Source organism: Bradyrhizobium sp. LeoB3, from assembly GCF_055456055.1.
This window is the reverse complement of sequence record NZ_JBVBEF010000053.1, coordinates 1-55775: the sequence shown is the minus strand read 5'-3', so window position 1 is coordinate 55775 and position 55775 is coordinate 1. Positions and strand designations below refer to the sequence as shown.

General features: G+C 63.5%; 59 protein-coding genes and 1 pseudogene (1 of these 60 running past the window's edge). 55 read left to right on the top strand and 5 right to left on the bottom strand.

Annotated elements, in window-relative coordinates:
* The 11 genes from secE to ACZXDY_RS28265 form a co-directional block, all read left to right on the top strand.
* Positions 1-74, top strand: the 3' portion of a protein-coding gene (gene secE, locus ACZXDY_RS28315) for a preprotein translocase subunit SecE (protein ID WP_016840554.1). The gene continues 118 nt to the left of window position 1, outside the view; the window shows 74 of its 192 coding nt (coding positions 119-192); its start codon lies off the left edge, out of view; its stop codon occupies positions 72-74.
* 20 nt (positions 75-94) lie between these two features.
* On the top strand, positions 95-625 hold the full coding sequence (nusG, locus tag ACZXDY_RS28310; RefSeq protein ID WP_028168538.1) for a transcription termination/antitermination protein NusG: 531 nt from the start codon (positions 95-97) through the stop codon (positions 623-625).
* Between the two features lie 223 nt (positions 626-848).
* The gene (rplK, locus tag ACZXDY_RS28305) at positions 849-1277 is read left to right on the top strand and encodes a 50S ribosomal protein L11 (RefSeq protein ID WP_028168539.1); all 429 of its coding nucleotides are present in this window, start codon (positions 849-851) and stop codon (positions 1275-1277) included.
* Between the two features lie 6 nt (positions 1278-1283).
* Positions 1284-1976, top strand: a complete 693-nt coding sequence (rplA, locus tag ACZXDY_RS28300) for a 50S ribosomal protein L1 (protein WP_028168540.1) — start codon at positions 1284-1286, stop codon at positions 1974-1976.
* Between the two features lie 100 nt (positions 1977-2076).
* Entirely contained in the window at positions 2077-3033 is a 957-nt protein-coding gene (locus tag ACZXDY_RS28295) for a 2-hydroxyacid dehydrogenase (protein WP_464347753.1), read from the top strand.
* Between the two features lie 537 nt (positions 3034-3570).
* Complete coding sequence (gene rplJ, locus ACZXDY_RS28290; protein WP_464347752.1) at positions 3571-4089, top strand: 50S ribosomal protein L10; 519 nt, start codon at positions 3571-3573, stop codon at positions 4087-4089.
* Positions 4090-4143: 54 nt separating this feature from the next.
* Positions 4144-4521: a 50S ribosomal protein L7/L12 gene (gene rplL, locus ACZXDY_RS28285; RefSeq protein WP_027520973.1), complete on the top strand. Its 378-nt coding sequence runs from the start codon at positions 4144-4146 to the stop codon at positions 4519-4521.
* Positions 4522-4977: 456 nt separating this feature from the next.
* Positions 4978-9096: a DNA-directed RNA polymerase subunit beta gene (gene rpoB, locus ACZXDY_RS28280; RefSeq protein ID WP_028168543.1), complete on the top strand. Its 4119-nt coding sequence runs from the start codon at positions 4978-4980 to the stop codon at positions 9094-9096.
* Between the two features lie 163 nt (positions 9097-9259).
* Positions 9260-13459 carry a DNA-directed RNA polymerase subunit beta' gene (rpoC, locus tag ACZXDY_RS28275; protein WP_208829912.1) on the top strand — a complete coding sequence of 1400 codons (4200 nt, stop codon included), beginning with the start codon at positions 9260-9262 and terminating at the stop codon, positions 13457-13459.
* A 179-nt stretch (positions 13460-13638) separates the two neighbouring features.
* A complete protein-coding gene (locus ACZXDY_RS28270; RefSeq protein ID WP_464347751.1) occupies positions 13639-15693 on the top strand; it encodes an FAD-dependent oxidoreductase in 2055 nt (684 codons plus the stop codon).
* Between the two features lie 141 nt (positions 15694-15834).
* Positions 15835-17868 carry an ABC transporter ATP-binding protein gene (locus ACZXDY_RS28265; protein ID WP_464347750.1) on the top strand — a complete coding sequence of 678 codons (2034 nt, stop codon included), beginning with the start codon at positions 15835-15837 and terminating at the stop codon, positions 17866-17868.
* Here the strand turns inward: ACZXDY_RS28265 and ACZXDY_RS28260 are convergent.
* Positions 17790-19051 (bottom strand): annotated as a pseudogene (locus ACZXDY_RS28260) (FAD-dependent oxidoreductase). The gene ACZXDY_RS28265 and the pseudogene ACZXDY_RS28260 overlap by 79 nt on opposite strands.
* A gap of 155 nt (positions 19052-19206) precedes the next feature.
* Here ACZXDY_RS28260 and ACZXDY_RS28255 point away from each other — a divergent pair.
* Positions 19207-20430 (top strand): GNAT family N-acetyltransferase, encoded by a 1224-nt coding sequence (locus ACZXDY_RS28255; RefSeq protein ID WP_464347749.1) that lies wholly within the window; start codon positions 19207-19209, stop codon positions 20428-20430.
* Between the two features lie 43 nt (positions 20431-20473).
* Here the strand turns inward: ACZXDY_RS28255 and ACZXDY_RS28250 are convergent, their stop codons facing one another.
* Positions 20474-21481, bottom strand: coding sequence for an NAD(P)-dependent oxidoreductase (locus tag ACZXDY_RS28250; RefSeq protein WP_464347748.1), 1008 nt, complete (start codon positions 21479-21481; stop codon positions 20474-20476).
* A 96-nt stretch (positions 21482-21577) separates the two neighbouring features.
* Between ACZXDY_RS28250 and ACZXDY_RS28245 the strand changes: the two genes are divergently transcribed.
* The 33 genes from ACZXDY_RS28245 (at position 21578) to ACZXDY_RS28085 (ending at position 43263) form a co-directional block, all read left to right on the top strand.
* Complete coding sequence (locus ACZXDY_RS28245) at positions 21578-22201, top strand: TetR/AcrR family transcriptional regulator (RefSeq protein WP_464347747.1); 624 nt, start codon at positions 21578-21580, stop codon at positions 22199-22201.
* Positions 22202-23137: 936 nt separating this feature from the next.
* Positions 23138-23509 carry a 30S ribosomal protein S12 gene (gene rpsL / locus ACZXDY_RS28240; protein ID WP_028168167.1) on the top strand — a complete coding sequence of 124 codons (372 nt, stop codon included), beginning with the start codon at positions 23138-23140 and terminating at the stop codon, positions 23507-23509.
* A 15-nt stretch (positions 23510-23524) separates the two neighbouring features.
* Positions 23525-23995, top strand: coding sequence for a 30S ribosomal protein S7 (rpsG, locus tag ACZXDY_RS28235; protein WP_028168166.1), 471 nt, complete (start codon positions 23525-23527; stop codon positions 23993-23995).
* Positions 23996-24025: 30 nt separating this feature from the next.
* On the top strand, positions 24026-26098 hold the full coding sequence (fusA, locus tag ACZXDY_RS28230) for an elongation factor G (protein ID WP_464347746.1): 2073 nt from the start codon (positions 24026-24028) through the stop codon (positions 26096-26098).
* A 40-nt stretch (positions 26099-26138) separates the two neighbouring features.
* Positions 26139-27329 carry an elongation factor Tu gene (tuf, locus tag ACZXDY_RS28225; RefSeq protein ID WP_028168164.1) on the top strand — a complete coding sequence of 397 codons (1191 nt, stop codon included), beginning with the start codon at positions 26139-26141 and terminating at the stop codon, positions 27327-27329.
* Positions 27330-27412: 83 nt separating this feature from the next.
* The gene (gene rpsJ, locus ACZXDY_RS28220) at positions 27413-27721 is read left to right on the top strand and encodes a 30S ribosomal protein S10 (protein WP_002712302.1); all 309 of its coding nucleotides are present in this window, start codon (positions 27413-27415) and stop codon (positions 27719-27721) included.
* Positions 27722-27774: 53 nt separating this feature from the next.
* Positions 27775-28494, top strand: coding sequence for a 50S ribosomal protein L3 (gene rplC, locus ACZXDY_RS28215; protein ID WP_028168163.1), 720 nt, complete (start codon positions 27775-27777; stop codon positions 28492-28494).
* 1 nt (position 28495) lies between these two features.
* Entirely contained in the window at positions 28496-29116 is a 621-nt protein-coding gene (gene rplD / locus ACZXDY_RS28210) for a 50S ribosomal protein L4 (RefSeq protein ID WP_028168162.1), read from the top strand.
* A complete protein-coding gene (locus ACZXDY_RS28205; RefSeq protein WP_028168161.1) occupies positions 29113-29412 on the top strand; it encodes a 50S ribosomal protein L23 in 300 nt (99 codons plus the stop codon). The genes rplD and ACZXDY_RS28205 overlap by 4 nt, the downstream gene beginning before the upstream one ends.
* Before the next feature lie 13 nt (positions 29413-29425).
* Complete coding sequence (rplB, locus tag ACZXDY_RS28200; RefSeq protein ID WP_028168160.1) at positions 29426-30259, top strand: 50S ribosomal protein L2; 834 nt, start codon at positions 29426-29428, stop codon at positions 30257-30259.
* Between the two features lie 12 nt (positions 30260-30271).
* Entirely contained in the window at positions 30272-30550 is a 279-nt protein-coding gene (gene rpsS / locus ACZXDY_RS28195) for a 30S ribosomal protein S19 (protein ID WP_027583256.1), read from the top strand.
* Positions 30551-30560: 10 nt separating this feature from the next.
* Positions 30561-30947, top strand: coding sequence for a 50S ribosomal protein L22 (rplV, locus tag ACZXDY_RS28190; protein WP_028168159.1), 387 nt, complete (start codon positions 30561-30563; stop codon positions 30945-30947).
* A 20-nt stretch (positions 30948-30967) separates the two neighbouring features.
* On the top strand, positions 30968-31669 hold the full coding sequence (gene rpsC / locus ACZXDY_RS28185; RefSeq protein ID WP_464347745.1) for a 30S ribosomal protein S3: 702 nt from the start codon (positions 30968-30970) through the stop codon (positions 31667-31669).
* Positions 31670-31699: 30 nt separating this feature from the next.
* Positions 31700-32113, top strand: coding sequence for a 50S ribosomal protein L16 (gene rplP, locus ACZXDY_RS28180; protein WP_028168157.1), 414 nt, complete (start codon positions 31700-31702; stop codon positions 32111-32113).
* Positions 32114-32118: 5 nt separating this feature from the next.
* Positions 32119-32325, top strand: coding sequence for a 50S ribosomal protein L29 (rpmC, locus tag ACZXDY_RS28175; RefSeq protein WP_028168156.1), 207 nt, complete (start codon positions 32119-32121; stop codon positions 32323-32325).
* A gap of 10 nt (positions 32326-32335) precedes the next feature.
* The gene (gene rpsQ / locus ACZXDY_RS28170; protein WP_027583261.1) at positions 32336-32584 is read left to right on the top strand and encodes a 30S ribosomal protein S17; all 249 of its coding nucleotides are present in this window, start codon (positions 32336-32338) and stop codon (positions 32582-32584) included.
* A gap of 81 nt (positions 32585-32665) precedes the next feature.
* Positions 32666-33034 (top strand): 50S ribosomal protein L14, encoded by a 369-nt coding sequence (gene rplN / locus ACZXDY_RS28165; RefSeq protein ID WP_028168155.1) that lies wholly within the window; start codon positions 32666-32668, stop codon positions 33032-33034.
* Positions 33034-33348 carry a 50S ribosomal protein L24 gene (rplX, locus tag ACZXDY_RS28160; RefSeq protein ID WP_028168154.1) on the top strand — a complete coding sequence of 105 codons (315 nt, stop codon included), beginning with the start codon at positions 33034-33036 and terminating at the stop codon, positions 33346-33348. The genes rplN and rplX overlap by 1 nt, the downstream gene beginning before the upstream one ends.
* Positions 33341-33898 (top strand): 50S ribosomal protein L5, encoded by a 558-nt coding sequence (rplE, locus tag ACZXDY_RS28155; RefSeq protein ID WP_028168153.1) that lies wholly within the window; start codon positions 33341-33343, stop codon positions 33896-33898. Before rplX ends, rplE begins: the two co-directional genes overlap by 8 nt.
* A 47-nt stretch (positions 33899-33945) precedes the next feature.
* Positions 33946-34251: a 30S ribosomal protein S14 gene (gene rpsN, locus ACZXDY_RS28150; protein WP_028168152.1), complete on the top strand. Its 306-nt coding sequence runs from the start codon at positions 33946-33948 to the stop codon at positions 34249-34251.
* 13 nt (positions 34252-34264) lie between these two features.
* Positions 34265-34663 (top strand): 30S ribosomal protein S8, encoded by a 399-nt coding sequence (gene rpsH, locus ACZXDY_RS28145; RefSeq protein ID WP_028168151.1) that lies wholly within the window; start codon positions 34265-34267, stop codon positions 34661-34663.
* A 14-nt stretch (positions 34664-34677) separates the two neighbouring features.
* The gene (gene rplF, locus ACZXDY_RS28140; RefSeq protein WP_028168150.1) at positions 34678-35211 is read left to right on the top strand and encodes a 50S ribosomal protein L6; all 534 of its coding nucleotides are present in this window, start codon (positions 34678-34680) and stop codon (positions 35209-35211) included.
* A gap of 11 nt (positions 35212-35222) precedes the next feature.
* Positions 35223-35582 (top strand): 50S ribosomal protein L18, encoded by a 360-nt coding sequence (gene rplR / locus ACZXDY_RS28135; RefSeq protein ID WP_028168149.1) that lies wholly within the window; start codon positions 35223-35225, stop codon positions 35580-35582.
* A gap of 60 nt (positions 35583-35642) precedes the next feature.
* The gene (gene rpsE, locus ACZXDY_RS28130; protein WP_027583269.1) at positions 35643-36215 is read left to right on the top strand and encodes a 30S ribosomal protein S5; all 573 of its coding nucleotides are present in this window, start codon (positions 35643-35645) and stop codon (positions 36213-36215) included.
* A 38-nt stretch (positions 36216-36253) separates the two neighbouring features.
* The gene (rpmD, locus tag ACZXDY_RS28125; RefSeq protein WP_028168147.1) at positions 36254-36448 is read left to right on the top strand and encodes a 50S ribosomal protein L30; all 195 of its coding nucleotides are present in this window, start codon (positions 36254-36256) and stop codon (positions 36446-36448) included.
* A gap of 20 nt (positions 36449-36468) precedes the next feature.
* A complete protein-coding gene (gene rplO, locus ACZXDY_RS28120; RefSeq protein ID WP_464347744.1) occupies positions 36469-36957 on the top strand; it encodes a 50S ribosomal protein L15 in 489 nt (162 codons plus the stop codon).
* 140 nt (positions 36958-37097) lie between these two features.
* Positions 37098-38429, top strand: a complete 1332-nt coding sequence (gene secY / locus ACZXDY_RS28115) for a preprotein translocase subunit SecY (RefSeq protein WP_028168145.1) — start codon at positions 37098-37100, stop codon at positions 38427-38429.
* Between the two features lie 79 nt (positions 38430-38508).
* Positions 38509-39390, top strand: coding sequence for an adenylate kinase (locus tag ACZXDY_RS28110; protein WP_464347743.1), 882 nt, complete (start codon positions 38509-38511; stop codon positions 39388-39390).
* A gap of 187 nt (positions 39391-39577) precedes the next feature.
* Positions 39578-39946 (top strand): 30S ribosomal protein S13, encoded by a 369-nt coding sequence (rpsM, locus tag ACZXDY_RS28105; RefSeq protein WP_028168143.1) that lies wholly within the window; start codon positions 39578-39580, stop codon positions 39944-39946.
* Between the two features lie 114 nt (positions 39947-40060).
* Entirely contained in the window at positions 40061-40450 is a 390-nt protein-coding gene (gene rpsK, locus ACZXDY_RS28100; protein WP_006021048.1) for a 30S ribosomal protein S11, read from the top strand.
* 111 nt (positions 40451-40561) lie between these two features.
* Positions 40562-41593: a DNA-directed RNA polymerase subunit alpha gene (locus ACZXDY_RS28095; protein WP_035692244.1), complete on the top strand. Its 1032-nt coding sequence runs from the start codon at positions 40562-40564 to the stop codon at positions 41591-41593.
* 176 nt (positions 41594-41769) lie between these two features.
* Positions 41770-42186, top strand: coding sequence for a 50S ribosomal protein L17 (gene rplQ, locus ACZXDY_RS28090; protein ID WP_028168141.1), 417 nt, complete (start codon positions 41770-41772; stop codon positions 42184-42186).
* Positions 42187-42471: 285 nt separating this feature from the next.
* Positions 42472-43263, top strand: coding sequence for an SDR family NAD(P)-dependent oxidoreductase (locus ACZXDY_RS28085; protein ID WP_028168140.1), 792 nt, complete (start codon positions 42472-42474; stop codon positions 43261-43263).
* Positions 43264-43383: 120 nt separating this feature from the next.
* On the opposite strand, the gene ACZXDY_RS28080 is transcribed toward ACZXDY_RS28085, so the two are convergent.
* Positions 43384-44397, bottom strand: coding sequence for a zinc-binding alcohol dehydrogenase family protein (locus ACZXDY_RS28080; protein ID WP_455997154.1), 1014 nt, complete (start codon positions 44395-44397; stop codon positions 43384-43386).
* A 110-nt stretch (positions 44398-44507) separates the two neighbouring features.
* Here ACZXDY_RS28080 and ACZXDY_RS28075 point away from each other — a divergent pair, with 110 nt between their 5' ends.
* The 3 genes from ACZXDY_RS28075 to ACZXDY_RS28065 all read left to right on the top strand — a co-directional run bounded on the left by ACZXDY_RS28075 (position 44508) and on the right by ACZXDY_RS28065 (position 47680).
* Complete coding sequence (locus ACZXDY_RS28075) at positions 44508-44885, top strand: winged helix-turn-helix transcriptional regulator (RefSeq protein WP_130225555.1); 378 nt, start codon at positions 44508-44510, stop codon at positions 44883-44885.
* Between the two features lie 69 nt (positions 44886-44954).
* A complete protein-coding gene (locus tag ACZXDY_RS28070; RefSeq protein ID WP_464347742.1) occupies positions 44955-46346 on the top strand; it encodes a DegQ family serine endoprotease in 1392 nt (463 codons plus the stop codon).
* The gene (locus ACZXDY_RS28065) at positions 46343-47680 is read left to right on the top strand and encodes a replication-associated recombination protein A (protein ID WP_464347741.1); all 1338 of its coding nucleotides are present in this window, start codon (positions 46343-46345) and stop codon (positions 47678-47680) included. Before ACZXDY_RS28070 ends, ACZXDY_RS28065 begins: the two co-directional genes overlap by 4 nt.
* A gap of 21 nt (positions 47681-47701) precedes the next feature.
* On the opposite strand, the gene ACZXDY_RS28060 is transcribed toward ACZXDY_RS28065, so the two are convergent.
* On the bottom strand, positions 47702-48502 hold the full coding sequence (locus ACZXDY_RS28060) for an LON peptidase substrate-binding domain-containing protein (RefSeq protein ID WP_028168136.1): 801 nt from the start codon (positions 48500-48502) through the stop codon (positions 47702-47704).
* A gap of 316 nt (positions 48503-48818) precedes the next feature.
* On the opposite strand from ACZXDY_RS28060, the gene ACZXDY_RS28055 reads away from it, so the two are divergent.
* From ACZXDY_RS28055 to ACZXDY_RS28030, 6 genes are all read left to right on the top strand, one after another.
* Positions 48819-50024, top strand: a complete 1206-nt coding sequence (locus ACZXDY_RS28055; RefSeq protein ID WP_464347740.1) for an RluA family pseudouridine synthase — start codon at positions 48819-48821, stop codon at positions 50022-50024.
* A gap of 437 nt (positions 50025-50461) precedes the next feature.
* Positions 50462-51235, top strand: a complete 774-nt coding sequence (locus tag ACZXDY_RS28050; protein ID WP_464347739.1) for an ATP12 family chaperone protein — start codon at positions 50462-50464, stop codon at positions 51233-51235.
* An 88-nt stretch (positions 51236-51323) separates the two neighbouring features.
* Positions 51324-52865, top strand: a complete 1542-nt coding sequence (locus ACZXDY_RS28045) for a flagellar hook-length control protein FliK (protein WP_464347738.1) — start codon at positions 51324-51326, stop codon at positions 52863-52865.
* Complete coding sequence (locus ACZXDY_RS28040; RefSeq protein WP_130225551.1) at positions 52862-53128, top strand: EscU/YscU/HrcU family type III secretion system export apparatus switch protein; 267 nt, start codon at positions 52862-52864, stop codon at positions 53126-53128. Before ACZXDY_RS28045 ends, ACZXDY_RS28040 begins: the two co-directional genes overlap by 4 nt.
* Before the next feature lie 68 nt (positions 53129-53196).
* Positions 53197-54015: a class D beta-lactamase gene (gene blaOXA, locus ACZXDY_RS28035; RefSeq protein WP_464347756.1), complete on the top strand. Its 819-nt coding sequence runs from the start codon at positions 53197-53199 to the stop codon at positions 54013-54015.
* An 88-nt stretch (positions 54016-54103) separates the two neighbouring features.
* Positions 54104-54757 (top strand): carboxymuconolactone decarboxylase family protein, encoded by a 654-nt coding sequence (locus ACZXDY_RS28030; RefSeq protein ID WP_464347737.1) that lies wholly within the window; start codon positions 54104-54106, stop codon positions 54755-54757.
* 63 nt (positions 54758-54820) lie between these two features.
* Here ACZXDY_RS28030 and ACZXDY_RS28025 read toward each other — a convergent pair whose 3' ends face one another.
* Positions 54821-55225, bottom strand: a complete 405-nt coding sequence (locus ACZXDY_RS28025; RefSeq protein ID WP_028168128.1) for a DUF4260 domain-containing protein — start codon at positions 55223-55225, stop codon at positions 54821-54823.
* A 146-nt stretch (positions 55226-55371) separates the two neighbouring features.
* Here ACZXDY_RS28025 and ACZXDY_RS28020 point away from each other — a divergent pair.
* Positions 55372-55775, top strand: a 404-nt coding sequence (locus ACZXDY_RS28020) for a carboxyl transferase domain-containing protein (RefSeq protein ID WP_464347736.1), incomplete at its 3' end; no start/stop codon positions are given.

Here is a 55775-nt window from a genome sequence, read left to right as displayed (position 1 = left end):
TGGCGTCGATCTTCTTCTTCGCCGCGGACCAGATCATCCGCTATCTTATTACCCTCATCCTGGGCATCCACTGATGAGCACGTTAACGCAATCCATGGATAAGCGCTGGTACATCGTCCACGCCTACTCGAACTTCGAGAAGAAGGTGGCGGAATCGATCCGCGAACAGGCCAAGCAGCGTGGGCTGGAGGAACTGTTCGAGCAGGTGCTGGTGCCGACCGAGAAGGTCACCGAGGTTCGCCGCGGCCGCAAGATCGACGCCGAGCGCAAGTTCTTCCCCGGCTACGTGCTGGTGAAGATGAAGCTTACCGACGAAGCTTTCCACCTGATCAAGAACACCCCGAAGGTGACCGGCTTCCTGGGCGCGGAAAACAAGCCGATGCCGATCTCGGAATCCGAGGCCATGCGGATCCTGCACCAAGTGCAGGAGGGCGTGGAACGGCCGAAGGCGTCGGTGTCGTTCGAGATCGGCGAGAATGTGCGGGTGGCCGACGGGCCGTTCGCCTCGTTCTCGGGCGTGGTGGAAGAAATCGACGAGGCGCGCTCGCGCGTGAAGGTCGCGGTCTCGATCTTCGGCCGCGCCACCCCGGTCGAACTGGAATTCGGTCAGGTCGAGAAGGTCTGATTGTGTCGTCATTGCCGGGCTTGACCCGGCAATCCATCTGCCTTTGAAGGAAGGCTTCTTGCGAAGATGGATGGATGCCCGGGTCGAGCCCGGGCACGACAAGAATGGAGGCGGAGACGCTTCCGAAAGGACGTGGGAGGACGGGCACGGTCGCCAGCCGCGCCAGGTCCGCACCACGGAACCTGAACCCGCCGGACAATGTCCGGCACAACAGGAGTGATACATGGCAAAGAAAGTGACCGGATACCTGAAGCTTCAGGTCCCGGCCGGTGCGGCGAACCCGTCGCCACCGATCGGTCCCGCGCTTGGTCAGCGCGGTCTCAACATCATGGAATTCTGCAAGGCGTTCAACGCCCAGACGCAGAAGGAAGAAAAGAACACCCCGATCCCGGTGGTCATCACCATCTATGCGGATCGTTCCTTCACCTTCGAGATGAAGACGCCGCCGATGTCTTACTTCTTGAAGCAGGCTGCCAAGATCCAGTCCGGCTCGAAGGCGCCGGGCCGCGACAAGGCCGGCCAGGTGACCAAAGCGCAGGTGCGCGAGATCGCCGAGAAGAAGATGAAGGATCTCAATTGCAGCACTGTCGAAGCGGCCATGAAGATGGTCGAGGGCTCCGCCCGTTCGATGGGCCTGGAAGTTGCGGGGTAAGGCGCCATGGCAATCGGAAAGCGTTTGAAGAAGGCCCGCGAAGGTATTGACCGCGAAAAGCTTTACCCGCTCGCGGACGCCATCAAGCTGGTCAAGGAGCGGGCCAAGTCGAAGTTCGACGAAACCATCGAGGTCGCGATCAATCTCGGCGTCGACCCGCGTCACGCCGACCAGATGGTGCGCGGCGTGGTGACCCTGCCGAACGGCACCGGCCGTACGCTCCGCGTCGGCGTGTTCGCTCGCGGCGCCAAGGCGGATGAGGCCAAGGCGGCGGGTGCCGACGTCGTCGGCGCCGAGGACCTGGTCGAGAAGGTGCAGGCCGGCAATATCGACTTCGACCGCTGCATCGCCACCCCCGACATGATGCCGCTGGTCGGCCGGCTCGGTAAGGTGCTCGGTCCGCGCGGCATGATGCCGAACCCGAAGATCGGCACCGTGACCATGGACGTCACCGGCGCCGTGAAGGGCGCCAAGGGCGGCTCGGTCGAGTTCCGCGTCGAGAAGGCCGGTATCATCCAGGCCGGCGTCGGCAAGGCCTCGTTCGCCGAGGACAAGCTGGTCGAGAACATCAAGGCGCTCGCGGACGCCGTGGTCAAGGCCAAGCCGGCCGGCGCCAAGGGCACTTACGTCCAGCGCGTGGCGGTTTCCTCCACCATGGGCCCGGGCGTGAAGGTCGAGCCGGGCACGCTGCTCGGCTAACCGCCGGCAAGGCCTACAAATATAGAGAGGGCGGGATCGGGCAGCCGGTTCCGCCCTTTAGCTTATGCGGCGTGGCGCAGCTTTCCAGGGAAGAACAACGATGCCGGATAAAGTCCTGATCTATTCGCGCTTTCCCAAAGCCCAGCTGCAGCGCTTCGGTGAGCGCTATGAGTTGTTGAACGCGGCCGGCAAGCGGCCGAACGAGGCGTTCTCGGCCGCGGAACTCGCCGACATCCGGGCGCTGATCACCGCGGGCGGCAGCGGGCGGCTCAGGGCCGACGCCATGGACATGATGCCGAAGCTGGGCGCGATCATCTGCTACGGCACCGGTTATGACGGCATCGATCTTGCTGCCGCGGCGAAGCGCAACATCGCGGTCGGCAACAGCCCCGGCGCGAATGCGGCCTCGGTGGCCGACATTGCGATGACGCTGATGCTGGCGGCGGTCCGCCGGCTGCCGGTCGCCGACAATTATGTGCGGAGCGGCGACTGGGCGGGGGCAAAACCATCGCCGATGATGCGGCCGCAGGCGGGCATGCGCGGCCGCAAGGTCGGCGTCTACGGCATGGGCGAGATCGGCCGCAAGATCGCCGCGCGCGTCGCCGCCTTCGAGACCGAGGTCGGCTATTTCAGCCGAAGCCGGCACGACGTGCCGTATCAGTATTTTCCGAGCCTCGAGGCGCTGGCCGACTGGTGCAGCGTCCTAATGGTCGCGGTGCGAGCCGGGGCGGACAACAATCACGCCGTCAATGCCGACATCCTGCGTCGGCTCGGCAGCGACGGTCTGGTCGTCAACATCTCGCGCGGCTCCGTGATCGACGAGGCCGCGCTGGTTGCGGCACTGTCGGACCAGATCATCGCCGGCGCCGGCCTCGACGTCTACGCGATCGAGCCGCATGCGCCGGACGCGCTCACCGCGCTACCGAACATCGTGCTGACCCCACATATCGGCGGCCACACCCTGGAATCGCATGTGGCGATGCAGGACTGCGTGCTGGCCAATCTCGAGGCATTTTTCGCCGGCAAACCGCTGCCTTATCAGGTTCAGCTCGCCTGATCTATCCGCGGCCCGAATTTTGCTCTTGGCAAGTGAGGGCGGAGCCGCTAAGAGACTGTTTCCGGGCGTGCTGGCGGTTGCTGGCGTGCCTGTGCTCGCATTCCGAAAACTTGGCTCAATAGGAGAGTTTTCCTTCCAGGCGTCCACTTGGATTGCTCGAAAGGAAGCGAACCCGTCGGCCCGGTTGGGATGAGGGCAGGGGCTTTGGCTTGAGCCTTAGCCTTGATCCTGTCCGAGACTGCAGGCGCCCGCGACAAACTTCGGTTTTTCAACGGCTTAATCGTATGGCCTGCATAGACGGGTGAAAACTGGATTTTGCTTCGCGCAGAGCCTTAAGCGGGCCTTGCGGAAGCTGGTTTGGTTCGAACCTCGACAGCCCGCGGTCGAAAGGCCGACGGGAGGGCAGGCTTCTAAGAATGTCGTCCTGCCCGGCGTGTCCCTCGGATTTCGGTCCCGAGGCATAAGGTTTGGGTGGGACGATGGGTGCAACCCGGCGGTCCCGCGCAAGCGAAGGCCGCCAACCGGAGAGAGCTTGCTGTGGAACGAGCGGCAAAGAAAGAGGCGGTCGAACAGCTCAACGAGGTCTTCAAGACCACGAGCGTTGCGATCGTTGCTCACTATTCCGGCCTCACCGTCGCCCAGATGCAGACTCTGCGCAAGCAGATGAAGCAGGCGGGCGCGTCGGTGAAGGTCTCGAAGAACCGTCTCGCCAAAATTGCTCTTGAAGGCACTGACGTCGCTGCCATCGGCTCCCTCCTGAAGGGACCGACCGTGATCGCTACCTCCAACGATCCGGTTGCGGCGCCAAAGGTTGCCATCGATTTCGCCAAGGCGAACGAGAAGTTCGTCATCCTCGGCGGCTCGATGGGTAAAACCGTCCTGAATGTCGATGGCGTCAAGGCGCTTGCCTCGCTGCCGTCGCTGGACGAACTGCGCGGCAAGATCGTCGGCCTCATCGTGGCCCCGGCGACCAAGCTCGCTCAGCTCTCCAATGCGCCCGCGGCCAAGCTCGCGCGCGTCATTCAGGCTTATGCCTCAAAGGGCGAAGCGGCCTGACCCTTCGCAAAACTCAAACCCTGGTTCGAACCAAACGTTTAAGGAAACAGATCAATGGCTGACTTGCAGAAAATCGTCGACGACCTCTCGAGCCTCACCGTGCTCGAAGCGGCCGAACTCGCAAAGCTCCTGGAAGAGAAGTGGGGCGTGTCCGCCGCTGCCGCCGTTGCGGTGGCCGGTCCCGCTGCTGGTGGCGCTGCCGCGGCTCCGGCTGAAGAGAAGACCGAGTTCACGGTCGTGCTCGCTGCCTCCGGTGACAAGAAGATCGAGGTCATCAAGGAAGTCCGCGCCATCACCGGCCTGGGCCTGAAGGAAGCCAAGGACCTCGTCGAAGGCGCTCCGAAGCCGGTCAAGGAAGGCGTCAACAAGGAAGAAGCCGACAAGATCAAGGCCCAGCTGGAGAAGGCTGGCGCGAAGGTCGAGCTCAAGTAACTCGAGGGTTACTGAGCGAAAATCCCGGGCGGCCGCGCGCAATCCGGGACAAGCCATGCAAAAGATGTGCGACGGGTTGTCGCGTTATGCGTGGTACACAAAAAAGTGTGGGGATTCGTGGGTTTAACCCTCGAATCTCCATGATCGCCGTCCCATATCGGGGTGGCAGCGGAAAACACGGTTGGCGGCGGGGGCGGCAGGGCTCCCACGGGAACCGTTGGGAGACAGGCAGATTTCGGGCTTTTTCAGTCCGTGAAGCGACGAGTTTTGACGGGCGGGTGCGTCAAGCGCCCCGCGCGTTCTTTTGCGTTTTGAAGGTCACAAGAACGAATTGAGGATTTGGTTCCTGAGTTTGGCCCTTGTTCCTTCGAGACGAATCGAAATTCAACCCGGGTGCGGTGGCAGTCGTGCTCCGGAAGGTACGCCCCAAAAGGGCGGCGAAAATGAGAGGCCCCGATGGCGCAGCAGACATTCACCGGTCGCAAACGCGTACGCAAGTTCTTTGGTCACATCAAGGAAGTCGCGGAGATGCCGAACCTCATTGAGGTTCAGAAGGCGTCCTATGATCAGTTTCTGATGGTCGATGAGCCCCAGGGCGGGCGGCCGGACGAAGGCCTGCAGGCCGTGTTCCGTTCGGTGTTCCCGATCTCGGACTTCTCCGGCACCTCGATGCTGGAGTTCGTGCGCTACGAGTTCGAGCCGCCGAAATATGACGTCGACGAGTGCCGCCAGCGCGGCATGACCTTCGCTGCGCCGCTCAAGGTGACGCTGCGCCTCATCGTGTTCGATATCGATGAGGAGACCGGTGCCAAGTCGGTCAAGGACATCAAGGAGCAGGACGTCTACATGGGCGACATCCCGCTCATGACCATGAACGGCACCTTCGTCGTTAACGGCACCGAGCGCGTCATCGTCTCCCAGATGCACCGTTCGCCGGGCGTGTTCTTCGACCACGACAAGGGCAAGACCCACTCCTCGGGCAAGCTCCTGTTCGCGGCGCGCGTGATCCCCTATCGCGGCTCCTGGCTCGACATCGAGTTCGACGCCAAGGACATCGTGTTCGCGCGCATCGATCGCCGCCGCAAGATTCCCGTGACCTCGCTGATGTACGCGCTCGGTCTCGACGGGGAGCAGATCCTTTCCACCTTCTACAAGAAAATCAGCTACAAGCGTACCAAGGAAGGTTGGCGCGTGCCGTTCGACGCCAACCGTTTCCGCGGCTATTCCACGGTCAACGACCTGATCGACGCCGACACCGGCAAGGTCGTGCTCGAGGCCGGCAAGAAGCTCACCGTTCGCCAAGCCCGCCTGCTGCAGGAGAAGGGCCTGAAGGCGTTGCGTCTGTCGGATGAGGAGCTGGTCGGCAATTACCTCGCCGAGGACCTCGTCAATCCGAAGACCGGCGAGATCTACGCCGAAGCCGGCGAGGAGATCACCGAGAAGCTCCTGAAGTCGCTCAACGAGCAGGGCTACAAGGACCTGCCGCTGCTCGACATCGACCACGTCAACGTCGGCGCCTATATCCGCAACACCCTGTCGGCTGACAAGAACATGACGCGCGAGGACGCGCTGTTCGACATCTACCGCGTAATGCGTCCGGGCGAGCCGCCGACGCTGGATTCGGCGCAGGCCATGTTCCAGTCGCTGTTCTTCGACTCCGAGCGCTACGACCTCTCCGCGGTCGGCCGCGTCAAGATGAACATGCGCCTCGAGCTCGATGCGCCCGACACCCATCGGACGCTGCGCAAGGAAGACATCCTTGCCGTCATCAAGACGCTCGTCGACCTGCGCGACGGCAAGGGCGAGATCGACGACATCGACCATCTCGGCAACCGTCGTGTGCGCTCGGTCGGCGAACTCATGGAGAACCAGTACCGCATCGGCCTGCTCCGCATGGAGCGCGCGATCAAGGAGCGCATGTCGAGCGTCGATATCGACACCGTCATGCCGCAGGACCTGATCAACGCGAAACCGGCGGCGGCCGCGGTGCGCGAATTCTTCGGCTCCTCGCAGCTCTCGCAGTTCATGGACCAGACCAACCCGCTCTCGGAGATCACCCACAAGCGGCGCCTGTCGGCGCTTGGCCCGGGCGGTCTGACCCGCGAGCGCGCCGGCTTCGAGGTGCGCGACGTGCACCCGACGCATTACGGTCGTATCTGCCCGATCGAGACGCCGGAAGGTCCGAACATCGGCCTGATCAACTCGCTCGCGACGTTTGCGCGCGTCAACAAGTACGGCTTCGTCGAGACGCCCTACCGGAAGATCAAGGAGGGTCGCGTCACCGACGAGGTGGTGTACCTGTCGGCGATGGAGGAGGGGCGCTACCGCGTCGCGCAAGCCAACGTGCCGCTGGATCCGAAGGGCCGCTTCACCGAGGACCTCGTGGTCTGCCGTCACGCCGGCGAAGTGTTGCCGGTGACCCCTGACAAGGTCGACTACATGGACGTGTCGCCGAAGCAGCTCGTTTCGGTGGCCGCCGCGCTGATTCCGTTCCTCGAGAACGACGACGCCAACCGCGCGCTGATGGGCTCGAACATGCAGCGCCAGGCGGTGCCGCTGGTTCGCGCCGAGGCGCCGTTCGTCGGCACCGGCATGGAAGGCGTGGTTGCCCGCGACTCCGGCGCCGCGATCGCGGCCCGCCGCTCGGGCGTGATCGACCAGATCGACGCCACCCGCGTCGTCATCCGCGCTACGGAGGATCTCGATCCGACCAAGTCGGGCGTCGATATCTACCGTCTGATGAAGTACCAGCGCTCCAACCAGTCGACCTGCATCAATCAGCGTCCGCTGGTGAAGGTGGGGGATATCGTCAAAAAGGGCGACATCATCGCTGACGGTCCGTCGACCGATCTCGGCGAGCTCGCGCTCGGCCGCAACGTGCTGGTCGCGTTCATGCCGTGGAACGGCTACAATTTCGAAGACTCGATCCTGCTCTCCGAGCGGATCGTGAAGGATGACGTCTTCACCTCGATCCACATCGAGGAGTTCGAGGTGATGGCCCGCGACACCAAGCTGGGTCCTGAGGAAATCACGCGCGACATTCCGAACGTGTCGGAAGAGGCGCTGAAGAACCTCGACGAAGCCGGCATCGTCTATATCGGTGCGGAAGTGCGCGCCGGCGACATCCTGGTCGGAAAGATCACGCCGAAGGGCGAAAGCCCGATGACGCCGGAAGAAAAGCTGCTCCGCGCCATCTTTGGCGAAAAGGCCTCGGACGTCCGCGACACCTCGCTCCGCGTGCCTCCGGGCGTGCAGGGCACGATCGTGGAAGTGCGCGTGTTCAACCGCCACGGCGTCGACAAGGACGAGCGTGCGCTGGCGATCGAGCGGGAGGAGATCGAGCGCCTCGCCAAGGACCGCGATGACGAGCAGGCGATCCTCGACCGCAACGTCTACAACCGTCTCGCCGAGCTGCTGGAGAACCGCCAGGGCATCTCCGGTCCGAAGGGCTTCAAGAAGGACACCAAGATCACCCGCGCGGTGCTCGATGAGTATCCGAAGTCGCAGTGGTGGCTGTTCGCCTCGCCTAACGACAAGCTGATGGCCGAGATCGAGGCGATGCGGAAGCAGTACGACGAGTCGAAGAAGGGGCTCGAGCAGCGCTTCCTCGACAAGGTCGAAAAGCTGCAGCGCGGCGACGAACTGCCGCCCGGCGTGATGAAGATGGTCAAGGTCTTCGTCGCGGTGAAGCGCAAGATCCAGCCCGGCGACAAGATGGCCGGCCGCCACGGCAACAAGGGCGTGGTGTCCAAGATCGTTCCGATCGAGGACATGCCGTTCCTTGAGGACGGTACGCATGCGGACATCGTGCTGAACCCGCTCGGCGTGCCCTCGCGCATGAACGTCGGCCAGATCCTCGAGACGCATCTCGGTTGGGCCTGCGCCGGCCTCGGCAGGCGCATCGGCCAGACCATCGACGCCTATTATCAGAAGCAGGATCTCAAGCCGCTGCGCGAGACCCTGAAGAGGATCTATGGCGACGATGAAACCATCCGCTCGCTGAACGACAACGAGTTGATCGAGCTCGGCCGCAATCTGAGTCACGGCGTGCCGATCGCGACTCCGGTGTTCGACGGCGCCAAGGAGGCCGACATCGAGGAGATGCTGAAGCTTGCCGGCTTCGACGCCTCCGGCCAGTCGACCGTCTATGACGGCCGCACCGGCGATCCCTTCGATCGCAAGGTGACGGTGGGCTACATCTACATGCTGAAGCTGCACCATCTGGTGGACGACAAGATCCACGCCCGCTCGATCGGCCCGTACTCGCTGGTCACCCAGCAGCCGCTGGGCGGCAAGGCGCAGTTCGGTGGCCAGCGCTTCGGCGAAATGGAGGTGTGGGCGCTGGAAGCCTATGGCGCGGCCTATACGCTGCAGGAGATGCTGACCGTGAAGTCGGACGACGTCGCCGGCCGTACCAAGGTGTACGAGGCGATCGTGCGCGGCGACGACACGTTCGAGGCTGGTATCCCCGAGTCGTTCAACGTGCTGGTCAAGGAAATGCGCTCGCTCGGCCTCAACGTCGACCTGCACAATTCCAAGATGGGACCGGCGCCGACATCGGAAGCCGCTGAGTAATTTCGTGAAGGCGGCCGTGACGCCGCCTTCGCCGCCGTCATCGTCCGCGCACGCGGACGATCCAGTAACCCGCGGCAGCGGTGATTACTGGATGCCCCGCCTTCGCGGGGCATGACAGAAAAGGAATGCATGGGCCGACGAAAGTCGGCAGACGGAGAAGGCCATGAATCAAGAGATTATGAATCTTTTCAATCCGACGACGCCGGCCCAGGTCTTCGACCAGATCCGGATTTCGATCGCGTCCCCGGAGAAGATTCTGTCCTGGTCCTACGGCGAGATCAAAAAGCCGGAGACCATCAACTACCGCACCTTCAAGCCGGAGCGGGACGGACTGTTCTGCGCCCGCATCTTCGGGCCGATCAAGGACTACGAGTGCTTGTGCGGCAAGTACAAGCGGATGAAGTACAAGGGCATCATCTGCGAAAAGTGCTCGGTCGAAGTCACGCTGTCGCGCGTCCGGCGCGAGCGCATGGGCCATATCGAGCTCGCGGCGCCCGTTGCCCACATCTGGTTCCTGAAGTCGCTGCCGTCGCGCATCGGCCTTCTGCTCGACATGACGCTGAAGGACCTCGAGCGCATCCTGTACTTCGAGTACTACGTCGTGCTCGAGCCGGGCCTGACCGCGCTCAAGGACCGTCAGCTCCTGTCGGAAGACGAGTACCTGAAGGCGCAGGACGAATACGGCCAGGACAGCTTCACCGCCATGATCGGCGCCGAGGCGATCCGTGAATTGCTGAAGGGCCTCGAGCTGGAGAAGCTCGAGCTCTCGCTGCGTGCCGAGATGCAGGAGACCGACTCCGACATCAAGCACAAGAAGCTCGCCAAGCGGCTTAAGATCGTCGAGGCCTTCCGCGTCTCCGGCAACAAGCCGGAATGGATGATCATGACGGTCATTCCGGTGATTCCGCCGGATCTGCGCCCGCTGGTGCCGCTCGATGGCGGCCGCTTCGCGACGTCTGACCTCAACGATCTCTACCGCCGCGTCATCAACCGCAACAACCGCTTGAAGCGGCTGATGGAGCTGCGCGCGCCCGATATCATCATCCGCAACGAGAAGCGCATGCTGCAGGAGGCCGTCGACGCGCTGTTCGACAACGGCCGCCGCGGTCGCGTCATCACCGGCGCCAACAAGCGCCCGCTGAAGTCGCTCGCCGACATGCTCAAGGGCAAGCAGGGCCGCTTCCGCCAGAACCTGCTCGGCAAGCGCGTCGACTATTCCGGCCGTTCGGTGATCGTGGTCGGTCCCGAGCTGCGCCTGCATCAGTGCGGCCTGCCGAAGAAGATGGCGCTCGAGCTGTTCAAGCCGTTCATCTATTCGCGGCTTGACGCCAAGGGCCTGTCGACGACCGTGAAGCAGGCGAAGAAGCTGGTCGAGAAGGAGCGGCCCGAGGTCTGGGATATCCTGGACGAGGTGATCCGCGAACATCCGGTGCTGCTCAACCGCGCGCCGACGCTGCATCGTCTGGGCATCCAGGCGTTCGAGCCGGTGCTGATCGAAGGCAAGGCGATCCAGCTTCACCCGCTGGTCTGCGCCGCGTTCAACGCCGACTTCGACGGCGACCAGATGGCCGTGCACGTTCCGCTGTCGCTCGAAGCGCAGCTCGAAGCGCGCGTCCTGATGATGTCGACCAACAACATCCTGCACCCCGCCAACGGCCAGCCGATCATCGTGCCGTCGCAGGACATCGTGCTCGGCCTCTACTACGTCTCGATCATGCGCGAAGGCCTGCCCGGCGAGGGCAAGGTGTTCGGCGACATGGCCGAGCTCGAGCACGCCCTGCACTCGAAGGTCATCCACCTCCACACCAAGATCAAGTACCGGTGGGAGAGCATCGACGAGGAAGGCAAGAAGAGCAAACGCTGGATCGAAACCACCGCGGGCCGCGTCATGCTCGGCAACCTGCTGCCGAAGCACCAGAGGATCTCGTACGACATCATCAACAAGCTGATGACCAAGCGCGAGATCTCCGGCGTGATCGATCAGGTCTACCGGCACTGCGGTCAGAAGGAGACGGTGATCTTCTGCGACCGCATCATGGCGCTCGGCTTCTACAACGCCTTCAAGGCCGGCATCTCGTTCGGCAAGGACGACATGGTCGTGCCGGCGTCGAAGTGGAAGATCGTCGACCAGACCCGTACGCTGGCGAAGGATTTCGAGCAGCAGTACAATGACGGCCTGATCACCCATGGCGAGAAGTACAACAAGGTCGTCGACGCCTGGTCGAAGGCCGGCGAAGAAGTCGCCAAGGCGATGATGAAGGAGATCTCCTCGACCAAGAAGACGGCCAGCGGGGCGGATGCCGACATCAACTCGATCTACATGATGGCGCACTCCGGTGCGCGTGGTTCGCCGGCGCAGATGCGCCAGCTCGCCGGCATGCGCGGCCTGATGGCGAAGCCGTCGGGCGAGATCATCGAGACGCCGATCATTTCCAACTTCAAGGAAGGCCTCTCGGTGCTCGAGTACTTCAACTCGACCCACGGCGCCCGCAAGGGCCTCGCGGACACCGCGTTGAAGACCGCGAACTCCGGTTACCTGACCCGCCGCCTGGTCGACGTGGCGCAGGACTGCATCATCACGTCCAGCGACTGCGGCACCCATCTCGGCATCAAGATGCGCGCCATCATCGATGCCGGCACGGTGGTCGCCTCGCTCGGCTCGCGCATCCTGGGCCGCGTGGCCTGCGATGACGTGCGCGACCCCGCGACCAACGACGTCCTGATCGCGCGCGGAACGCTGATGGAGGAGTCCCATGTGGACGCCATCCAGAAGGCCGGCATCCAGGAGGTGAAGATCCGTTCGGCGCTGACCTGCGAGCTCATCAACGGCATCTGCGCCAAGTGCTACGGACGCGATCTCGCCCGCGGTACCCCGGTCAACCACGGCGAGGCGGTCGGCGTGATCGCCGCGCAGTCGATCGGCGAGCCGGGCACGCAGTTGACGATGCGCACGTTCCACATCGGCGGCGCGGCGCAGATCAACGAGCAGTCGTTCGTGGAGTCGAACTTCGACGGCAAGATCGTGATCAGGAACAAGGCAATCGCCCGCAACAGCGAAGGCCACCTGGTCGCGATGGTCCGCAACATGGTGGTTGCGATCGTCGATGCCGACGGCACCGAGCGTGCGACCCATCGCATCCAGTACGGCTCGCGCATGCATGTCGACGAGGGCGATATGGTCAAGCGCGGCCAGCGCATCGCCGAGTGGGATCCTTACACCCGTCCGGTGCTGACCGAAGTCGAGGGTACGATCGGGTTCGAGGACCTGGTCGAGGGCCAGTCGATCTCGGAGACGCTGGACGAATCCACCGGTATCGCCAAGCGCGTCGTCATCGACTGGCGATCGACGCGTGGCGGCGCGGATCTGCGCCCGGCCATCGTGGTCAAGGGCAAGGACGGCAAGGTGATGAAGCTCGCGCGTGGCGGCGATGCCCGCTACATGCTGTCGGTCGACGCGATTTTGTCGGTCGACGTCGGTGCGCAGGTGAAGCCCGGCGATATCCTGGCGCGTATCTCGACCGAGAGCGCCAAGACCCGCGACATCACCGGCGGTCTGCCGCGCGTTGCCGAACTGTTCGAGGCGCGCAAGCCGAAGGATGCGGCGATCATCGCGGAAGTGGCGGGCACCATCCGCTTCGGCCGCGACTACAAGAACAAGCGCCGCATCTCGATCGAGCCGACCGACAAGACCGAGGAGCCGCGCGAGTACCTGATCCCGAAGGGCAAGCACATCCACCTGCAGGACGGCGACATCGTCGAAAAGGGCGACTTCATCGTCGAAGGCAATCCGGCACCGCACGACATCCTGGCGATCAAGGGCATCGAGGAACTCGCTGCCTATCTGGTCAACGAAATCCAGGAGGTCTACCGGCTGCAGGGCGTGCTCATCAACGACAAGCACATCGAGGTGATTGTCCGTCAGATGCTGCAGAAGGTGGAAGTCACCGATCAGGGCGACACCGACATGATCTCGGGTGAGCAGGTCGACAAGATCGAGTTCGACGCGCTCAACACCAAGGCCAAGGAAGAGGGCAAGAAGCCCGCGACCGGAACGCCGGTGCTGCTCGGCATCACGAAGGCGAGCCTGCAGACCCGCTCGTTCTTCTCGGCGGCCTCCTTCCAGGAGACCACTCGCGTGCTCACCGAAGCCGCCGTCAACGGCAAGGTGGACCCGCTGGAAGGCCTCAAGGAGAACGTCATTGTCGGCCGGCTGATCCCGGCAGGCACGGGCGCCTCGATGGCGCGGATCCGCGAAGTCGCCATGAAGCGCGACAAGCTGATCCTCGACGAGCGCGAGAAGCAGGCGGCGATCGTGCCGTCCGCGCCCGAAGCGGAGCCGCTGGCGCTGCCGCCGGCGGAGTAACACCCCGCAAAACTACGGTACTCACGAAAAGGCCGGCTTTTTGCCGGCCTTTTTGCTGCTCTCCTCTTGTGCTGCGCTGCAGGAATGCGCTTTGTTCATCTTTCCTTCAGACAGAAAAGCGCTTCTGCTAAGAGCGGCTACGGCCGGGTGCTTCGCCCGCCCGGAAGAACGGAATCCCCATGCTTGATCTCGCAATCGTTGGTGGCGGCCCCGGCGGGCTGATGAGCGCCTGGTACCTGAAGAGGAAGCTCGGCGACCTCTGCCGCGTCACCATTTACGAGGCGTCGGACCGGCTCGGCGGCAAGATCGTCACGCGCAAGTTCGATACTGCACCCGCGACCTACGAGGCCGGCGTCGCCGAGATCTACGACTATTCGATGACCGGCCCGGATCCGCTGCGCGAACTGATCCAGCATTTCGGCCTGCAGACCATCCCGATGGATGCCGAGCAGGTCCAGCTCGACGGCGAGCTCTTGAACGACGTGCCGGGCATGCGCCGCAAATATGGCGCGACGACCGCCGAGGCGATCGAAGCGTTCCGTAAGCGCTGCACCGAGATGATCTCGCCGGTCGAATACTACGAAGGCGTCGGCGCGCACGACAACGAGCACCCTTGGGCCCACAAGACCTGCGAGCAACTCCTCGACGAGGAGGTCGAGGATCCGACCGCCAAGCGCTTCTTCAAGGTGATGGCCCGCTCCGACATCGCGACCGAGAGCCACAACACCAACGGGCTCAATGCGCTGAAGAATTTCGTGATGGATATCGACGGCTATATCGGCCTGTACTCGATCCAGAACGGCAATGAGCAACTCATCGAATGCCTGCGCTCGGAAGTCGATGCCGACATCCAGCTCAATCACCGGGTGCTGAAAGTCGGCAAGGCCGGCAACGGCCGCTACCGCCTCAACATGATGAACGGGAAGGGGCCGGAGACGCGCGACTTCGACCTCGTGCTGGTCTGCCTGCCGCATTCCTGGCTCGCCACGCTCGGCTGGGACGGCGAGGAGTTGCGCCAGTCGATGGTCAAGCACATCGCCTATTTCGACCGCCCGGCGCACTACCTGCGCGTCTCGATCCTGTTCGACGAGCCGTTCTGGGGCGAGAAGATCCCGGGCTCCTGGTTCATGTCGGAAGCGTTTGGCGGCTGCTGCGTCTACAACGAAGGCTCGCGCCATGATGTCGGCCGGCACGGTGTCCTGAACTGGCTGATCGCGGGCTCGGACGCGCTGGCCTTTGCCAATCTGACCGACCAGGAACTGATCGATGCTGCGTTGAAGTCGCTGCCGGCTTCCCTTGGCAACGCGCGCGAGCATTTCCTCGAGGGCAAGATCCACCGCTGGCTGAGCTCGGTGAACGCGCTGCCCGGCGGCCTGCCGGCGCGCGACGTCATGACCAACCATCGTCCCGAGCCGAAGGAGCATCCCGGCATCGTCGTGGTCGGCGATTATCTGTTCGATTCCACGCTGAACGGCCTGCTCGATTCGTCCGATGCCGCGACCGACATCATCCTGACCGAGATGATCCGGCTGCGCCATGCCCGCGCCCAGGCCGAGCGGCCGCTGTCGGACAAGATCGACCGCGATTATTTCGAGAATTATCGCGGGCAGGGCCCATACAGCGAGGCGTGGCGCCACTTCACCGATCCCGCGCTGCTGATGGAGATGATCCAGATCGTCTGGGGCGAGGCGAAGGGCTACAAGCTCCTGGTGGCGGGCTCGGCGAGCGGCGAACTGGTCGGTGCGCTGCGCGAGCGCGGGGTTGACGCCTGGGGCGTCGAGAACAACCGCTTCATCCACGGCAAGACGCCGAAGGAGCTGACGAAGTACAACAAGCTCGGCTCGGTCGTCGACCTGCCGTTCGAGGACAACGAATTCGACTTCGTGTTCGAGACCAGCCTCTGCCATCTCGGCGGAAAGCAGGTGGTGCGCGCGGCGCGCGAATTGCATCGCGTGGTCAAGACCGGCCTCGTGTTCGGCTCGGTGACCTCGGACCTCGCGCCCGGCCTGATCGACCGCTACGATCTGTTGCGTGGCGTCAAGAAGCTCGCCACCTGGTGGGAGTGGTCGGAACTATTCTTCGGCAACGGTTTTGATCTCGCCGCCCACCGTCGCGACTGCACCGAGGCGCTGTGGACCGCGGCGCGCGCCGCCAACAAGGGGCCCGGCCACTGGTACGGCGACGCCGACGCGTTGCGCTATTCGTTCTTCGATAAGGTCGAGGACGAGGATTGACCTGAGGATTGACCGGTGCACCCGGCCGGTTCAATTGCTTTGCCCAATCCTTGCTGATCGCATAGAATCGTTGGCATAGCGCGTATCGCGCTGTCGCGCTCGATTTGCGGTCATGCCGGCCGTGCAGTATCGGTTGGGTTCATGGCATCGAAGCCCCCATCATCTGACGGTCACAATCCGGTTGCGACGGATGAACTCGAGCTGAAAAAGAAGCTCGGGGCGAATGCCGATTCCGCTGCGTCCAGGCCCGGCGGGAAGCCTTCGTCGACATCACCGCTTCCCGACGATGATGACGAAGCCGACGACGAGAACGAAATCGAGCTCGATGACGATGATGAGGACGAGGACCTCGTCGTCTTCACCGCCAAGGAAGCCGCCGGCGCGCTCGCCACGATCTACGGCTTCGTCAAGCCGTATCTGGCCAACTACAAGCGGATGCTGGTCTTCGTCAGCTTCGGCCTCGTGGTCGAGACGTTGTTCAACGTCATCATGCCGCTCAGCCTGAAGTTCCTGATCGACGATGCGCTCGGCGAGGAGGATTTCCAGGCACTCTACAAGATCCTCGGCGTACTCGCCGCCGCCGGGATCATCACCTCCATCATCGCGGTCTGGTACGAGCGCTGGGACGCGCGGCTGGCCGCCTGCATCGTTTCCGACGTGCGGACCAGACTGTTCGACCACGTCCAGAACCTGCCGTCGTCCTATTTCGCCCGCACCAAGCGCGGCGAGATCCTGTCGCGCTTCTCGATCGACCTTTCGGCCTTCGAGGGCTCGGTCAAGAGCTTCGCCAACAGCGCCGCCTTGCCGTTCCTTGAGCTGATCGCCGGCATCATCCTGATGCTGTTCCTGAGCTGGCAGCTTGCCGTGGTCGCCCTACTCGTGTTTCCGATCACCCTGATCGGGCCGCGGATCCTGACCCCGAAAGCGGTGCAGGCCAATTACGAGCAGAAGCTGAACGAGGCCGCGCTGCTCGGCACCGTGCAGGAGAATGTCGCGGCCCAGGCCGTGGTGAAGGCGTTCAACCTGCAGCGCCGCGCGCTCGGCTGGTTCACGATGCGCAACAACGACGTGCGGCTGAAGGCAGCTTCCGCCATGTTCCTGTCGACCATGGTGGAGCGCACCGTCACCATCGCGGTGCTGCTGTTGCACCTCGTGGTGCTCGCGATCGGCGCCTATCTCGCCACCAAGGGCCAGATCACCATCGGCACCTTCGTCACCTTCGAAAGCGCATTCTGGGAGGTGTCCTACAACATCGCGCACCTGATGCACTTCATCCCGGTATCGATCCAGTCGGCGGCGGCGGTGCAGCATATGCAGGAACTCCTGGACGAGCGCACGCGCGGCGCCGACCGGCCGGGCGCGCCGGACCTGCCGCGCATCACCAATGACATCACCTTTGAGCGCGTGACGTTCCAGTACGAGGGCAGTCAGGAGCCGGTGCTGGATAATTTCAGCCTCAAGCTCAAGGTTGGTCAGCGTATCGCGATCGTCGGCCCCTCCGGCTCCGGCAAGAGCACGCTGCTCAATCTGATCCTGCGGCTTTACGTGCCGGACGAGGGCCGGGTCACTATCGACGGCGTCGATATCCGCAAGGTGACGCGCGAATCGCTGCGGCGAAGCATGGCGGTCGTGTTCCAGGAGAACATGCTGTTCAACATGTCGATCCGGGAGAACATCCGCCTCGGCAAGGAAGGGGCAAGCGATGAGGAAGTCGTGGACGCCGCGCGCAAGGCCGAGATCCATCGCTTCATCATGAGCCTGCCGCAGAAATACGACACCGTGGTCGGCGAGCGCGGCGACACGCTCTCAGGCGGCCAGCGCCAGCGCATCGCGATCGCGCGCGCCATTATCCGCAATCCGTCCGTGCTGCTGCTCGACGAAGCGACCTCGGCCCTCGACCAGACCACGGAGGCCGCGATCAACAGCACGCTGTTCAGGGTAGCCGCCGGCCGCACCATGATCTGGTCGACGCACCGGCTGACGTCGGTGGTCGACATGGACGAGATCATCGTGATCTCCGGCGGCAAGGCGATCGAGCGCGGCACCCATGCCGAGCTGCTCGCCGCAAACGGCGTCTACCGCAAGCTCTGGGACGATCAGGGCCACGTCGCACACGATGCCGCTGCGCAGGCCGACGACGATGAAGACGATGATGAGGACGACGACGAGGAGTGATCCCTCAGCTTGATGTCGCGATCCGGCCTTGCCGGCCGGGGCGAAACGCGCCGGCGGTGGAGTAGCGGACGCCCTGCGCGAAGCGGACCACGAAGCGGCCCCAGCGTCCGGCGCGCCAGGTCAGGCCATGGTCGATCGACAGCGAGCGAAGGTGGTAGGCCTTGGCAAGCGATCGTGCCTCGCAGGCCTGCTTGACCGGATCGTCGTAGAACGCCTGGATCTTCGGCACGTCCATGCCGTCGCTCGAAAGCCACGCCGGGATGTGGACGTTGCACAGCCGCTCGACGTCGGTGAAGACCTTGTCGCTACCGGTGCCGGCGGCGGGGCAGGAGGTCGAGAACGCGTCGCCGACCAGCACGATACCGGGCTGCAGATATCCTTCGGTGACGTAGAGGTCGGCGGGCCTGATCCTGATCGGCCCGGAGACCATGAAGCCGCCGGTCATGCGGGCAAGCCCCGGCATCGTGGCGAGCATGGTGGCTTCCGGCGCCTGCCTGAACTGCTGCAGCCACGGGTCGGTCATGTCGCGGTAGACCATGAGATTGGCGCGCATCGTCCCGCCGATCGGGAACAATGTAAGATAGGCCATGCGCGCGCTCGGCCGGCCCGGCCAATAGGTCAGTGCCGGAAAATCGAACGCCGCGCGGCCGAGCGGCATGACATCGAAGCCAAGCGTGATTGAATGGCAGGCGCTGATGATGCGGCGCTGCATGCCGAGCGTGTGGCGCAGGCCGGTGTTCAGGCCGTTGGCGAGCACGATGAGCCGTGCCGAGATCTCCTCATTGTTCGACAGCACGATCTTCTGCCGGTCGGCGCCGTTTGAAACAGCGTAGGCCTTGGCATGGACGATCTCGACATCGCCTGGAATCTGCGCGCGCATGGTGTTGACCAACGTGTCATAGAGGATGCCGTGCTGATCGCTGGGCTTCTTGGCGACGACGTAGCCGAACCGCGCCTCCCACACCTGGCCGTCCAACGTCGTGGCGCGCAGCGTCTCTTCGGCAAGGCCGGTCCTGCGCAACAGCTCGAGTTGATCTCCGCCGAGCTTCTCGCAGCGCAGCTCAGGCGGATAGCTCAGATGCGGGTCGATCAGGCACGCCGAGATGCCCGCGCGTCCGAGCATCGCCGCGGCGGTCGAACCGGCGAGCCCGCCGCCGATGATGGCAACATCCGTGTAGCGCATGCGTCTTGCCTCTGATCGCAAGGCTCCATGCATGGCCGAGAATCGCAAAGGAACCCTGAACTGGTGCTTCACAATCCAGTCAGTCCCGCGTCCGCTTAATTGAAAAGCAATGTCCCGCAAACACGATGGCGCGCGGTCGAAGAGTGCGGATTTCGATGATCTCGGTAACGATTGATTCACCCAGGCTGGACATCGCCCCGCAATGGGACGAGCTGGTGCGGCGTGCGTCGTCGAACGTGTTCATGAATCCGGCCGCGCTTGCGGCGGCCGTAGCGACCGACTTTGCCAGGATACGCGTGCTGCTGGCCTGGGAGCAGGGCGCTTCGCAGCGGAGGCTCGTAGGCATCTGGGCGCTACAGGTGCGGCAGGCCGTGCGGTTGTGGCCAAAGGTGTCGGAAGCGCTGCCCTACACTTATGCTTTTCTCTCCAGCCCGGTCGTCGATCCGACCTTCGCCGATCAGGTCATTCCCGCATTCCTCGCCGCCATCGAACAAGACCCGCTGCTGCCTGATGTCCTCAGCCTCACGTCGTTCGACGGGGAGTGCCCGAGCTACGCGGCCATGTCAAAATGGCTGGCCGCCCGTGGCATCGAGCCGTTGATCGTTGCAACGAGCAGCCGACCTTTCGTGACGAAGGAATTCGGCGTGAAGCGCAGCGGCTCGACGCGCAAAAAGCTGCGTCAGGACTGGAATAGGCTGTCGGCGCTTGGCGCCGTCGATGTCGTCAACGACCGGTCGCCCGGCGCGGTCCGCCAGGCGTTCGAGACGTTCCTGACGATGGAAAAGGCAAGTTGGAAGGGCGAACGGGGCACGGCGGTGCTATCGGTTGCCCGCGATGCCGCCTTCACCAGGCAGTTGGTGCACAATCTGGCCGACCGCCAAGCCTGCTCCGTTGCCCTGCTGCAGGTCAACGGCGAGGTGGCCGCCGCGCAGGTGCTGATGTATTGCGGCGCGACCGCCTATACCTGGAAGACCGCATACGATGCCCAGTTCGCGCGATATTCGCCCGGGCATCTGCTCGTCGACAAGGTGACGAATCAGTTGTTCGCGCGGCCCGAGATCGAGGCAATCAATTCCTGCGCCGCCGAGGAGAGTTTCATGGCCCAGCTATGGGCCGGCCGCCGCACCATGCTCGATCTGCTCTTCGATGTCAGCGGAACGAAGTCGCTGGGCTACCGGATGGAAGCGGGCCGGCTGCTCGGCTACCATTTTCTGCGGCGTCTGCGGGACCGCCTGCGGCAGCGTCGTCGGACATCCTCCGCCAAGGCGCCGCAGGGCACCGCGAGCAAGCCGGAAAAGGAAGCGGGCGCCGCGCTGCGCGCGCCAGCAAAGGCTGGGGTCCGTCGACACCAGGCGGAAGTTGAGGGCCTTGGCCATTGACCGGGCGTTGCAAGCCTTCTTGGCAGGACGGAATCGTTACTCGTCAGAACACATCCAGTGTCATGACCATTCCGCCGATCTTTTCGAGACGGGCAAAATAGGCTGCGGGCTCGAGGAGCTGATAGGGAAAGTAGAGGCCAGGGGGAGTTGCCGGATTGCCGTCGAGTCCGACGAGTCGTTCGAGAACCATGGCGACGCCTAGTCCCGTCAGTGGCATCTGTCCCTCAGGATGGACAATCGCATGACGGGTGCGGAGCGGTCGGCCCGCTTGATCCTCACCGGCAAGTTCGATGACGATCTCGGTCGACATCGGCTCTCCGCGGCGGCGAGTGGAGCTCACTCCAATCGCGAGACTGAATTGAACGTTTGGCGCGCCGGTCGCGGTCGCAAGGCCGACAACGTCACAGGGGGAGAGTGCGGAGGCCTCCATCAGGGTGCCGTCGACGGCGCGGAACTTGGCCTTGGCATCGTCGCCAACGCGCCAGAGGTAGGCGCCGTCCCGACGAGCAAGCGCCGCCGGCATGGTCTTGGTTTGGCGCTCCAGGTCGGCGGCTGCCGCCGGACCGAAGGCATCCTGCTCATCGAGCAGCGCGCCGATAGCTATGTCGTGGACCCGACCGAACGCCTTGGCGAATTCGAGCGTGGGGACCGTCGTGGCGCCGACGAGCCATTCCGTGCCCAGAACGACCGGCGCGGCGTCCGGGTCGCGGATGTAGGCCGCTACTTCGGGGCCCATCTCAATAATGCCTGGAGAAATGCTGATGTGCGGCACGCCGCGCGACTGAGCGAAACGGAGCCCGGCGATCCTTTCGTCCGTAAAAAAGACGGCGACGGCGCTGATCGGGCGCTCACCGAGTCCAAGGCCATCAACGGCCAGGTCGAGCACCACACCCTCCGCACCGCCAATTTCGGTCGCGACTTTCTTGGCCTTAGCGAGATCGCGGCCGCCGATCAGTAGCGGCTGATCGGGATGGGCGGCGCGCAGGAATCGGGCCGTCCAGAGGCCGACAATGCCGGAGCCGCCGATCAGGAGAATGGGAGCTGGCGACATTGCGGTGCCTCTCAATCCTAGCGAACATAACCTAACCTCGGTAAGTTACCATTAGTAAGTTACTGATGGTAGGTATTGCAAGGGGGGATCCGGACCGTGAAGCACTCTTTGAGACCGAAAGCGCATAAGGCGCTTTCCCGTCGGCTCTCGAAGGCGGATCGACGGCGCCAGTTGCTTGCTATGGCCCTCGTCATTATCCGCGAGGAAGGGGCTGATCGACTGACTCTGGGACATCTGGCCGCTCGTGCCGGAGTCTCCAAGCCAATCCCGTACGAGCACTTCGGCACGCGGTCAGGGTTGTTGATCGAACTCTACAAGTCGCTCGACAGGGAGCAGGCGAATGCCCTGCGTGAAGCGGTAAGAAGCGTTCAGCGGAACTTGGGGGATACTGCCGACGTCCTCGCGACCGCCTATATCCACTGTTCCGCAGATACGAGTGGCGAATGGCACGCGGTGGGTGCGGCGCTGTCGGGCAGCGGGGAAATGGGCGCGGTGCACCAGGAGCTGATAGATGGATACGTCCAGCTGTTCGTATCGGCGCTTGAGCCGCACAGCACGTTGCCGCCCGACGAACTACAACGGCGCTGTGTCGGCCTTGTCGGGGCGGGCGAAGCGCTCTCGGTCATGATGATCGGTGGTCATTGCAGCGAGAAGGAAGCTGCTGGAGCATTTTCCTCGCTGATTCGAGGCGGACTTTGCGGACCTTCGCCGCAACCGTAACGCGATCGGGGTGAAGCTTTTTTTTGACTTGTCGCGGCACCGCGAGCGACAGACCTTGGGCGACGTGGATATCAACGCACGCGCCTTGGTTGGATCGCAAGCTGCATCGGTCCGCGCGAATCGCTCGATCGGTGCGCCGCCGCCAGCTTCTCGAAGCGGAAATCTGGCGGACAGACATCCTGCGAATCGACCGGGATGGTCGAATGCCGGCCGGCCAAGCATGGCAGCTGCCGTGGAGTTGGCCACTCGCTGCCGATGATCGCAAGGCGGTACAGGGCAGGGGCTAAGCGCGTTCTTTGCGCCCGAAATGGCAAACAAGGCTTATTTTGCGCGAATCTTTGGTTGAGAGCCGCCTAAGAGCTGCTTCAGGCTATTTATGTCCGGATAAAATAGTCGGCCGACTCGCTCGGAAAGTGGGGCAGCAGACTTTGCGATTTTCACTCGCGCTGAGCGCGCGAAAGTGCCAAATCCATATGCGGCAGAGGCGTTTCTCGTATTGTCGTTTTGCTTGACTTCACTATCTACCGCTTATACAAGGCGCGAACTTAACGACAGGCGGTGAGCTACGCCAGCGTCGGAACGGAACACCCTATCAGACCTACTGGACTGAGGCGGGCACCAACCTCGACGAATGCCGCTCAAACGCTGTCGATGATAGCTAGGCAATGCCAGGGCGATTTTTGTTCTCTTGAGCACGTTCTCTTGAGAGTGAACTCGGACGCATGACCTCGGTTTTCAGCCGGACAGCGAGAGCTGATCGGTCGTGATCGCGGTCCTCTGTGGCGTCAAGCGCTTTCCGCTCAGCAATGAGTGGTAGGCGCGATTTCGTTTTGCGCGAACGGTTTTCGTGTGAGGCGGCCGGACGGGCGGTTCGTTCCCGTGAAGAATTTGCGGAGCCAGTGAGGTTCCGCGCGAACTTGAAGGGTGAAGGCTGACATGCCGACGATCAACCAGCTGATCGCAAAACCACGGGAAGTGCAGAAGTCGCGCAAGAAGGTGCCGGCGCTGCAGCAGTCGCCGCAGAAGCGCGGCGTGTGCACGCGCGTCTACACGACGACCCCGAAGAAGCCGAACTCGGCGCTTCGTAAGGTCGCCAAGGTGCGTCTGACCAATGGGTTCGAGGTGATCGGTTACATCCCAGGTGAGGGCCATAACCTTCAGGAGCACTCGGTGGTCATGATCCGCGGCGGCCGCGTCAAGGACTTGCCGGGCGTGCGCTATCACATCCTCCGCGGCGTGCTGGATACCCAGGGCGTCAAGAACCGTAAGCAGCGTCGTTCGAAGTACGGCGCCAAGCGTCCGAAGTAAGCGGGAACAGGTCAGATGTCGCGTCGTCACTCTGCAGAAAAGCGTGAAGTGCTTCCGGACCCGAAGTTCGGGAACATCATCATCACCAAGTTCATGAACTCGGTCATGTACGCCGGCAAGAAGTCGGTCGCCGAGAACATCGTCTATGGCGCGCTCACCATGATCGAGGCCAAGACCAAGCAGAACCCGCTCGGCGTGTTCGAGCAGGCGCTTGAGAACGTCATGCCGACCATCGAGGTGCGTTCCCGCCGCGTCGGTGGTGCGACCTATCAGGTGCCGGTGGAAGTCCGCTCGGTGCGCCGGCAGGCGCTCGGCATCCGCTGGCTGATTTCGGCCGCGCGTGAGCGTAACGAGAAGACCATGACGGAGCGGCTCTCGGCGGAGCTGCTTGATGCGTCGAACAATCGGGGGAACGCCGTCAAGAAGCGTGAAGACGTGCACCGGATGGCGGAAGCCAACCGCGCCTTCTCGCACTATCGCTGGTAAGGCGAACAACGGAATTTAAGGAACAGCCCCATGCCCCGCCAACATGCCATCGAGGACTATCGCAACTTCGGTATCATGGCGCATATCGACGCCGGCAAGACCACGACGACCGAGCGCATCCTCTATTATACCGGCAAGAGCCACAAGATCGGCGAAGTGCACGAAGGTGCCGCGACGATGGACTGGATGGAGCAGGAGCAGGAGCGTGGCATCACCATCACCTCGGCTGCGACCACCGCGTTCTGGAACGGCAAGCGCCTGAACATCATCGACACTCCCGGCCACGTCGACTTCACCATTGAAGTTGAGCGCAGCTTGCGTGTGCTCGACGGCGCTGTGTGCGTGCTCGATTCCAACCAGGGCGTCGAGCCGCAGACCGAAACCGTCTGGCGCCAGGGTGACAAGTACAAGGTTCCGCGCATCGTCTTCGCCAACAAGATGGACAAGACCGGTGCCGACTTCTTCAAGTGCCTGTCCGACATCGTCGACCGCCTCGGCGCCAAGCCGATCGCAATCCAGCTCCCGATCGGCGCCGAGAACAACTTCAAGGGTCTCGTCGACCTCGTGAAGATGAAGGGCGTCATCTGGAACGACGAGTCGCTTGGCGCCAAGTTCGACTATGTCGACATTCCGGCGGATCTCGCCGACCAGGCCAAGGAATACCGCGAGAAGATGGTGGAAGCCGCCGTCGAGCTCGATGACGACGCCATGGCTGCCTATCTCGACGGCAAGGAGCCGGACGAGGCGACGCTGAAGCGGCTGATCCGCAAGGCCGTACTGACTGGTGCGTTCTATCCGGTGCTGTGTGGCTCCGCGTTCAAGAACAAGGGTGTGCAGCCGCTGCTCGACGCCGTCGTCGACTATCTGCCGTCGCCGCTCGACGTGCCCGCGATCAAGGGCACCGACGACAAGGGCAACGAGGTCGTTCGCAGGGCTGACGACAAGGAGCCGCTGGCGCTGCTCGCGTTCAAGATCATGGACGACCCGTTTGTCGGCACCATCACCTTCTGCCGCATCTATTCGGGCATCCTGCAGAGCGGCACCGGCGTGATCAACTCGACCCGCGAGAAGAAGGAGCGGATCGGGCGCATGCTGTTGATGCATGCGAACAACCGTGAGGACATCAAGGAAGCCTATGCCGGCGACATCGTCGCGCTGGCGGGCCTCAAGGAAGCGCGCACCGGCGACACGCTGTGCGATCCGAACCACCCGGTGATCCTGGAAAAGATGGAGTTCCCGGATCCGGTGATCGAGATCGCGATCGAGCCGAAGTCGAAGGCCGACCAGGAAAAGCTCGGTGTCGCGCTCGCGAAGCTCGCGGCGGAAGATCCGTCGTTCCGGGTGACGACCGACCACGAGTCCGGCCAGACCATCCTGAAGGGCATGGGCGAACTGCATCTCGACATCAAGGTCGACATCCTGAAGCGCACCTACAAGGTCGATGCCAATATCGGCGCGCCGCAGGTGGCGTTCCGTGAGCGTGTGACCAAGCGGGTCGAGCACAGCTACACCCACAAGAAGCAGACCGGCGGCACCGGCCAGTTCGCAGCCGTGACGCTGATCGTCGAGCCGAACGAGGCCGGCAAGGGCTACGAGTTCGAATCGAAGATCGTGGGTGGTGCGGTGCCGAAGGAATATATCCCCGGCGTCGAGAAGGGCCTCGAGAGCGTGCTGGGCTCGGGCGTGGTCGCCGGCTTCCCGGTGGTCGACGTCAAGGTGCAGCTGATCGACGGCAAGTATCACGACGTCGACTCGTCGGCTCTGGCCTTCGAAATCGCAACGCGGGCCTGCTTCCGCGAGGCGCTGCAGATGGGCAAGTCCGTCCTGCTCGAGCCGATCATGAAGGTCGAGGTGGTGACGCCGGAAGACTACACCGGTTCCGTCATCGGCGACCTGAACTCCCGGCGCGGCCAGATCCAGGGCCAAGACATGCGCGGCAACGCCAACGTCATCAACGCGATGGTGCCGCTTATGAACATGTTCGGTTACGTGAACAATCTGCGCTCGATGAGCCAGGGTCGCGCAACCTTCACCATGCAGTTCGATCACTACGCCGAAGCGCCGGCGAACGTGTCGGCTGAAGTCCAGAAGAAGTTTGCCTGATTATCGTTGGTTGGCAGCTAACGATTGAACGGAGAGTCAAATGGCCAAAGCAAAATTTGAGCGTAACAAACCGCACTGCAACATCGGCACCATCGGTCACGTCGACCATGGCAAGACCTCGCTGACCGCCGCGATCACCAAGATCCTGGCGGAAACCGGCGGTGCGACGTTCACCGCCTACGACCAGATCGACAAGGCGCCGGAAGAGAAGGCGCGCGGCATCACGATCTCGACCGCTCACGTCGAGTACGAGACCCAGAACCGCCACTACGCCCACGTCGACTGCCCCGGCCACGCCGACTACGTGAAGAACATGATCACCGGCGCCGCTCAGATGGACGGTGCGATCCTCGTCGTGTCGGCTGCCGACGGCCCGATGCCGCAGACCCGCGAGCACATCCTGCTCGCCCGCCAGGTCGGCGTTCCCGCTCTCGTCGTGTTCCTCAACAAGTGCGATATGGTCGACGATCCGGAGCTGCTCGAGCTCGTCGAGCTCGAAGTGCGCGAGCTGCTCTCGAAGTACGACTTCCCCGGCGACAAGATCCCGATCGTCAAGGGGTCGGCGCTGGCCGCTCTGGAAGACAGCGACAAGAAGCTCGGCCATGACGCGGTTCTTGAGCTGATGCGCAATGTCGACGAGTACATTCCACAGCCGGAGCGTCCGATCGACCAGCCGTTCCTGATGCCGGTCGAAGACGTGTTCTCGATCTCGGGCCGCGGCACCGTGGTGACCGGCCGTGTCGAGCGCGGCATCGTCAAGGTCGGCGACGAAATCGAGATCGTCGGTCTGCGCGACACTCAGAAGACCACCGTCACCGGCGTCGAAATGTTCCGCAAGCTGCTCGATCAGGGCCAGGCGGGCGACAACATCGGTGCGCTGCTCCGCGGTACCAAGCGTGAGGAAGTGGAGCGTGGTCAGGTGCTGTGCAAGCCGGGTTCGGTCAAGCCGCACACCAAGTTCAAGGCTGAGGCGTACATCCTCACCAAGGAAGAGGGCGGCCGTCACACCCCGTTCTTCACCAACTACCGCCCGCAGTTCTACTTCCGCACCACCGACGTGACCGGTGTCGTGCATCTGCCTGAGGGCACCGAGATGGTGATGCCTGGCGACAACATTGCGATGGAAGTGCACCTGATCGTGCCGATCGCGATGGAGGAGAAGCTGCGCTTCGCGATCCGCGAAGGCGGCCGCACCGTCGGCGCCGGCGTCGTCGCCTCGATCCTCGAGTAAGAAGCGAACAGGGAATGGCGAGTGGCGAATAGGAATTTCTATTCGCTACTCGCTACTCGCCACTCACCAAAGAAAGTACGGCAATGAACGGCCAGAATATCCGCATCCGTCTCAAGGCGTTCGACCATCGTATCCTCGATACGTCGACCCGCGAGATCGTGAACACGGCGAAACGTACCGGTGCCCAGGTTCGCGGTCCCATTCCGCTGCCGACCCGCATCGAGAAGTTCACCGTCAACCGTTCGCCGCATGTCGACAAGAAGAGCCGCGAACAGTTCGAGATGCGCACCCACAAGCGCCTTCTCGACATTGTCGATCCGACCCCGCAGACCGTCGATGCTCTCATGAAGCTCGATCTGGCCGCCGGTGTCGACGTCGAGATCAAGCTCTAAGTTTTTGGATTGAAGTCCGCGCGAGCGGACGAAAGAGAACAGGAACCACGCCGATGCGCTCCGGAGTGATCGCACAAAAGGTCGGGATGACGCGGGTCTTTACAGAGGCCGGCGAACATATTCCCGTGACCGTGCTGAAGCTCGGCAACTGCCAGGTGCTGGGCCACCGCACCACTGAACAGAACGGTTATGTCGCACTGCAGCTCGGCTCAGGCTCGCGCAAGACCGTGTACATGCCGAAGGCCGAGCGCGGCCAGTTCGCCGTCGCCAAGGTCGAGCCGAAGCGCAAGGTCGCGGAATTTCGCGTCTCCGAGGACGCGTTGATTCCGGTCGGCGCCGAGATCCAGGCTGATCATTTCGTGGTCGGTCAGTTCGTCGACGTTACCGGCACCTCGATCGGTAAGGGCTTTGCCGGCGGCATGAAGCGCTGGAATTTCGGCGGTCTGCGCGCCACCCACGGCGTGTCGATCTCGCACCGTTCGATCGGTTCGACCGGTGGCCGTCAGGATCCCGGCAAGACCTGGAAGAACAAGAAGATGCCCGGCCACATGGGTGTCGATCGCATCACCACGCTCAACCTTCGCGTCGTCCAGACCGATGTCGAGCGTGGCCTGATCCTGGTCGAAGGCGCCGTTCCCGGCTCCAAGGGCGGCTGGATCAGGGTGCGCGACGCCATCAAGAAGCCGCTGCCGAAGGAAGCTCCGAAGCCCGGCAAGTTCAAGGTTGCGGGCGAGCAGGCTGCCGAGGCGCCGGCCGAGCAGGAGGGTGCGTGAGATGGAACTGAAAGTCACCACCCTTGAGGGCAAGGAAGCTGGCTCGGTCCAGCTTTCCGACGCCATTTTCGGCCTCGAGCCGCGCGCGGACATCATTCAGCGCTGCGTGCAGTGGCAGCTCAACAAGCGCCAGGCGGGCACGCACAAGGCCAAGGGGCGCGCCGAGATCTGGCGCACCGGCAAGAAGATGTACAAGCAGAAGGGCACTGGCGGTGCCCGTCACGGCTCGGCGCGCGTGCCGCAGTTCCGTGGCGGCGGCCGCGCCTTCGGTCCGGTGGTTCGCTCGCATGCGACCGACCTGCCGAAGAAGGTGCGTGCGCTGGCGCTCAAGCATGCTCTGTCGGCCAAGGCCAAGGACGGCGGCCTGGTCGTGCTCGACAGCGCTGATATCAAGGAAGCCAAGACCAAGGCGCTGGTCGGTCACTTCTCCGGCCTCGGGCTGACCAATGCGCTGATCATCGACGGCGCCGAGCTCAACAACGGTTTCGCGGCCGCGGCCCGCAACATTCCGAATATCGACGTGCTGCCGATCCAGGGCATCAACGTCTACGACATCCTGCGGCGCCAGAAGCTGGTCCTGACCAAGGCGGCCGTCGATGCGCTGGAGGCGCGCTTCAAATGAAGAATATCGATCCGCGCCACTACGACGTCATCGTCGCGCCCGTTGTGACCGAAAAGGCGACGCTCGCCTCCGAGCACAACAAGGTGCTGTTCAAGGTCGCTTCCAAGGCCACCAAGCCGCAGATCAAGGAAGCGGTCGAGAAGCTCTTCGACGTCAAGGTCAAGAGCGTGAACACGCTGGTGCGCAAGGGCAAGACCAAGGTGTTCCGCGGCAATTTCGGCTCGCAGTCGGACACCAAGCGCGCGATCGTGACCCTGGAAGAGGGCCACCGCATCGACGTGACTACCGGACTATAAGGGCGTAACGACGATGGCATTGAAAACCTATAATCCAACGACGCCGGGCCAGCGCCAGCTGGTGATGGTCGATCGTTCGGCGCTCTACAAGGGCAAGCCGGTCAAGGCGCTCACCGAGGGCAAGCAGTCGAACGGTGGCCGCAACAACACCGGGCGCATCACCGTGCGCTTCCGTGGCGGCGGCCACAAGAAGGCCTATCGCAATGTCGACTTCCGCCGCGACAAGGTGGACGTGCCGGCGATCGTCGAGCGGCTGGAATACGACCCGAACCGCACTGCCTTCATCGCGCTGATCAAGTATCAGGACGGCGAGCAGGCCTACATCCTGGCGCCGCAGCGGCTCGCCGCGGGCGACACGGTCGTGGCCGGCAGCTATGTCGACGTCAAGCCGGGCAATGTGATGCCGCTCGGCAACATGCCGGTCGGCACCATCGTCCACAACATCGAGCTGAAGATCGGCAAGGGCGGACAGCTTGCACGCTCCGCCGGCACCTATGCCCAGATCGTCGGCCGCGACCAAGACTACGTCATCATCCGCCTGAACTCGGGCGAACAGCGCCTGGTGCACGGCCGTTGCCGCGGCGCCATTGGCGCGGTGTCGAATCCGGATCACATGAACATCTCGATCGGCAAGGCCGGTCGTACCCGCTGGCTCGGCTGGCGCCCGCACAACCGCGGTGTCGTCATGAACCCGATCGACCATCCACATGGCGGCGGTGAAGGCCGCACCTCGGGCGGCCGCCACCCGGTGACCCCGTGGGGCAAGCCGACCAAGGGCAAGAAGACGCGGTCGAACAAGTCGACCAACAAATTCATTCTCCTAAGCCGCCACAAGCGGAAGAAGTAAGGAACGCCGGACATGGTTCGTTCAGTCTGGAAAGGCCCGTTCGTCGAGGCATCGCTGCTCAAGAAGGCAGATGCTGCGCGCGCGTCCGGCCGTCACGACGTCATCAAGATCTGGAGTCGCCGTTCGACCATCCTGCCGCAGTTCGTGGGCCTGACCTTCGGCGTCTACAACGGTCAGAAGCACGTGCCGGTTTCGGTGAACGAGGAAATGGTGGGTCACAAGTTCGGCGAGTTCTCGCCGACCCGTACCTTCCACGGCCACTCTGGCGACAAGAAAGCCAAGAGGGCTTGAGGATTAAGCAATGAGCAAACCAAAGCGCGAACGTGTCCTCGCGGACAATGAGGCCAAGGCCGTCGCCCGGATGCTGCGCGTCAGCCCGCAGAAGCTCAACCTGGTGGCGCAGATGATCCGTGGCCGCAAGGCATCGGCCGCACTTGCCGACCTGCAGTTCTCGCGCAAGCGGATCGCGGTCGACGTCAAGAAGTGCCTGGAATCGGCGATTGCCAATGCCGAGAACAACCATGACCTCGAGGTCGACGATCTCGTCGTCGCCGAGGCGCATGTCGGCAACGGCCTCGTCATGAAGCGTTTTGCCCCGCGCGGCCGTGGCCGTTCGGGCCGTGTCTACAAACCGTTCTCGCATCTCACGATCGTGGTTCGTGAGGTCGAGGCCGAGGCGAGCGCTTAAGAGAAGCGCGGGAGAACAAGATGGGTCAAAAGATCAATCCGATCGGGCTGCGTCTCGGCATCAACCGGACCTGGGATTCGCGTTGGTTCGCCGGCAAGGCCGAATACGGCAAGCTGTTGCACGAGGACGTCAAGATCCGCGAGGTCCTGCACAAGGAGCTCAAGCAGGCGGCGGTGGCGCGGATCGTGATCGAGCGCCCGCACAAGAAGTGCCGGGTGACGATCCACTCGGCGCGTCCGGGCGTCGTGATCGGCAAGAAGGGCGCGGACATCGACAAGCTGCGCAAGAAGGTCGCCGACATCACGGCTTCCGACGTCGTCATCAACATCGTCGAGATCCGCAAGCCGGAGCTCGATGCGACGCTGGTCGCTGAATCGATCGCGCAGCAGCTCGAGCGCCGCGTTGCGTTCCGGCGCGCCATGAAGCGCGCGGTGCAGTCGGCGATGCGTCTCGGCGCCGAAGGCATCCGCATCAACTGCTCGGGTCGGCTCGGCGGCGCTGAAATCGCGCGCATGGAATGGTACCGCGAGGGCCGGGTGCCGCTGCACACGCTGCGCGCCGACGTCGACTACGGCGTTGCTACCGCATTCACCACCTTCGGCACCTGCGGCGTCAAGGTCTGGATCTTCAAGGGCGAGATCCTCGAGCACGATCCGATGGCCCAGGACAAGCGGATGGCCGAGGGCGACAGCAGCCCGCGGTCGCGCCGCGACGCCGCCTAACGGCAAATGAGAGTTTGAGGGCTTAACGCCATGATGCAACCAAAGAAAACGAAGTTCCGGAAGGCGCATAAGGGCCGGATCCACGGCGTTGCGACTTCGGGCGCGACGTTGTCCTTCGGCCAGTTCGGCCTGAAGGCGCTCGAGCCGGAGCGCGTCACTGCGCGCCAGATCGAGGCCGCCCGCCGCGCGCTGACCCGCCACATGAAGCGCGCCGGCCGCGTCTGGATCCGCGTGTTCCCTGATTTGCCGGTGTCGAAGAAGCCCGCCGAAGTGCGCATGGGCTCGGGCAAGGGCGCGCCGGAATTGTGGGTGGCCCGCGTCAAGCCCGGTCGTGTGCTGTTCGAGATCGACGGCGTCACCAACCAGGTCGCGCGCGAGGCGCTGACCTTGGCCGCCGCCAAGCTGCCGATCAAGACGCGCTTCGTCGCGCGCATCGCGGAGTAACCGAGATGGCCCAGATGAAAGTCGAGGATATCCGCGCGATGAGCGAGGACCAGAGGGAGGACGCGATCCTCAATCTGAAGAAGGAGCGGTTCAACCTGCGCTTCCAGCGCGCCACCGGCCAGCTCGAGAACACCTCGCGGCTGAAGGAAGCGCGCCGCGACATCGCCCGTATCAAGACCATCGCCGCGCAGCAGCGCGCGAAGAAGAAGTAAGAGGCCGGACATGCCGAAACGTACGCTGCAGGGCGTGGTCGTCAGCGACAAGCAAGCCAAGACGGTGGTGGTGCGCGTCGATCGCCGCTTCACCCATCCGATCTACAAGAAGACGATCCGCCGTTCGAAGAACTATCACGCACACGACGAGAGCGACCAGTTCAAGCCGGGCGACACGGTGTGGATCGAGGAAAGCAAGCCAATCTCGAAGTTGAAGCGCTGGATCGTGATCCGGGGCGAGCAGAAGCAAACGGCCTGACGCACATCCGGCTTCGAAGCCGGAGAATGTCGGGAAAATTTTGAGCGCGAGTGAAGCGCAGAAAGAGGACGAGGTGCATCAATGATTCAGATGCAGACCAACCTCGACGTGGCCGATAATTCAGGCGCACGCCGTGTCATGTGCATCAAGGTGCTTGGAGGCTCCAAGCGCCGCTATGCCACCGTGGGCGACATTATCGTTGTGTCGATCAAGGAAGCCATTCCGCGTGGCAAGGTGAAGAAGGGCGACGTCATGAAGGCGGTCGTGGTGCGGGTCCGCAAGGACATCCGCCGCCCCGACGGCTCCGTCATCCGCTTCGACCGCAATGCCGCCGTGCTGGTCAACAACCAGTCCGAGCCGGTCGGCACCCGTATCTTCGGGCCGGTGCCGCGCGAGCTGCGCGCCAAGAACCACATGAAGATCATCTCGCTTGCGCCGGAGGTGCTGTGATGGCTGCCAAGATCCGCAAGGGTGACAGGGTCATCGTGCTGACCGGCCGCGACAAGGGCCGCACCGGCGAAGTGTTCGAGGTGCGTCCGGCGGAAAACACCGCGCTGGTGCGCGGCGTCAACATGGTGAAGCGTCACCAGAAGCAGACCCAGAACCAGGAGGGCGGCATCATCTCCAAGGAGGCGCCGGTCCACCTCTCCAACGTCGCGTATGTCGGCAAGGACGGAAAGCCGACCCGCATCGGGTTCAAGATTCAGGCTGATGGCAAGAAGGTTCGCATTGCCAAGAGCTCGGGAGCAGAGATCGATGGCTGAGACCGCTTATGTGCCGCGCTTGCGCACGGAATACGACAGGAACATTCGCGGCCTGCTGACCGAGAAGTTCGGCTACGAGAACGCGATGCAGGTGCCGCGGCTGGACAAGGTCGTGCTCAACATGGGCGTCGGCGATTCCGTCAACGACCGCAAGAAGGCCGAGACCGCTGCCGCCGAGCTGACGCAGATCGCCGGCCAGAAGGCGATCGTGACTTATTCGCGGGTTGCCATCGCGACCTTCAAGCTGCGCGAGAACCAGCCGATCGGCTGCAAGGTCACGCTGCGCAAGGCCCGCATGTACGAGTTCATCGATCGCCTGGTCACCGTCGCGCTGCCGCGCGTGCGCGACTTCCGCGGGCTGAACCCGAAGAGCTTCGATGGCCGCGGCAACTATTCGCTCGGCATCAAGGAGCACATCATTTTCCCCGAGATCGACTTCGACAAGGTCTCGGAAGCGCGGGGCATGGACATCACCGTGTGTACCACGGCCAAGACCGACGACGAGGCTCGCGCCTTGTTGACCGCTTTCAATTTCCCGTTCCGGCAGTGAGACGCTGACGAACAGCCCCTCAAACGCGGAAACGTAAGGAGCCACGCATGGCAAAGAAGAGTGCAGTCGAGAAGAACAACCGGCGCAAGCGGATGGCCAAGAACGCCGCCGCCAGCCGCGCCCGGTTGAAGGCGATCATCGCCGACAAGACCAAGCCGATGGAAGAGCGTTTCGCGGCGACCCTGAAGCTTGCGGAAATGCCGCGCAACTCGTCGCCGACCCGGATCCGCAACCGTTGCGAGCTCACGGGCCGTCCGCGCTCGAACTATCGCAAGAACAAGCTGTCCCGCATCGCGCTGCGCGAGCTCGGCTCCAAGGGCCTGATCCCGGGCCTCGTGAAGTCGAGCTGGTAAGGAGGGTCGGAAGATGTCAACGCACGATCCGATCTCAGATCTCATCACCCGCATCCGCAACGCGCAGATGCGCTCGAAGTCCAAGGTCACGACCCCGGGCTCGAAGATGCGCCAGAACGTGCTCGAGGTGCTGAAGGCGGAAGGCTATATCCGCGGCTACGCCAGCGTCGAGCATTCGTCCGGCCGCAGCGAGCTCGAGATCGAATTGAAGTATTTCGACGGCGAGCCGGTCATCCGCGAGATCGAGCGCGTGTCGAAGCCGGGCCGCCGGGTCTACACGTCGGTGAAGAACCTGCCGCGCGTGAACAACGGTCTCGGCATCTCCGTTTTGTCGACGCCGAAGGGAATCATGGCTGACCACGAAGCGCGCGACGCGAATGTGGGCGGCGAAGTTCTCTTCACGGTGTTCTGAGGAAGGATTGAGCCATGTCACGTATTGGCAAGAGGCCTGTGGCGATCCCGTCGGGTGTGACGGCGACTGTCGACGGGCAGACGGTGAAGGTGAAGGGGCCGAAGGGCCAGCTTCAGTTCGTCGTGCATGACGACGTCGAGGTGAAGTTCGAGAACGGCCAGGTCAGGGTCGCTCCGCGTGTGAAGACCAATCGCGCGCAGGCGATGTACGGCACCGCGCGTGCCCAGGTCGCCAACCTGGTCGAAGGCGTCACCAAGGGCTTTGAGAAGAAGCTCGAGATCACCGGCGTCGGCTACCGCGCCGCGATGCAGGGCAAGAACCTGCAGCTCGCGCTCGGTTACAGCCACGACGTCGTCTACCCGATCCCGGAGGGCATCTCGATCGCGGTGCCGAAGCCGACCGAAATCACGGTCTCGGGCATCGATCCGCAGCGCGTGGGGCAGGTCGCGGCCGAGATCCGCGCCTATCGTCCGCCGGAGCCCTACAAGGGCAAGGGCGTGAAATACGCCAACGAATTCATCTTCCGCAAGGAAGGCAAGAAGAAGTAACGGAGCCGGTCATGTCACTGAAGGTTACCAATGCCCGGCGCAAGCAACGCGTGCGCTTGGCGCTGCGCCGTTCCGGGGGCGGGCGTCCGCGCCTGTCGGTGTTCCGCTCGTCCAAGCACATCTACGCCCAGGTGATCGACGATCAGAAGGGCGAGACGCTGGCGTCGGCCTCTTCGCTGGAGAAGGCGATGCGCGATGGCGGCAACACGGGTGCGAATATCGACGCAGCCAAGGCCGTCGGCAAGCTGCTTGCCGAGCGTGCCACGCAGAAGGGCGTCAAGGAAGTCGTGTTCGACCGTGGCGCCTATCTCTATCACGGGCGCGTCAAGGCGCTTGCCGATGCAGCCCGCGAAGGCGGACTGAGCTTCTGAGCAGGTTTCGAGCGGATATTAGGACTGAGGCATAAGCCTTTCTAGAGATTGGAAAACACCATGGCAGAACGCGAACGCGGCGGACGCGAACGGAGCAGGGAGCGCGAGGAGCGCGACAGCGAGTTCGTCGACAAGCTCGTGCACATCAATCGCGTGGCAAAGGTCGTGAAGGGCGGCAAGCGCTTCGGCTTTGCGGCGTTGGTCGTGATCGGCGACCAGAAGGGCCGGGTCGGTTTCGGCCACGGCAAGGCGCGCGAAGTGCCGGAAGCGATCCGCAAGGCGACCGAATCCGCCAAGCGCAATCTGACCCGCGTGGCGCTGCGCGAAGGCCGCACGCTGCATCACGACATCGCCGGCCGTCACGGCGCCGGCCGCGTCTACCTGCGTGCCGCGCCGGCCGGTACCGGCATCATCGCCGGCGGCCCGATGCGTGCGGTGTTCGAGACGCTCGGTATCCAGGACGTGGTCGCGAAGTCGATCGGTTCGTCGAATCCGTACAACATGGTCCGCGCCACCTTCGACGCGCTGAAGAACCAGGATTCGCCGCGCTCGGTCGCTGCGCGCCGCAACATCAAGGTGTCCACGCTGCAGGCCCGCCGCGTCGGTGGCGATGCCGAAGTGGTGGCTGAATAACTCGCGCTAAACCAGCGCGCTATCTGGAGTTTTAAGAGATGGCCCAGGCCGCAAAGACGATCAAGGTCGAGCAGATCGGCAGCCCGATTCGCCGCCATCATTCGCAGCGTTCGACGCTGATCGGCCTCAAGCTCAACAAGATCGGCCGGGTTGCCGAGCATCAGGACACCCCTGAGGTTCGCGGCATGATCAGCAAGGTTCAACACCTCGTCCGCGTCGTCGGCGAGGGTTAAGACAGACAAGGAGAAGGGCGATGAAGCTCAGCGAGATCGCCGACAATCCCGGTTCGCGCAAGAAGCGCATGCGCATCGGCCGCGGTATCGGTTCGGGCAAGGGCAAGACCGGCGGCCGTGGCGGCAAGGGCCAGACCGCGCGTACCGGTGTGCGCATCAAGGGCTTTGAAGGCGGCCAGATGCCGCTGCATCGCCGCCTGCCGAAGCGCGGGTTCAACAACATCTTCAGGCTCGATTTTGCGGAAGTTAATCTCGACCGCCTGCAGCAGGCGGTCGACGCCAAGCAGCTCGACGCCGGAGCGATCGTGAACGCGGAAGCGCTGGTGAAGTCGGGCGTGCTGCGCCGCGCCAAGGACGGCGTGCGGCTGCTCGGCCGCGGCGAACTCACGGCCAAGCTCAACATCGAGGTGCATGGCGCTTCCAAGTCCGCGATTGCGGCGGTGGAGAAGGCCGGCGGTACGGTGAAGATCCTAGCGCCCGCCAAGAAGGAAGACGGCGAGGCGGCGTAACATCTGCGTCATTGCCTGGCTCGCGCAGGCAGGGACGGCAGAGAACGTTGGACTTATCGAAGCCGAGCACCAAATAATGTCCGGTGTCCGCCGATGATCCCACGGGGACGTCGGCGGGGGCTCCGGGAGAAAGCCGAAACATGGTCTCAGCAGCGGAACAACTCGCGTCCAACCTCAATTTCGCAGCGCTCGGCAAGGCCGAAGAGCTGAAGAAGCGCATCTGGTTCACGCTGGGTGCGCTGCTTGTTTATCGGCTCGGCACCTACATCCCGCTACCCGGCATCGACCCCAACGTGTGGGAGCAGGTGTTCCGTTCCCAGGCCGGCGGCATCCTCGGCATGTTCAACATGTTCGCCGGCGGCGGCATCCACCGCATGGCGATCTTCGCGCTGAACATCATGCCGTACATATCGGCATCGATCATCATCCAGCTCCTGACCACCGTCTCGCCGCAGCTCGAGGCCCTGAAGAAGGAAGGCGAGGCCGGCCGCAAGATCCTGAACCAGTACACGCGCTATCTCACCGTGATCCTGGCCGCGTTCCAGTCCTATGGCATCGCGGTGGGGCTCGAGGGCGCCGGCAACGTCGTTACCGACCCCGGCATGTTCTTCCGCCTCTCGACCGCGATCACGCTGACCGGCGGCACCATGTTCCTGATGTGGCTCGGCGAGCAGATCACCTCGCGCGGCATCGGCAACGGCATTTCGCTGATCATCCTGTCCGGCATCGTCGCGGAACTGCCGTCGGCGCTCGCCAACATGCTCGAACTCGGCCGCCAGGGCGCAATGTCGACCGGGCTGATCCTGGTCGTGATCGTGATGGCGGTCGCCGTGATCGCCTTCATCGTGTTCATGGAGCGCGCGCAGCGCCGCCTCCTGATCCAGTATCCGAAGCGTCAGGTCGGCAACAAGATGTTCGAGGGCCAGTCCTCGCATCTGCCGCTCAAGCTTAATACGTCGGGCGTGATCCCGCCGATCTTCGCGTCCTCGCTGCTGTTGCTTCCGACCACGGTAGCGAACTTCAACGCCGGCTCGGGCCCGGAATGGATGCAGTGGATCACCACCCAGCTCAGCCATGGCCGGCCGCTGTTCCTGATCCTCTATCTGGCGCTGATCGTGTTCTTCGCCTTCTTCTACACGGCGATCGTGTTCAACCCGACCGAGACCGCGGACAATCTGAAGAAGCACGGCGGCTTCATCCCCGGCATCCGGCCCGGCGAGCGCACCGCAGAATATATCGACTATGTGCTGTCGCGCATCACTGTGGTTGGCGCGATCTATCTTGCGATCGTATGTCTCATCCCGGAGATTCTGATTTCCTACGCCTCCGTGCCGTTCTACTTTGGCGGTACCTCGCTTCTGATCGTGGTCAGCGTGACCATGGATACGGTGGCACAGGTTCAGGGCTATCTGCTCGCCCATCAGTATGAAGGGCTGATCAGAAAGTCCAAGCTCAGGGGCCGTCGCCGCTGATAGAGCGGGACGCGGGCGGCGCAAAAGTCAAAACCAAGGGTGTGCGGATCGCGCTCACCAAGCCGGGGGGCGAAAACTCATGAGATTGATCCTTTTGGGGCCGCCGGGCTCGGGCAAGGGGACCCAGGCCGAGCGGCTGGTTCAGAAGCACGGTATTGTCCAGCTCTCGACCGGCGAGATGTTGCGCGCCGCGGTTGCCGCCGGCACGCCGATCGGGTTGCAGGCCAAGGACATCATGGCCGCGGGCGGGCTGGTGCCCGACGAGATCGTGGTCGGCATCATCTCCGATCGGATCGATCAGCCCGATGCCAAAAACGGCTTCATCCTCGACGGTTTTCCGCGCACGGTTCCGCAGGCCGAGGCGCTGGATGACCTTTTGAAGAAGAAGCGCCTCAAGCTCGATGCTGTGGTCGAGCTTCGCGTCAATGAGAGCGCGCTACTCGAGCGGGTAGAGAAGCGCGCCGCCGAGACGCGGGCGCGTGGCGAGGAAGTCCGCGCCGACGATACGCCGGAAGTGCTGACCAAGCGGCTGGCGAGCTACCGCGCCCAGACCGAACCCCTGATTCACTATTATTCCGAGCGCCGCAAGCTGCTTACCGTAGATGGCATGATGACCATCGAGCACGTTACGAGCGAGATCAACCGGATCCTGGAAGCGCTCGGCGCCACGGAACCCAAGGCTGGACGGCGTGCCGCTCCAGCGAAGCGTTCTGGGTCTGGAAGCGCCCGGAAGGGAACCAAGGCGCCTGCCAAGAAGGCGGCCGCCAAGGCCAAGGGGACTGGCAAGGCCAAGGAGGGGGCCGGCAAGGGAACCAAAAAGGCCGCCACCTCGGCCCGGAAGGCCCGCAAAACGGTCTCAAAGGCCGCCAAGGCGAGGGGCGTCGGCAAGGCCAAGAAGACGGTAAGGCAGGCCGCCAAACGGCCCGCAAAAAAGCTCACGAAAAAGCGAGCTAAGCGCTAGGAGCGGTTGACGAAACCGACATGAATCCTTTAATAAGCCTCGCATCCAAGTCGGATAGTTTTATGACGATGCCGGGCCCCGAAGGAACGAGGGGAGGGCGTCGTGTTCGCGTTTGTGGACACCTGCCCGAGATAGCAGAGATCTAGGAAGCACCGATCCCAGGGGATCGGCGACAGGAGAGAAGGCCGTGGCCCGTATTGCCGGCGTGAATATCCCAACCAACAAGCGCGTGCTGATCGCGCTTCAGTACATCCATGGCATCGGCCAGAAGAACGCGGCCGACATCGTGGAGAAGGTCAAGATCCCGCTGGACCGTCGCGTCAGCCAGCTCACTGACCAGGAAGTGCTGCAGATCCGCGAAGTGATCGACCGCGACTATGTTGTGGAAGGCGACCTTCGCCGCGAGACCGGCATCAACATCAAGCGGCTGATGGACCTCGGCTGCTATCGCGGCCTGCGCCATCGCCGTGGCCTGCCGGTGCGCGGCCAGCGCACCCACACCAATGCGCGTACGCGCAAGGGGCCGGCCAAGGCGATCGCCGGCAAGAAGAAGTAAGTTTGCGAATAGCGATTGGCGTTGGCGAAGAGAATCATTCGCCATGCGCCATTCGCGTTTTGAGGTGTAGCCGCTGGCATTACGGCGGCGTTGAGATCATAGGAAAGGTTTGGAATGGGCAAGGAAGCCACCCGCGTACGCCGCCGCGAACGCAAGAACATCGCCTCCGGCATCGCGCATGTGAATTCGTCGTTCAACAACACCACGATCACCATCACCGACGCGCAGGGCAACACCATTGCCTGGTCTTCCGCGGGCACGATGGGTTTTAAAGGGTCGCGCAAGTCGACTCCGTATGCCGCACAGGTCGCGGCGGAGGACGTTTCCAAGAAGGCGCAGGAACACGGCATGCGCACGCTGGAAGTCGAAGTCGCCGGTCCCGGTTCGGGCCGCGAGTCGGCGCTCCGCGCGCTGCAGGCCGCGGGCTTCACCGTCACCTCGATCCGCGACGTGACGACGATCCCGCACAATGGTTGCCGTCCGCGCAAGCGCCGGCGCGTCTGATTGTTGGTCGCGGGGCGGCTTTGCCGTCTCGCGATTGTTTTTGGAATTGACCGCGCGGACTAATCCGCGACGCCAGTAAGTTGATGTCGACTGGCCCAAATCGACTCACCAATGGGTGACACAGTGACGATCCAGAAGAATTGGCAGGAACTTATCCGACCAAACAAGCTGCAGGTGACGGCCGGCTCCGATGCCGCGCGGTTTGCGACCATTGTCGCCGAGCCGCTTGAGCGCGGCTTCGGCCAGACGCTCGGCAACGCGCTGCGCCGCATCCTGTTGTCCTCGCTGCAGGGCGCTGCCGTGCAGTCAGTGCACATCGATGGCGTGCTGCACGAGTTCTCCTCGATCGCGGGCGTCCGTGAAGACGTCACCGACATCGTCCTCAACATCAAGGACATCTCGATCAAGATGCAGGGCGAAGGCCCCAAGCGGATGGTCGTGAAGAAGCAGGGTCCGGGCGTTGTGACCGCCGGCGACATCCAGACCGTCGGCGACGTCGTGGTGCTCAATCCGGATCTCGTGCTCTGCACGCTGGATGATGGCGCCGAGATTCGTATGGAGTTCACGGTCTCGACCGGCAAGGGTTATGTGCCCGCCGAGCGCAACCGTCCCGAGGACGCGCCGATCGGCCTGATTCCGGTCGACAGCCTGTTCTCGCCGGTCCGCAAGGTCTCCTACAAGGTCGAGAACACCCGCGAGGGCCAAATCCTCGACTACGACAAGCTGACGATGACGATCGAGACCAACGGCGCGATCACGCCGGATGATGCCGTGGCCTATGCCGCGCGCATCCTGCAGGATCAGCTCAACGTGTTCGTCAATTTCGAGGAACCGCGCAAGGAAGTCGCCCAGGAGATCATCCCCGATCTCGCCTTCAACCCGGCGTTCCTCAAGAAGGTCGACGAGCTCGAACTGTCGGTGCGTTCGGCCAACTGCCTGAAGAACGACAACATCGTCTATATCGGCGACCTCGTGCAGAAGTCGGAAGCGGAAATGCTCCGCACCCCGAACTTCGGCCGCAAGTCGCTGAACGAGATCAAGGAAGTGCTGGCCCAGATGGGGCTGCATCTCGGCATGGAAGTGCCGGGCTGGCCGCCCGAGAACATCGACGAGCTCGCCAAGCGCTTCGAGGATCATTACTGATCCGGGATCATTACTGAGTTTTCGTCGTTCCGGGGCGATGCGGGAGCATCGAACCGGAACCTCGAGATTCCGGATCGCCGCTTCGCGACGTCCGGAATGACTGGGGCGAACACAGGAAGCCCACCTGGAAACATGTCCGACGAACCGTCGTGGCAGAGAGAGTCAAGGAATAGATCATGCGTCACGGAAGGGTTCATCGGAAGCTCAATCGCACGGCCGAGCATCGGCGGGCGATGTTCGCCAACATGGCTGCGGCCCTGATCAAGCACGAGCAGATCGTCACCACGCTGCCGAAGGCGAAGGAGCTGCGCCCGATCGTCGAGAAGCTGGTCACGCTCGGCAAGAAGGGCGGGCTGGCGCTGCGCCGCCAGGCGATTTCGGAGCTGCGCGACGTCGACATGGTCAAGAAGCTGTTCGACACGCTGGCGCCCCGCTACAAGGATCGTCAAGGCGGCTACACCCGCATCATCAAGGCCGGCTTCCGCTACGGCGATAACGCCGCGATGGCCGTGATCGAGTTCGTCGACCGCGATGTCGACGCCAAGGGCAAGGATTCCGGCCCGGTGCAGGAAAAGGAAGCCGAGGCGGCGTAAGCCTTCTCCGGCCTGGTTTTCAGAAAGCGGCGCCACCGAGCGCCGCTTTTTCATTTCGGTCCGTAAGATGGGTAGAGCGCAGCGAAACCCATCATTCGCTCGGCTTGTTTGGTCGCGATGGGTTTCGCTGCGCTCTACCCATCCTACGATTCTACGATTCCGCTCGGCGACGCTTTTCATTTTTGCACGGATACGTTGGCCCGACGTCAGCCATGCTGCATCAGGCAATTGCGTCCGTATCTCGGGCTCCCGATATCTCGGTGATCGAATTTACGGAGATACAGCATGAAGATCGATCTTTCGGGAAAGACCGCGCTCGTCACGGGCTCGACTGCCGGCATTGGACTGGCCATTGCCCGCGGCCTGGCGGCAACCGGCGCGGAGGTGATCGTCAACGGCCGCAACCAGCCCAAGATCGATGCCGCCGTCGCTGCGATTCAGAAGGCGGTCGCAGGCGCCAAGGTGCGCGGCATCGCCGCCGACGTTTCCACGGCCGCGGGATGCGAAGCGTTGCTATCGGCACAGCCTGATGTCGATATCCTCATCAACAATGCCGGCATCTTCGAACCGAAGAACTTCTTCGAGATTCCAGACGAGGACTGGACCCGCTTCTTCGAGGTCAACGTGATGTCAGGCGTGCGCCTGTCCCGTGGCTATATGCAGGGCATGCTGAAGCGCAACTGGGGCCGCATCGTCTTCATCGCCTCCGAATCCGCGCTCAGCATTCCGAAGGAGATGATCCAGTACGGCATGACCAAGACCGCGCAGCTTTCGATCTCGCGCGGGCTCGCTGAGCTGACCCGCGGCACGGCGGTGACCGTCAATTCGGTGATGCCCGGGCCGACCTTATCGGAAGGCGTGGACACCTTCGTCAAGGATCTCGCCAAGCAGAATGGAGAGCCGGAGGACGAGGCGATTGCGAACTTCGTCAAGCAGCACCGCCCGACCTCGCTCCTGCAGCGCTTCGCCAGCGTCGACGAGATCGCCAACATGGTGGTCTATGTTTCGTCGAAAGAGGCCTCCGCCACCAACGGCGCCGCGCTTCGCGTCGAAGGCGGTATCATCAACACCATCTGAGGGGGCTCGCGCTCCGTTATCTGCGAGTGGTAGAGTGGGCAAAGCGCAGCGTGCCCACCGTGTAACGCCGTGCTTGGGATGGTGGGCACGCTGCGCGTTGCCCACTCTACACGCGTGCGCCTACCACCCCTCCAGCACGATCTTGCCGCGCGACTTGCCGCTTTCGAGCAGCGCATGCGCGCGCTTCAGATTGGCCGCGTTGATGGTGCCGAACGTCTCGGCGAGCGTGGTGCGCAATACGCCCTTGTCGATGAGGTCGGCAACATCGTTCAGCAGATGATGCTGTGCGATCATGTCCGGCGTCTGGAACGAGGAGCGCGTGAACATCGATTCCCAGTGCACCGAGATCGCCTTGCCCTTGAACGCACTGACATTGAATTCCGGCGGGTCGTCGATCAGGCCGTACTTGCCCTGCGGCGCCATGAAGTCGGCGATCGCCTTGTAGTGCTGGTCGGTATAGGTGAGGCTGGCGACGAGGCCGACCGGCGGCAGCTTCAATTTCTCGATCTGCTCCTTCATCGGTTTGCCATGATCGACCACCGCATGCGCGCCGAGCTCCAGGCACCATTTCTGCGACTCCGGCCGCGTCGCGGTCGCGACCACCGTCAGGCCGGTCAGCCGCCGCGCAAGCTGGATCAGGATCGAGCCGACGCCGCCGGCGCCGCCGACGATCAGCAGCGTACGCGGATCGAGGCTCTTGCCGGGCACGGCGCCCAGCCGGTCAAATAGCAGTTCCCAGGCCGTGATCGAGGTCAGGGGCAGGGCGGCGGCCTGCGCGAACGACAGCGTCTTCGGTTTAGCGCCGACGATCCGCTCATCGACCAGATGGAATTCCGAATTGGTGCCCTGACGCAGGATCGAGCCCGCATAGAAGACCTCGTCCCCTCGCTTGAACAGGCTGACGTCGGGGCCGACAGCGTCGACTACGCCGGCCGCGTCGAAGCCCAGAATCTTGACCTCGCCCTCGGGCGGCGCGGCGCGCTTGCGCACCTTGTAGTCGACGGGATTGGCGGATATCGCCTTCACCGCGACCCGGATGTCGCGCCCTTTGGGCTCCGGTTTGGCGGCATCGAAATCGAACAGCGATTCTGCGTCCTCGATCGGCAGGGATTTCTTGTATCCGACGGCCTTCATTGCCTTCTCCCTTGTCTGGCTCCGATCTAACTCTCGCGCTGGCGCTCAGTTGGCAAGTACGGTAAATTCAGGGAACTAGTCCCTGTTTGGATACTATTGGAAGAAAGCCCATGAAACGGCGGAATTTTGCCCATCGGCCGGGCTGCGCGGTCGAGGCGACGCTCGACCTGATCGATGGCAAATGGAAGGGGGTCATCCTGTTCCATCTGTTGTCCGGGACCCAGCGGTTTGGCGAGTTGCGGCGGCGGATGCCCGGCATCACCCAGCGCATGCTGACCAAGCAACTCCGTGCGCTTGAAGAGGACAAGCTCATCATCCGCAAGGTTTATGCCGAGGTGCCGCCGCGGGTCGAATACACCGTGTCCGACATCGGCGAGAGCCTGCGGCCGGTGATCGAGATCCTCAAGCAATGGGGCGAGACTCACCGGGCGCAGCTGTCCTGTGCTCCCGCGCCCGATCCCATCGAAGCGGCGCAGACCGCCGCCTGAACGCAGCAATCGCTTCTCTCGCCACTGGCTCACGCTTATATCAAGACGACCAATTCCCGGGATTCTTGCATGATGCTCATTCGCCTAGCCGCCCTGTTGTTGATGTCTGCTGTCGCCGCGACGCCGGCGCTGGCGCAGGACCGCCGCGTGCCGTCTTCGCCGGCCGAACTGAAAATGTCCTACGCGCCGATCGTGCAGCGCGTGCAGCCGGCGGTCGTCAACGTCTACGCCGCCAAGACGGTGCAGACCCGCAATCCGTTCCTGGATGACCCGATCTTCCGCCGCTTCTTCGGCGTGCCCGGCCAGCCCGAGCAGATGCAGCGCTCGCTTGGCTCCGGCGTGATGGTCGATCCCTCCGGCCTCGTCGTCACCAACAACCACGTCATCGAGGGCGCCGATCAGGTGAAGATCTCGCTCGCCGACAAGCGCGAGTTCGAGGCCGAGATCGTGCTCAAGGACAGCCGCACCGACCTCGCGGTGCTGCGCGTGAAGGACTCGAAAGAGAAATTCGCGACGCTTGATTTCGCCAATTCCGACGAACTTCTGGTCGGCGACGTCGTGCTTGCGATCGGCAATCCCTTCGGCGTCGGCCAGACCGTGACGCATGGCATCATCTCGGCGCTCGCGCGCACGCAAGTCGGCATCACCGACTACCAGTTCTTCATCCAGACCGATGCGGCCATCAATCCCGGCAATTCCGGCGGCGCGCTGGTCGACATGACCGGGCGGCTCGCCGGCATCAACACCGCGATCTTCTCGCGCTCCGGCGGTTCGCAGGGCATCGGCTTTGCGATTCCCGCGAACATGGTGCGTGTTGTGGTGGCGTCCGCCAAGAGCGGCGGCAAGGCGGTGAAGCGGCCATGGCTTGGCGCGCGGCTGCAGGCGGTGACGCCTGACATCGCCGAGACGCTAGGATTGAAACTACCAAACGGCGCACTGGTCGCGAACGTCGCGCCCAACAGCCCGGCGGCGCATGCGGGGCTGAAGCCGTCAGACCTGATCGTTGCGATCGATGGCCAGACCATCGATGATCCCAACGCCTTCGACTACCGTTTTGCAACCCGTCCGCTCGGCGGCACCGCCCAGATCGATGTGCAGCGCGGCGGCAAGACCATCAAGCTCACCGTGCCGCTGGAGACCGCACCCGATACGGGGCGCGACGAGATCGTGCTGACCGCGCGCTCGCCGTTCCAGGGCGCCAAGGTGGCAAACATCTCGCCGGCGCTTGCGGACGAACTGCATCTCGATGCCGGGGTCGAAGGCGTGGTGGTTACCGATCTCGCCGATGACGGCACGGCCGCCAATGTCGGCTTCCAGAAGGGAGACATCATCCTTGCCGTCAACAACCAGAAGATCGCGCGCACCGGCGATCTCGAGAAGGCCTCGAAAGCGACGTCGCGGATCTGGCGCATCACCCTGGTGCGCGGCGGCCAGCAGATCAACGTGACGCTCGGCGGATGAACGCGAAGCGTCAGCGCGAACCCAGCACCAATCTCTTTGCCGCGGCAGGGATGGAGCAGGATGCGCCGCGTCCGCTCCCCGATCGGCTCCGTCCGCACCACCTTTCCGACGTCGTCGGCCAGGATCACATCCTCGGCCCCGATGGCGCGCTGACGCGCATGCTGGAGACGCGCACGCTGGGCTCGCTGATTTTCTGGGGCCCGCCGGGCACTGGCAAGACCACGGTGGCGCGGCTTCTGGCCGACGCGACCGAACTGCATTTCGAGCAGATTTCAGCGGTGTTTTCCGGGGTTGCCGATCTGAAGAAGGCGTTCGACGCGGCGCGCGCGCGGCGCGAGACCGGCAAGGGCACGCTGCTGTTCGTCGACGAGGTCCACCGCTTCAACCGCGCGCAGCAGGATTCCTTCCTGCCCGTGATGGAAGACGGCACGGTGGTCTTGGTCGGCGCCACCACCGAGAATCCGTCCTTCGAGCTCAACGCCGCGCTCCTGTCGCGGGCACGCGTGCTGGTGTTCCATTCGCTCGATACCGAAGCGATCGAAAAGCTCTACGCCCATGCCGAAGAGGTCGAAGGCAGGAAGCTGCCGCTGGATGCGGAGGCGCGCGCCGTGCTGGTGCGGATGGCCGACGGCGACGGCCGCGCCGCGCTGACGCTGGCCGAAGAGGTCTGGCGCTCTGCGCGGAAGGACGAGGTTTTCACGCCCGCCCAGTTGCAGGACATCCTGCAGCGCCGCGCGCCGATCTACGACAAATCCGCCGACGGCCATTACAACCTGATCTCGGCGCTGCATAAATCAGTGCGCGGCTCTGATCCGGACGCGGCGTTGTATTACTTCGCGCGCATGCTCGATGCCGGCGAGGATCCGCTGTTCCTGGCGCGGCGTGTGGTACGCATGGCGGTGGAGGACATCGGCCTTGCCGATCCGCAGGCGCTGGTGATCGCCAATGCCGCCAAGGACGCCTATGATTTTCTCGGCTCGCCCGAGGGCGAACTCGCGATCGCGCAGGCCGTGGTCTATGTCGCCACCGCGCCGAAATCGAATGCCGTCTACACCGCATTCGGTGCGGCGAAGCAGGTCGCGAAGGAGGGGGGCTCACTGCTTCCGCCCAAGCACATCCTGAACTCCCCGACCAAATTGATGAAGTCGGAAGGCTACGGCGCCGGCTACCAGTACGACCACGATGCGCCCGACGCCTTCTCCGGCCAGGACTACTTTCCGGAAGCCTTGGGCCGCCAGACCTTTTACGATCCGCCCGACCGCGGCTTCGAGCGCGAAATCCGCAAGCGGCTGGACTATTGGGCAAGGCTCAGGAAGGAGCGGGGCGGCACATAGACCGCCCCGACTCTCAAATCGCTAGCTCGTCTTGGCGGGCGCGCCGGCGCGCATCCAGCCGAGGATGGTTTCGAGCCTTGCGACCACATCCCGGATTTCCAGAGCCTGTTGCATCTTTTCGACGCCGACCTCCAGGAGCTGGACGACGACGTCGGCAAGCACGCCTGGCTCGCCGGCATAGCGATAGAGCGATTGCGGCGGCACCGTGTTGGTGGAGCTCCGATACGCCTCGAAGATTTCACTCGTCAACGCGAAAGCCTCTGTATCGAGTGTGCGCACCTCTTCGAGCGGCACGACCTCGGCCGCGAGGAAATCGGCCGCTGCGGGTCTGAGGACGGCGACGCGCTTGCCGCAGGAAACCCTTACCTTCTGGTTTCCATTCGGCAATTCGACACGGTTCATGATATCGGCAACGACGCCGACCGAATAAAGCGCCTCGAAATCCGGATCGTCGTCTTCGGCGCGCCGCTGGGTAATCACGACGATACGCCCGTCATTGGCGGCCGCGCTCTCGACCGCGCGCCGCGTCTTCTCGCGTCCGACGAACATCGGGGAAATCAACTGCGGGAAGAATACGATGTCCCGCATCGGCGCGACGGGGATCACGGTGCCACCGTTGAGCGATGGGGCAGGGGGGCTCTTGCTGTGCGCGGCAACCGGCTGGCTTGACTGGATGGCCGCCGACAGCACGTTCCAGTCGTGAAAGCCCAGGGTCTTGGCGACCAGTTCAAGGCTCTCGCTGTGGCTGACGGAAATCGATTTGGTCTTGAGCGCATCGCGCAGCGTCTGCGCCATGGCCTTGGCATCGCGGAAATCGCGCATGGATCGTCCTCTGCTGTAAGCGAACGAGAAATCGTCAGGTGCTTGCGTTGCTGACTCGTTCGCCGGGGCAAAGGAAGCCGGAAGCGGCTCGATACGTTCACCATACCCTGTTCGGGCGCAAGCAGCGGGTCGTATCCACCCGCAGAAAATATGCATGGCGTTCCCGACACTGTCAACGAGTATAGGCGGCTCGTTGCACGCGTCTCGTCAAACCGACGTCACTTTTGAAGGTTTTGCGCGGGATTTGCGGCGATTTCGCCGTGACGGCCAGCCGCATTTGCGCTACGCAACACTCGACCTCTGGAGCCGAAACAGCATGAGCCGCCGCGTCAAGAGACCATTGTCAAAATCGGGCGATCGTGGTGATCGCCCGAAGGGCGCGCGGCCCTTTCGCAATCGTCACGAGGGCGATCGGCCGCCGATGCACCGCGCGGGCGCAAAGCCGCCGCGCTTTGCCCAGCCGCGGCGGGAGAAATCGGCCCCGCCCGTTGCAGCAGAGCCCGCGAAAGCTGCCGCCGAGCTGCCGTTGCCGACAAAGGTCCAAACGGTCACCGTGACCGCCGACGAGAACAACATGCGCGTCGACCGGTTTCTCGAGGCGCGGTTTCCCGGGCTGTCGTTCTCCCATATCCAGCGCATCGTTCGAAAGGGCGAGCTGCGCGTCAACGGCAAGCGCGCCGACAGCAAGGATCGGTTGGAGGAGGGACAGAGCGTACGCATTCCGCCGTTGAAGCTCGATGCCCCGAAGGTGGTTGGTCAGCTCTCCGAGGCCGCGACGAAGACGCTCGCCGCGCTGAAGGAGATGACGCTGTTCGAGGATGCCGACGTGCTGGTGCTGAACAAGCCCGCCGGGCTTGCCGTGCAGGGCGGCTCCGGCACCACGCGCCATGTCGACCAGATGCTGGAAGTGATGCGCGACGCCAAGGGCCAGAAGCCGCGCCTGGTGCACCGGATCGACAAGGAGACCTCGGGCTGTCTCCTGGTTGCGAAAACGCGCTTTGCCGCGACGCATCTGACCGGCGCGTTTCGTTCGCGCTCGGCGCGTAAGATCTATTGGGCGCTGGTGGCCGGCGTGCCGAAGCCGAAGCAGGGCCGCATCTCGACCTACCTTGCGAAAGAGGAGGGCGAGGACGACACGATCATGCGGATCGCCGCCCATGGCGACGAGGGCGCGAGCCACGCCGTGACCTATTACGCGGTGGTCGAAACCGCGGCGCAGAAGTTGGGGTGGGTATCGCTGAAGCCGGTCACGGGACGCACCCACCAGTTGCGCGCGCATATGGCGCATATTGGTCACGCCATCGTGGGCGATCCCAAATATTTCAATCGTGAGAATTGGGAACTTCCGGGCGGGTTGCAGAACAGGCTGCATCTGCTTGCGCGCCGCATCGTGATTCCGCATCCGCGCGGCGGCGTCATCGACGTTAGCGCGCCGCTGCCGCCGCACATGCAGCAATCCTGGAACCTGCTGGGGCTTGACACCAGCCGGTTCGACCCGATCGAGAACGCGCCTGAAGAATAATTTATTTGCAGTTTCGCCGGGGCGTTCCAACATATCCTGTATGAAGCATTCTGCGCTCTTGCTCGTGCTTGCCTTGCTGCTCGCAGCGCCCCCTGCGTCAGCACAGTTCATTGCGCCTGGCAGTAACCCGAACCTGCTTCCGCCGCCTCCCTCGCCGCCGCCCCCAAAGATTGTGGCGCCGACGACGCCGATGATGCGCGGCGAACCAGAAGCTCAGTTGCAGCCACTGCCAAGTCCCCGCGCGTCGACCCGCAGATCATTCAGCGACCGTGTCAGAGGCTGCCTCGACGAGGGCGCGGCTGCTGGCCTGGATCCTGCCGATCGCGCCGCCTATTCGCGCAGTTGCGCCGCCCGTGACTGACTGCTGATCTGGCCAGCTTTATTTGCCGCGGCGCCTGCCTTATCCTGCTAGCAGACGAAGCCCAACGGAAGCTTGCATGCGCGAAATGTTCGATGAAGAGGCGGGACAATCCCCGCTGGATCCGCAGGAGGCAGCACGCCGCAACGTGCGCGCGCCGCAGCGCAAGCGCTTCTATAAAGGCGCCGATGTCGCAGAAGACGAGGGCGGCTTTGCCGTGACGCTCGACGGCCGGCCGATCCGTACGCCATCGGGAAAGAAGGTGACGGTGCCCGCGCGCGCAATCGCGGACGCCGTCGCTGCCGAGTGGAACGCGCAAGGAGAGATGATCGATCCGCTGACCATGCCGCTGACGCGGTTTGCCAACAGCGTCATCGAAGGCGTGGTCGATCGCGTCGACGTGGTCGCGGCCGACGTCGCAAAATATCTCGCTTCGGATCTGCTGTTCTATCGCGCCGGCCACCCCGAGGCGCTGGTCGCCCGCGAGGCCGAGCATTGGGACCCGATCCTGTTCTGGGCCGCGGATACGCTCGGCGCGCATTTCATCCTCGCGGAGGGGATCGTGCACGTCGCCCAGCCGGAAAGCGCGATCAAAGCCGCGCGCGAGGCGTTTCCGAGCGATCCATGGTCGGTGGCGGCGTTGCATGTGGTGACGACGCTCACCGGATCGGCATTGCTTGCGCTGGCGTTGACCCACGGTTTTCGCGACGCCGCCCAGATCTGGACCGCTGCGCATGTCGACGAGGACTGGAACGTCGAGCAATGGGGCGTGGACGAGGAGGTCGCCGCGCGCCGCGCCGCACGGCTGGTCGATTTCAATGCGGCCGCCAGCATCCTGAAGACGCTGAACTGAGTTCCTTTACCGCAGCCTCCACCTGCTAAGTTAACGGGAGGTTTACGGCGCGGAGGTAGGCTCTAGCCTTCCAGCCGAGACCTCCGACATGGCGCTGACCATCAATCCCGTGCTGCCGGTGCTTTCCGCCAAGGAGGTGGGCAGCGTCGCGCCCGATCTCGTTCTGCAGCCGGGAAGCGTGATCAATGCGCAGGTGCTGAAAGTGCTCTCCGCCGACCTGGTGCGGATCGCGATCTCGAGCCTGTCGATCGACGTGCTCTCGGAAGTTCCCTTGAAGGAAGGTCAGGCGCTGCAGCTCGCAGTGTCCCAGACCAAAGACGGGATCCGTCTTGCGATGCTCGGGCAGGGCGATGCCGTCGCCGACGACGCGGTGACGCTATCGCCCGACGCGCAGCTCGCCGCCGCCAATCCCTCGACCACGACGGCTCAGCCCAAAAACGTACTCACACCGGTGGAGCGCGCGGCCGTCGCCAACGCTACGCAAAATGCAGCGACGGTGCAGCAGAGCCTGGCGCCGCTGTTTGCCAATCTCGGCGCGCTGACCGCCGCTGGCAACCTTCCGCCGAGGCTGCAGCAGGCGATTGCGCAAGTGCTGACGCAGCAGACCCGTCTCCACCAGAACCTTGACGGTGGCGATATCAAGACGGCGTTCGAGCGCTCCGGCCTGTTCCGCGAGGCGTCGCTGGCTGCTGGCACCGCATCGCCGGCCGCGGGCGCCCCCGATCTGAAGGCCGCGCTGATCGTGCTGCGGCAGACCCTGCAGTCATCGCTCGGCACGGCGAATCCGGCGCCATCGGCCGCCACCGCCCAGGGACAGGCCGCGGCTCATCCCGTACTCACCCAAAATCTCGTGCCATCCGATATCGAGGTCGAGGAAATCCTGCTGCCGCAGGCGCGCCTTCCGGTCGCTGACGACCTGGTGATGCCGGGCAGCCTCGGCCGAGGCCCATCGAATGCGGGCTCCTCCGCCGGTGCGACGCTGAATCTGCTGCAGGAACTCGGCAATTCCGCGCGTCTCACTGACATCGCGACCGATGTCACCGTTCACACCAACACGCCGCCACCGCCGTTCCGCGGCGCGCTGCCGACCGCCCAGCCCGTCGCCTCGCCATCCGTGGCGCCGGATATGCCGCTCGCCGCCGTCGCTCATCATCTGCTTGGCGACACTGATGCCGCGTTGGCGCGGCAGACGCTGCTGCAGGTGGCGTCCCTGCCGGACCGCATCGATCCCGCGAACCCACAGATCGATACCTCCTCGCCGCGCTGGCAGTTCGAAATCCCGTTCGCGACGCCACAGGGCACCGCGATGGCCCAGTTCGAGATTTCCCGCGACGGCGGCGGCGGTGTTGAGGCCGAGGCCGCCACGCGCATCTGGCGGGCGCGTTTCTCGCTCGATGTCGAACCGGCGGGCCCGATCCACGCGCTGATCTCGCTCATCGGCGACAAGACTTCGGTGCGGATGTGGGCGGAACGCCCGGCGACCGCCGCGCAGCTTCGCGCCGGCGCCCCGCAGTTGAGCCAGGCGCTGAGCCGGGCCGAGCTTCTGCCCGGCGACATCGTGATCCAGGACGGCGCGCCGCCGCAGGCAGCACCGGCTCGCGCCGGCCATTTCCTGGACCGCGCGCTATGACCGTCGAGACCAAGAGCCAGCTCGCGGTCGCCCTGCATTACGACCACGGCGGTGCGCCGACGGTGGTTGCCAAGGGCAGGGGCGCGATTGGCGCCAAGATCATCGAGCTTGCGAAAGCCCACGACATCCCGATCGAGGAGAACGAGGTCCTGGCGGGCGCACTTTCCAATGTCGAGCTCGGCGACGAGATCCCCGTCGAGCTCTACAAGGCGGTAGCTGAAGTGCTGGTGTTCGTGCTGCGCCTCTCGGGCCGCGGCCGGTAAGGTTCTTGCCATCGTTTCATCACGATGGCATCCATCATGGCCTGCTCCTCAAGCCATCAGGTTCAGCCGTGATCAATCGCCGCCAAGCGCTCGGTCTTCTCACCGCCGCGTCCGTTCTGCCGACGCGCAGCCTCGCCAACGTGTCCTACCAGCGCAACGAGTTTCGCGACAGCCTGGCGCGGCGATTCTTCGAGCTCGGCACCGAGGGGACCTTCGTCGCCTACAAGGTCGACGACTACCTGATCATCGCCAGCGACAAGCGGAGGTCGAGCGAGGGCAAATTGCCGGCCTCGACCTTCAAGATCCCGAACTCGATCATCGCGCTGGACACCGGCGTGGTCGAGGATCCCGACAAGGACGTGTTCAAATGGGATGGCGTGACGCGCAGCATCGAGGCCTGGAACAAGGACCATACGCTGCGCTCGGCGATCGCCGTTTCCGCGGTGCCGGTCTATCAGGAGATCGCGCGGCGCATCGGCGAGGAGCGGATGAAGAAATATGTCGATCTGCTCGAATACGGCAACCAAGACATCGGCGGCGGCATCGACCAGTTCTGGCTGACGGGAAACCTCCGCATCGATCCGGTGCAGCAGATCGATTTCGTGGACCGGCTGCGGCGCGGCACGTTGCCGGTCTCCAAGCGCGCCCAGGAATTGACGCGCGACATCCTGCCCGTGACGAAGGTGGGAGATGCCACCATCCGCGCCAAGAGCGGCCTCGTCGGCGCCGAGGTAGGCAAGCCTTCGCTCGGCTGGCTGGTCGGCTGGGTCGAGAAGGGGTCCTCCGTCACCGTGTTCGCGATGAACATGGACTGCAAGAACGAGAGCCACATCGCCGCCCGCATGACCGTGACGCAGCAATGCCTCGCCGACATCGTAGCGTATTGATGGGCTGATGCGCGCCCGCACCGGCTGGTGCGCAAATCAACGCCAGACTAACATCTCCGTACAATGAAAAAATCGTACGGAGGAAACCATGCATTCTGCTTCAGTCTGGCTCTCGTCGCTCACACTTGCCGCCGCCGGCGGCTGGTTCGCGGCCACGATGTTTGCCGCACCGGCGACCAGCAAGGAGCCGCGCTTTCCGCAGCTCACCATGGACCAGCTCGACGAAAAGCAGCGACCGCTCGGCGAGCAGATCATGAAGGTCTCGAGCGTCGGCATCGGCGGCCCCTACAACCCGATGATCCGCAGCCCCGTGCTTGGGCAGCGGCTGTTCGACCTGTTCTATTATTTGCGCTGGCAGACCTCGGTCCCGACCAAGCTCAATGAATTTGCAATCCTGATCATTGGTCGGCAATGGCGCTCGCAGGTCGAATGGTTTGCGCATGCACCGCTCGCGGCCAAGGCCGGCCTGTCACCCGATATCATTGTCGAGCTGAAAGCCAACAAGCGACCGTCGCACATGGCCGAGGATGAGGCCGCGGTCTATGATTTCGTCACTGAGCTCACCACCACCAAGAAGGTATCCGACGAAACCTATGCGCGGACGAAGAAGGTGTTCAACGATCAGCAGATCGTGGATTTGACCGCGGTCGCCGGCAACTATGTCATGGTCGCGATGATGCTTGCCATGGCGGAGGAGACCGTGCCGCCCGGCAAGGAGGAGCCGTTCAAGGCAGGGGAGTGATGGAGCTGCGGCGAACGAGGGCGGTGAACGGCCGGGATTGTCCCGGCCGTCGGATGATCAAGTCTAAGGCGACTTCGCCCTTCCGATCCGTCCCATGTGAGTGAAGCCGAATCCCGCCTGATATTTCAGTCCGTAGCCGAGCGCGCGGTCGATGCCGATATGGGCGAGCCAGATCATTGCGATCGAGAGCACCAGCGGCTCGGCGGTCGCAAAGCCAACGGTCATCAGGGCCACGGGCGCCATGTAGCTGTGGGCGGCATTGTAGATGACCGCGCCCTCCTTGGGGCCGAATGCATAGCCGGCGAAGCTCAAATCGGGTGCCAGGAACAGGATCGCGTAGACCCACCACGAGCCGCCCCAGACCCCGTACAGCACCGTCATGCCCACAAACAGCGTCAGGCCTTCCAGCCTGAGCAATAGGCGGACGCCGCCCGTGACCGAGCCGGCCTCAGCTGCCGTGTTATCCATGGTCTTTCTCCCCCAATTTGCGCTGATCAGATACCGCCGGTGCCCGGGATTCGGGGCAAGAAGGTGGTTTCCGGTTCAGAAAATGCCGTGTTAGAACCCCGCGCGGGTTCCAGCACCCAATCACTAGCTAATGCGGGCGGAAGCAAATGAAAGATATCCTCGACACCCTCGAAGAGCGGCGCGCCGGCGCCAAGTTGGGCGGCGGCGTCAAGCGCATCGAGGCGCAGCATGCCCGCGGCAAGCTGACGGCGCGGGAGCGCATCGAGCTGCTGCTGGACAAGGGATCGTTCGAGGAATTCGACATGTTCGTCGAGCACCGCTCGACCGAATTCGGCATGGAGAAGACCAAGGTTCCCGGCGACGGCGTCGTCACCGGATGGGGCACCGTCAACGGCCGCAAGACCTTCGTCTTTGCCAAGGATTTCACCGTGTTCGGCGGCTCGCTGTCGGAGACGCATGCGCTGAAGATCACCAAACTCCAGGACATGGCGATGAAGGCGCGGGCGCCGATCATCGGCCTCTATGACGCCGGCGGCGCCCGCATCCAGGA

Coding starts and splice junctions, on each gene's coding strand:
- nusG (WP_028168538.1), top strand. CDS start 95: ATGGATAAGCGCTGGTACATCGTCCACGCCTACTCGAACTTCGAGAAG.
- rplK (WP_028168539.1), top strand. CDS start 849: ATGGCAAAGAAAGTGACCGGATACCTGAAGCTTCAGGTCCCGGCCGGT.
- rplA (WP_028168540.1), top strand. CDS start 1,284: ATGGCAATCGGAAAGCGTTTGAAGAAGGCCCGCGAAGGTATTGACCGC.
- ACZXDY_RS28295 (WP_464347753.1), top strand. CDS start 2,077: ATGCCGGATAAAGTCCTGATCTATTCGCGCTTTCCCAAAGCCCAGCTG.
- rplL (WP_027520973.1), top strand. CDS start 4,144: ATGGCTGACTTGCAGAAAATCGTCGACGACCTCTCGAGCCTCACCGTG.
- rpoB (WP_028168543.1), top strand. CDS start 4,978: ATGGCGCAGCAGACATTCACCGGTCGCAAACGCGTACGCAAGTTCTTT.
- rpoC (WP_208829912.1), top strand. CDS start 9,260: ATGAATCAAGAGATTATGAATCTTTTCAATCCGACGACGCCGGCCCAG.
- ACZXDY_RS28270 (WP_464347751.1), top strand. CDS start 13,639: ATGCTTGATCTCGCAATCGTTGGTGGCGGCCCCGGCGGGCTGATGAGC.
- ACZXDY_RS28265 (WP_464347750.1), top strand. CDS start 15,835: ATGGCATCGAAGCCCCCATCATCTGACGGTCACAATCCGGTTGCGACG.
- ACZXDY_RS28255 (WP_464347749.1), top strand. CDS start 19,207: ATGATCTCGGTAACGATTGATTCACCCAGGCTGGACATCGCCCCGCAA.
- ACZXDY_RS28250 (WP_464347748.1), bottom strand. CDS start 21,481: ATGTCGCCAGCTCCCATTCTCCTGATCGGCGGCTCCGGCATTGTCGGC.
- rpsL (WP_028168167.1), top strand. CDS start 23,138: ATGCCGACGATCAACCAGCTGATCGCAAAACCACGGGAAGTGCAGAAG.
- rpsG (WP_028168166.1), top strand. CDS start 23,525: ATGTCGCGTCGTCACTCTGCAGAAAAGCGTGAAGTGCTTCCGGACCCG.
- fusA (WP_464347746.1), top strand. CDS start 24,026: ATGCCCCGCCAACATGCCATCGAGGACTATCGCAACTTCGGTATCATG.
- tuf (WP_028168164.1), top strand. CDS start 26,139: ATGGCCAAAGCAAAATTTGAGCGTAACAAACCGCACTGCAACATCGGC.
- rpsJ (WP_002712302.1), top strand. CDS start 27,413: ATGAACGGCCAGAATATCCGCATCCGTCTCAAGGCGTTCGACCATCGT.
- rplC (WP_028168163.1), top strand. CDS start 27,775: ATGCGCTCCGGAGTGATCGCACAAAAGGTCGGGATGACGCGGGTCTTT.
- rplD (WP_028168162.1), top strand. CDS start 28,496: ATGGAACTGAAAGTCACCACCCTTGAGGGCAAGGAAGCTGGCTCGGTC.
- ACZXDY_RS28205 (WP_028168161.1), top strand. CDS start 29,113: ATGAAGAATATCGATCCGCGCCACTACGACGTCATCGTCGCGCCCGTT.
- rplB (WP_028168160.1), top strand. CDS start 29,426: ATGGCATTGAAAACCTATAATCCAACGACGCCGGGCCAGCGCCAGCTG.
- rpsS (WP_027583256.1), top strand. CDS start 30,272: ATGGTTCGTTCAGTCTGGAAAGGCCCGTTCGTCGAGGCATCGCTGCTC.
- rplV (WP_028168159.1), top strand. CDS start 30,561: ATGAGCAAACCAAAGCGCGAACGTGTCCTCGCGGACAATGAGGCCAAG.
- rpsC (WP_464347745.1), top strand. CDS start 30,968: ATGGGTCAAAAGATCAATCCGATCGGGCTGCGTCTCGGCATCAACCGG.
- rplP (WP_028168157.1), top strand. CDS start 31,700: ATGATGCAACCAAAGAAAACGAAGTTCCGGAAGGCGCATAAGGGCCGG.
- rpmC (WP_028168156.1), top strand. CDS start 32,119: ATGGCCCAGATGAAAGTCGAGGATATCCGCGCGATGAGCGAGGACCAG.
- rpsQ (WP_027583261.1), top strand. CDS start 32,336: ATGCCGAAACGTACGCTGCAGGGCGTGGTCGTCAGCGACAAGCAAGCC.
- rplN (WP_028168155.1), top strand. CDS start 32,666: ATGATTCAGATGCAGACCAACCTCGACGTGGCCGATAATTCAGGCGCA.
- rplX (WP_028168154.1), top strand. CDS start 33,034: ATGGCTGCCAAGATCCGCAAGGGTGACAGGGTCATCGTGCTGACCGGC.
- rplE (WP_028168153.1), top strand. CDS start 33,341: ATGGCTGAGACCGCTTATGTGCCGCGCTTGCGCACGGAATACGACAGG.
- rpsN (WP_028168152.1), top strand. CDS start 33,946: ATGGCAAAGAAGAGTGCAGTCGAGAAGAACAACCGGCGCAAGCGGATG.
- rpsH (WP_028168151.1), top strand. CDS start 34,265: ATGTCAACGCACGATCCGATCTCAGATCTCATCACCCGCATCCGCAAC.
- rplF (WP_028168150.1), top strand. CDS start 34,678: ATGTCACGTATTGGCAAGAGGCCTGTGGCGATCCCGTCGGGTGTGACG.
- rplR (WP_028168149.1), top strand. CDS start 35,223: ATGTCACTGAAGGTTACCAATGCCCGGCGCAAGCAACGCGTGCGCTTG.
- rpsE (WP_027583269.1), top strand. CDS start 35,643: ATGGCAGAACGCGAACGCGGCGGACGCGAACGGAGCAGGGAGCGCGAG.
- rpmD (WP_028168147.1), top strand. CDS start 36,254: ATGGCCCAGGCCGCAAAGACGATCAAGGTCGAGCAGATCGGCAGCCCG.
- rplO (WP_464347744.1), top strand. CDS start 36,469: ATGAAGCTCAGCGAGATCGCCGACAATCCCGGTTCGCGCAAGAAGCGC.
- secY (WP_028168145.1), top strand. CDS start 37,098: ATGGTCTCAGCAGCGGAACAACTCGCGTCCAACCTCAATTTCGCAGCG.
- ACZXDY_RS28110 (WP_464347743.1), top strand. CDS start 38,509: ATGAGATTGATCCTTTTGGGGCCGCCGGGCTCGGGCAAGGGGACCCAG.
- rpsK (WP_006021048.1), top strand. CDS start 40,061: ATGGGCAAGGAAGCCACCCGCGTACGCCGCCGCGAACGCAAGAACATC.
- ACZXDY_RS28095 (WP_035692244.1), top strand. CDS start 40,562: ATGGGTGACACAGTGACGATCCAGAAGAATTGGCAGGAACTTATCCGA.
- rplQ (WP_028168141.1), top strand. CDS start 41,770: ATGCGTCACGGAAGGGTTCATCGGAAGCTCAATCGCACGGCCGAGCAT.
- ACZXDY_RS28085 (WP_028168140.1), top strand. CDS start 42,472: ATGAAGATCGATCTTTCGGGAAAGACCGCGCTCGTCACGGGCTCGACT.
- ACZXDY_RS28080 (WP_455997154.1), bottom strand. CDS start 44,397: ATGAAGGCCGTCGGATACAAGAAATCCCTGCCGATCGAGGACGCAGAA.
- ACZXDY_RS28075 (WP_130225555.1), top strand. CDS start 44,508: ATGAAACGGCGGAATTTTGCCCATCGGCCGGGCTGCGCGGTCGAGGCG.
- ACZXDY_RS28070 (WP_464347742.1), top strand. CDS start 44,955: ATGATGCTCATTCGCCTAGCCGCCCTGTTGTTGATGTCTGCTGTCGCC.
- ACZXDY_RS28065 (WP_464347741.1), top strand. CDS start 46,343: ATGAACGCGAAGCGTCAGCGCGAACCCAGCACCAATCTCTTTGCCGCG.
- ACZXDY_RS28060 (WP_028168136.1), bottom strand. CDS start 48,502: ATGCGCGATTTCCGCGATGCCAAGGCCATGGCGCAGACGCTGCGCGAT.
- ACZXDY_RS28055 (WP_464347740.1), top strand. CDS start 48,819: ATGAGCCGCCGCGTCAAGAGACCATTGTCAAAATCGGGCGATCGTGGT.
- ACZXDY_RS28050 (WP_464347739.1), top strand. CDS start 50,462: ATGCGCGAAATGTTCGATGAAGAGGCGGGACAATCCCCGCTGGATCCG.
- ACZXDY_RS28045 (WP_464347738.1), top strand. CDS start 51,324: ATGGCGCTGACCATCAATCCCGTGCTGCCGGTGCTTTCCGCCAAGGAG.
- ACZXDY_RS28040 (WP_130225551.1), top strand. CDS start 52,862: ATGACCGTCGAGACCAAGAGCCAGCTCGCGGTCGCCCTGCATTACGAC.
- ACZXDY_RS28030 (WP_464347737.1), top strand. CDS start 54,104: ATGCATTCTGCTTCAGTCTGGCTCTCGTCGCTCACACTTGCCGCCGCC.
- ACZXDY_RS28025 (WP_028168128.1), bottom strand. CDS start 55,225: ATGGATAACACGGCAGCTGAGGCCGGCTCGGTCACGGGCGGCGTCCGC.